General features: G+C 42.4%; 48 protein-coding genes, 2 tRNA genes and 2 pseudogenes (2 of these 52 only partly in view). 9 read left to right on the top strand and 43 right to left on the bottom strand.

What is annotated here, in order from left to right; genetic code table 11:
- The 21 genes and pseudogenes from AB5Z12_RS03985 to AB5Z12_RS03885 all read right to left on the bottom strand — a co-directional run.
- A protein-coding gene (locus AB5Z12_RS03985; RefSeq protein ID WP_347087134.1) for an oligosaccharide flippase family protein crosses the window boundary here: on the bottom strand, positions 1-367 show its beginning. Its footprint begins 1,193 nt before the window's first position; the window shows 367 of its 1,560 coding nt (coding positions 1-367); its start codon is at positions 365-367; its stop codon lies beyond the left edge, outside the window.
- An 18-nt stretch (positions 368-385) separates the two neighbouring features.
- Entirely contained in the window at positions 386-1,525 is a 1,140-nt protein-coding gene (locus tag AB5Z12_RS03980) for a polysaccharide pyruvyl transferase family protein (protein ID WP_347087136.1), read from the bottom strand.
- A 4-nt stretch (positions 1,526-1,529) separates the two neighbouring features.
- Positions 1,530-2,579, bottom strand: coding sequence for a glycosyltransferase family 2 protein (locus tag AB5Z12_RS03975; protein WP_347087138.1), 1,050 nt, complete (start codon positions 2,577-2,579; stop codon positions 1,530-1,532).
- Positions 2,580-2,588: 9 nt separating this feature from the next.
- A complete protein-coding gene (locus AB5Z12_RS03970; RefSeq protein ID WP_368368560.1) occupies positions 2,589-3,632 on the bottom strand; it encodes an EpsG family protein in 1,044 nt (347 codons plus the stop codon).
- A 117-nt stretch (positions 3,633-3,749) separates the two neighbouring features.
- Positions 3,750-5,660: an HAD-IA family hydrolase gene (locus AB5Z12_RS03965; protein WP_347087141.1), complete on the bottom strand. Its 1,911-nt coding sequence runs from the start codon at positions 5,658-5,660 to the stop codon at positions 3,750-3,752.
- Between the two features lie 26 nt (positions 5,661-5,686).
- A complete protein-coding gene (locus tag AB5Z12_RS03960) occupies positions 5,687-6,640 on the bottom strand; it encodes a glycosyltransferase (protein ID WP_347087143.1) in 954 nt (317 codons plus the stop codon).
- Between the two features lie 59 nt (positions 6,641-6,699).
- Complete coding sequence (locus AB5Z12_RS03955) at positions 6,700-7,770, bottom strand: acyltransferase (RefSeq protein ID WP_347087145.1); 1,071 nt, start codon at positions 7,768-7,770, stop codon at positions 6,700-6,702.
- 11 nt (positions 7,771-7,781) lie between these two features.
- Positions 7,782-8,759, bottom strand: coding sequence for a glycosyltransferase (locus tag AB5Z12_RS03950; protein ID WP_347087146.1), 978 nt, complete (start codon positions 8,757-8,759; stop codon positions 7,782-7,784).
- A 4-nt stretch (positions 8,760-8,763) separates the two neighbouring features.
- Positions 8,764-9,780, bottom strand: a complete 1,017-nt coding sequence (locus tag AB5Z12_RS03945) for a glycosyltransferase family 8 protein (RefSeq protein ID WP_347087148.1) — start codon at positions 9,778-9,780, stop codon at positions 8,764-8,766.
- A gap of 18 nt (positions 9,781-9,798) precedes the next feature.
- The gene (locus AB5Z12_RS03940; protein ID WP_347087149.1) at positions 9,799-10,734 is read right to left on the bottom strand and encodes an NAD(P)-dependent oxidoreductase; all 936 of its coding nucleotides are present in this window, start codon (positions 10,732-10,734) and stop codon (positions 9,799-9,801) included.
- A 15-nt stretch (positions 10,735-10,749) separates the two neighbouring features.
- A complete protein-coding gene (gene rfbC / locus AB5Z12_RS03935) occupies positions 10,750-11,313 on the bottom strand; it encodes a dTDP-4-dehydrorhamnose 3,5-epimerase (protein WP_347087151.1) in 564 nt (187 codons plus the stop codon).
- Positions 11,314-11,855: 542 nt separating this feature from the next.
- Positions 11,856-12,911 carry a CDP-glucose 4,6-dehydratase gene (rfbG, locus tag AB5Z12_RS03930; RefSeq protein ID WP_347087153.1) on the bottom strand — a complete coding sequence of 352 codons (1,056 nt, stop codon included), beginning with the start codon at positions 12,909-12,911 and terminating at the stop codon, positions 11,856-11,858.
- Between the two features lie 11 nt (positions 12,912-12,922).
- The gene (gene rfbF / locus AB5Z12_RS03925) at positions 12,923-13,702 is read right to left on the bottom strand and encodes a glucose-1-phosphate cytidylyltransferase (RefSeq protein ID WP_347087154.1); all 780 of its coding nucleotides are present in this window, start codon (positions 13,700-13,702) and stop codon (positions 12,923-12,925) included.
- A 13-nt stretch (positions 13,703-13,715) separates the two neighbouring features.
- Positions 13,716-14,642, bottom strand: a complete 927-nt coding sequence (locus tag AB5Z12_RS03920) for a beta-1,6-N-acetylglucosaminyltransferase (protein WP_368357439.1) — start codon at positions 14,640-14,642, stop codon at positions 13,716-13,718.
- Between the two features lie 1,065 nt (positions 14,643-15,707).
- A complete protein-coding gene (locus AB5Z12_RS03915) occupies positions 15,708-17,231 on the bottom strand; it encodes a sugar transferase (protein ID WP_368368559.1) in 1,524 nt (507 codons plus the stop codon).
- Positions 17,232-17,548: 317 nt separating this feature from the next.
- On the bottom strand, positions 17,549-19,249 hold the full coding sequence (locus tag AB5Z12_RS03910) for an ABC1 kinase family protein (RefSeq protein ID WP_368357441.1): 1,701 nt from the start codon (positions 19,247-19,249) through the stop codon (positions 17,549-17,551).
- 156 nt (positions 19,250-19,405) lie between these two features.
- Positions 19,406-19,795 (bottom strand): phasin family protein, encoded by a 390-nt coding sequence (locus AB5Z12_RS03905; RefSeq protein ID WP_148463236.1) that lies wholly within the window; start codon positions 19,793-19,795, stop codon positions 19,406-19,408.
- 77 nt (positions 19,796-19,872) lie between these two features.
- Positions 19,873-20,253 carry a diacylglycerol kinase family protein gene (locus AB5Z12_RS03900; RefSeq protein WP_148463237.1) on the bottom strand — a complete coding sequence of 127 codons (381 nt, stop codon included), beginning with the start codon at positions 20,251-20,253 and terminating at the stop codon, positions 19,873-19,875.
- A gap of 154 nt (positions 20,254-20,407) precedes the next feature.
- Positions 20,408-20,950, bottom strand: coding sequence for a Uma2 family endonuclease (locus tag AB5Z12_RS03895; RefSeq protein WP_368357442.1), 543 nt, complete (start codon positions 20,948-20,950; stop codon positions 20,408-20,410).
- Between the two features lie 108 nt (positions 20,951-21,058).
- Entirely contained in the window at positions 21,059-22,639 is a 1,581-nt protein-coding gene (locus AB5Z12_RS03890; protein WP_368357443.1) for an ASKHA domain-containing protein, read from the bottom strand.
- Between the two features lie 202 nt (positions 22,640-22,841).
- Positions 22,842-22,988 (bottom strand): annotated as a pseudogene (locus AB5Z12_RS03885) (DUF6783 domain-containing protein); the annotation flags it as partial.
- Here AB5Z12_RS03885 and AB5Z12_RS03880 point away from each other — a divergent pair.
- Together AB5Z12_RS03880 and AB5Z12_RS03875 are read left to right on the top strand one after the other, a co-directional pair.
- Entirely contained in the window at positions 22,926-23,075 is a 150-nt protein-coding gene (locus tag AB5Z12_RS03880) for a DUF6783 domain-containing protein (RefSeq protein WP_319017204.1), read from the top strand. The pseudogene AB5Z12_RS03885 and the gene AB5Z12_RS03880 overlap by 63 nt on opposite strands.
- A gap of 172 nt (positions 23,076-23,247) precedes the next feature.
- The gene (locus AB5Z12_RS03875; protein WP_227200293.1) at positions 23,248-23,649 is read left to right on the top strand and encodes a helix-turn-helix domain-containing protein; all 402 of its coding nucleotides are present in this window, start codon (positions 23,248-23,250) and stop codon (positions 23,647-23,649) included.
- Positions 23,650-23,751: 102 nt separating this feature from the next.
- Here AB5Z12_RS03875 and leuS read toward each other — a convergent pair whose 3' ends face one another.
- The 15 genes from leuS to trpD all read right to left on the bottom strand — a co-directional run bounded on the left by leuS (position 23,752) and on the right by trpD (position 43,428).
- On the bottom strand, positions 23,752-26,154 hold the full coding sequence (gene leuS, locus AB5Z12_RS03870) for a leucine--tRNA ligase (protein WP_368356912.1): 2,403 nt from the start codon (positions 26,152-26,154) through the stop codon (positions 23,752-23,754).
- 201 nt (positions 26,155-26,355) lie between these two features.
- Positions 26,356-27,540 (bottom strand): S41 family peptidase, encoded by a 1,185-nt coding sequence (locus tag AB5Z12_RS03865; RefSeq protein WP_227200292.1) that lies wholly within the window; start codon positions 27,538-27,540, stop codon positions 26,356-26,358.
- A gap of 351 nt (positions 27,541-27,891) precedes the next feature.
- On the bottom strand, positions 27,892-28,800 hold the full coding sequence (gene ftsX, locus AB5Z12_RS03860) for a permease-like cell division protein FtsX (RefSeq protein WP_148463242.1): 909 nt from the start codon (positions 28,798-28,800) through the stop codon (positions 27,892-27,894).
- Complete coding sequence (gene ftsE, locus AB5Z12_RS03855) at positions 28,790-29,473, bottom strand: cell division ATP-binding protein FtsE (RefSeq protein WP_118578359.1); 684 nt, start codon at positions 29,471-29,473, stop codon at positions 28,790-28,792. Before ftsE ends, ftsX begins: the two co-directional genes overlap by 11 nt.
- A 272-nt stretch (positions 29,474-29,745) precedes the next feature.
- Positions 29,746-30,834 (bottom strand): CdaR family transcriptional regulator, encoded by a 1,089-nt coding sequence (locus AB5Z12_RS03850; protein WP_173716296.1) that lies wholly within the window; start codon positions 30,832-30,834, stop codon positions 29,746-29,748.
- Positions 30,835-31,222: 388 nt separating this feature from the next.
- The gene (locus AB5Z12_RS03845) at positions 31,223-32,092 is read right to left on the bottom strand and encodes a YitT family protein (RefSeq protein ID WP_148463244.1); all 870 of its coding nucleotides are present in this window, start codon (positions 32,090-32,092) and stop codon (positions 31,223-31,225) included.
- 25 nt (positions 32,093-32,117) lie between these two features.
- Positions 32,118-34,289, bottom strand: coding sequence for a nitric oxide reductase activation protein (locus AB5Z12_RS03840; RefSeq protein WP_368356913.1), 2,172 nt, complete (start codon positions 34,287-34,289; stop codon positions 32,118-32,120).
- Complete coding sequence (locus AB5Z12_RS03835; protein ID WP_118578362.1) at positions 34,279-35,199, bottom strand: AAA family ATPase; 921 nt, start codon at positions 35,197-35,199, stop codon at positions 34,279-34,281. The genes AB5Z12_RS03840 and AB5Z12_RS03835 overlap by 11 nt, the downstream gene beginning before the upstream one ends.
- Before the next feature lie 96 nt (positions 35,200-35,295).
- Positions 35,296-37,410 carry a glutamine synthetase III gene (locus AB5Z12_RS03830; protein WP_148463246.1) on the bottom strand — a complete coding sequence of 705 codons (2,115 nt, stop codon included), beginning with the start codon at positions 37,408-37,410 and terminating at the stop codon, positions 35,296-35,298.
- Between the two features lie 199 nt (positions 37,411-37,609).
- Positions 37,610-38,503: a diacylglycerol kinase family protein gene (locus AB5Z12_RS03825; RefSeq protein WP_118578363.1), complete on the bottom strand. Its 894-nt coding sequence runs from the start codon at positions 38,501-38,503 to the stop codon at positions 37,610-37,612.
- A gap of 206 nt (positions 38,504-38,709) precedes the next feature.
- Positions 38,710-39,489: a tryptophan synthase subunit alpha gene (gene trpA / locus AB5Z12_RS03820; RefSeq protein WP_368356914.1), complete on the bottom strand. Its 780-nt coding sequence runs from the start codon at positions 39,487-39,489 to the stop codon at positions 38,710-38,712.
- Positions 39,482-40,666, bottom strand: a complete 1,185-nt coding sequence (gene trpB, locus AB5Z12_RS03815; protein WP_118578365.1) for a tryptophan synthase subunit beta — start codon at positions 40,664-40,666, stop codon at positions 39,482-39,484. The genes trpA and trpB overlap by 8 nt, the downstream gene beginning before the upstream one ends.
- A gap of 47 nt (positions 40,667-40,713) precedes the next feature.
- Positions 40,714-41,364, bottom strand: coding sequence for a phosphoribosylanthranilate isomerase (locus tag AB5Z12_RS03810; protein ID WP_148463248.1), 651 nt, complete (start codon positions 41,362-41,364; stop codon positions 40,714-40,716).
- Positions 41,365-41,476: 112 nt separating this feature from the next.
- Positions 41,477-42,274, bottom strand: a complete 798-nt coding sequence (gene trpC / locus AB5Z12_RS03805; RefSeq protein ID WP_148463249.1) for an indole-3-glycerol phosphate synthase TrpC — start codon at positions 42,272-42,274, stop codon at positions 41,477-41,479.
- 140 nt (positions 42,275-42,414) lie between these two features.
- Positions 42,415-43,428 (bottom strand): anthranilate phosphoribosyltransferase, encoded by a 1,014-nt coding sequence (trpD, locus tag AB5Z12_RS03800; RefSeq protein ID WP_148463250.1) that lies wholly within the window; start codon positions 43,426-43,428, stop codon positions 42,415-42,417.
- 64 nt (positions 43,429-43,492) lie between these two features.
- On the opposite strand from trpD, the pseudogene AB5Z12_RS03795 reads away from it, so the two are divergent.
- Positions 43,493-43,552, top strand: a pseudogene (locus tag AB5Z12_RS03795) (hypothetical protein); the annotation flags it as partial.
- Between the two features lie 5 nt (positions 43,553-43,557).
- On the opposite strand, the gene AB5Z12_RS03790 reads toward AB5Z12_RS03795, so the two are convergent.
- From AB5Z12_RS03790 to rhaD, 4 genes are all read right to left on the bottom strand, one after another.
- Complete coding sequence (locus AB5Z12_RS03790) at positions 43,558-44,127, bottom strand: aminodeoxychorismate/anthranilate synthase component II (protein WP_148461624.1); 570 nt, start codon at positions 44,125-44,127, stop codon at positions 43,558-43,560.
- Positions 44,124-45,650, bottom strand: a complete 1,527-nt coding sequence (gene trpE, locus AB5Z12_RS03785; protein WP_368356915.1) for an anthranilate synthase component I — start codon at positions 45,648-45,650, stop codon at positions 44,124-44,126. Before trpE ends, AB5Z12_RS03790 begins: the two co-directional genes overlap by 4 nt.
- A 275-nt stretch (positions 45,651-45,925) precedes the next feature.
- Positions 45,926-46,075 carry a hypothetical protein gene (locus AB5Z12_RS03780; RefSeq protein WP_368368558.1) on the bottom strand — a complete coding sequence of 50 codons (150 nt, stop codon included), beginning with the start codon at positions 46,073-46,075 and terminating at the stop codon, positions 45,926-45,928.
- A 197-nt stretch (positions 46,076-46,272) separates the two neighbouring features.
- Positions 46,273-47,106, bottom strand: a complete 834-nt coding sequence (rhaD, locus tag AB5Z12_RS03775) for a rhamnulose-1-phosphate aldolase (protein ID WP_118578371.1) — start codon at positions 47,104-47,106, stop codon at positions 46,273-46,275.
- A gap of 445 nt (positions 47,107-47,551) precedes the next feature.
- Between rhaD and AB5Z12_RS03770 the strand changes: the two genes are divergently transcribed.
- The 4 genes from AB5Z12_RS03770 (at position 47,552) to AB5Z12_RS03755 (ending at position 50,152) form a co-directional block, all read left to right on the top strand.
- Positions 47,552-47,624 (top strand) — tRNA-Val (locus AB5Z12_RS03770).
- 18 nt (positions 47,625-47,642) lie between these two features.
- Positions 47,643-47,716, top strand: a tRNA-Met gene (locus AB5Z12_RS03765).
- Positions 47,717-47,859: 143 nt separating this feature from the next.
- On the top strand, positions 47,860-48,552 hold the full coding sequence (locus tag AB5Z12_RS03760) for a hypothetical protein (protein ID WP_148461626.1): 693 nt from the start codon (positions 47,860-47,862) through the stop codon (positions 48,550-48,552).
- A 52-nt stretch (positions 48,553-48,604) separates the two neighbouring features.
- Positions 48,605-50,152, top strand: a complete 1,548-nt coding sequence (locus AB5Z12_RS03755) for a hypothetical protein (RefSeq protein ID WP_148461627.1) — start codon at positions 48,605-48,607, stop codon at positions 50,150-50,152.
- An 82-nt stretch (positions 50,153-50,234) separates the two neighbouring features.
- On the opposite strand, the gene AB5Z12_RS03750 is transcribed toward AB5Z12_RS03755, so the two are convergent.
- From AB5Z12_RS03750 to AB5Z12_RS03740, 3 genes are all read right to left on the bottom strand, one after another.
- The gene (locus tag AB5Z12_RS03750; RefSeq protein ID WP_148461628.1) at positions 50,235-51,383 is read right to left on the bottom strand and encodes a DUF4179 domain-containing protein; all 1,149 of its coding nucleotides are present in this window, start codon (positions 51,381-51,383) and stop codon (positions 50,235-50,237) included.
- Positions 51,376-51,885 (bottom strand): sigma-70 family RNA polymerase sigma factor, encoded by a 510-nt coding sequence (locus tag AB5Z12_RS03745; RefSeq protein WP_148461629.1) that lies wholly within the window; start codon positions 51,883-51,885, stop codon positions 51,376-51,378. The genes AB5Z12_RS03750 and AB5Z12_RS03745 overlap by 8 nt, the downstream gene beginning before the upstream one ends.
- A gap of 268 nt (positions 51,886-52,153) precedes the next feature.
- Entirely contained in the window at positions 52,154-55,951 is a 3,798-nt protein-coding gene (locus AB5Z12_RS03740) for a phosphoribosylformylglycinamidine synthase (protein ID WP_148461630.1), read from the bottom strand.
- Between the two features lie 412 nt (positions 55,952-56,363).
- Between AB5Z12_RS03740 and AB5Z12_RS03735 the strand changes: the two genes are divergently transcribed.
- On the top strand, positions 56,364-57,275 hold the full coding sequence (locus tag AB5Z12_RS03735) for a LysR family transcriptional regulator (RefSeq protein WP_148461631.1): 912 nt from the start codon (positions 56,364-56,366) through the stop codon (positions 57,273-57,275).
- Positions 57,276-57,353: 78 nt separating this feature from the next.
- Positions 57,354-57,671 carry the beginning of a class II aldolase/adducin family protein gene (locus AB5Z12_RS03730; protein ID WP_148461632.1) on the top strand. 771 nt of this gene lie beyond the right edge of the window, so only the first 318 of its 1,089 coding nucleotides appear in the window; its start codon is at positions 57,354-57,356; its stop codon lies beyond the right edge, outside the window.

Below are 57,671 nucleotides of genomic sequence, written 5' to 3'. Positions count from 1 at the left end.
CTTTAGGAATATCACCGGAAATCAACTTCGGAACAAATGGCGTTAAAATACATCCAATAATGGCAATGACCATGCCTATTACTCTATAATACAATCTATAAAGTTTCATTAAAGCACATATTGCAGTATCATCATCTTCTGCAATCGGCTTGTACATACTATATATCATAGCAGAGCCAACCCCCAGCTCTGCTAAATTTAGGACTTGAAGAATGGATGTAAAAAGTGAATTCAATCCAAGATACTGCACACCCATAAAATATATCATCGCCGTACGCATTAAGAATGGAATGACGATTTGATATATCTTCATAATTGTTCCAAATATTATGTTTCTTGTTGCATTTTTTGTTCTCTCTATTCTCACTATATCACCATTCCTCTTTTATTCTTCTAAAGCTGAAACTATATAGTTGATAGACTGTTCTTTCATTTTTTCTATAAGTATATTCACCTGATCATAATCAATTTGAATCAAATTCTTAAAATTGTACGATATGCAACATTCAAGATTCAAGCTTTTCAATAAGTTCACAATACGTAAATCTTTAGACTTTTCCACAGCAACCGATACAAATTGCTTATTATAAATAATTGAAAAAACTGTCCCGTGAAAAGAATCTGTAACTATATATTTTGAATGGTGGACATAGTATAAAAAATCTGCCGGAGCACAATCCGAAACCCAATCACTATTTTCACAAATAGAAATAGGCGAAATGTCAACAATCCGGGAATTCATTCTTGAAGCAATTTTATTTGCCAAATCGCAGCATTTTTCTTTTTCTTTTAATGAATAAACTAAAACAAAGTCTTCTTCATATTTAATTTCCGTACTTTCATAATTTATCCATTCGTCTTTTTTCAACAATAATGTTGGATCCAGAACAGTTTTACAAGGTATGAAATACCCTGTTGCTTCAATTCTATCTTGAACACTTTTTTCTCTAACTGAAATGGCATTTAGCCTGTTTGCATATAATGACAAGTTTTTCCAATCTTCTTTATTATCATACAAATGCATACTAACTCCGTATGCAATGCGCTTTGCGCTATTAGCTCCAAAATTCAAAAAATATACAGAATCAAATTTAAAATCAGTGTAATCAGAATTCCAAACCTGATCACTTCCAGTTATTAAAGCATCATAATCTGCGGTTCTGAGGTCTTCAATGCTAGAGTATTCTTTTGTTAAATTTAAATTTTCCCTTGTAAACTTTTTAAACTTTCTATATTTTTTTTTGTAATCCGCATTACTGCAATTAAATTGAACAACGTATTTTGTAGCTCTCAAGCATTCATATATAAAATTATTATTTATGCTATTCTTTTTTTGTAATACATCATGAATCGCATCACATATATGTTTTTGGGGTTCCCAATAATATTTAGCATATCTTGGATAATAGTTAATCACTTTAACGCGATACCCTAATTTTTCAAGAGTTTTTTCTAATGCCAAGCATTGCAATACCGCACCATAGTTAATCGAAAAATGGAGCGTAACAATACCAACTCTTTTCATTTGACTACCTCTTTTCTTTTAACTTTCTCATTCTTATTTGATAAAAGATATAAATGAGAAAAGGACTCTTCAGTTTTATTGCATTCCACGTCAATCTTTCGTAATTAGACATATAGTTATAGATTTTTGTATTCGTTGAAGGAAAGAAACCTTTTTTACAAACTTCCAAACACCGCTCCATTCTATGTCTAAAGCTGTCCTTAATAGCAGGATTGAAGCAATCCACCTGCAAGAATTGTGTATATAAACACAGACCTTTATACTGAAGGCCAGTCTTAATCTTATCCGTCATACAATCCGACAAGACTTCATTAAAAAGTTTAAATACACTCTCTGCTTGACTATCAAAATTTGTAGAACACTGGTTTGTAACTGATTCCATATTTATTGAATAAATATAAAACACACTATTACAAAAATAAATATTATCAGCCTTTTTAAATGCCTGCAAATTGAAAACAGTGTCTTCCATATGAGATATTCCTTCTGGGAAAGTAATATTTTGATTGGTAAGAAATTCTCTCCTATATACTTTTCCCCATGGGACACCAATATTAATAGGTGCCTTTGCATTCCCTGCTAATTTATTAGATAAACAAGAAATAATAATATCTTCTTTTTCTTTATTGCAAATTCGGCTATCTCCATTCAAGAAAGCGTATTCCTGTTGTGACATTTTCACAGAATTTACAATATAGTTAAATATAACTATATCAAATCCACTAACGTTGCTCTCTATTTTCCTAAATTTTTCAAATGCTCCTTTGCATAAGTAATCATCCGAATCTAAATAAACCACCCATTTGCCAGTAGCTTTTTTTATACCTTCATTCCTAGCCTTTGATACACCACCATTTTTCTTATCAACAAGAATTATTCTTTTATCATCATTCTCCAACTTCTTGCATAATGCCAGCGTATTATCCTTACTTCCATCATTAACAATAATAATTTCAAAATTATCATCATTTTGACTCAAAACACTTTTTACGCAATTATATATCCATTTCTCAGCATTATATGCCGGAATAATAACACTAATTTTATTTTTCATATTCTATTCCTATATTCCTAACATAGATGATGTATATGGGTAAACATGATTAAATAAAGCAATTACAAAGAAATAAATATAATATGTACCCAAGGAAAACAAAGTACACCATCTTTCTAGTATCACACGAGAAGTGCGATACTCCGTACACCCAATCTTAACCATTAAAAGAATTAAAAACTGCATGAAATATAAAGAAATTCTGTATGATTCAGAGTTAATACCAATCATCTGAAACAAGATTATACTTAAAGCAAACATTAAGTATAAAAAAGAATACTCTTCATCCATGCTACATCGAACATTATACTTCCTGAACAGTAAAAAAATTGGTAAAAACATAGTTAGCCAATATGGCCAATAAATACTTATACCACCTGACAAATATTTCAATTGTCCTTCGAACCTACCAGTCAAAGCAATAAAAGCAGGAAGGAGTGAACTATATAAAAATAACAATGCAACACATAACAAAATAATGAGTGCATACATCAATTTACGGTATGGTCCTATGATTTTACTAAAAAAATTCTTTGAATCTTTATCTGGAACATACGTCACCATTCGATGAATAGGATACAATAGCAACATTATTGCTGCAGTTAAATGAAATCCTACCGCTATAGCCGCTGAGATACAAAACTTGACTGGTTTTCGTTCAACAATATAATTATAGCTCCAAAAAATGATTGACATAGCAATACTTTGTCGCAACAAATTCAAAGAAAAGCTGTAGAAACATAAATAATAGATTAACATCCCAAGCCAAGAATATCTTTCCCACCCTCTGCGCACAAATGTTGCATAAATGGGCAGAACACAAGCAAATTCCAATGTAAAATAATATCCAAACTGTCCAAAGTAATGTGCTGAAACATAACTAAGTATCTTAAAAAGTGGTTCACCTCCAAGATAATCAAAATTCATAAAACTTGACAAGCTGTTATATCTCTGCGCATAATTCAAATATGCATCTCCATAAACCAGCACATCTGTCCCAATTGTATTATCTCTTGCTCCTGCTAAAACACATGGTAATAAAAGTCCAATCAAAACAAACATGATTTTAATTGTTTTGTATTTCCTCAACAAATAAGCCAGCCTAAAGTTCAAACAAGACAAGCCAAACATTAGTACATACGGCACCATTCTTTCCCCTCATCTCCTTTATTATATATGTTTTTGTAAGCTTACAATTTTATCATACGGCAAATTAACTTTAAAAACTTGCTTCAAGAAACCGATTCGCCATAAAGCCGCCTTATAATCTTTTAAAAACTGGTATGGATTCTTCAGATAGTATTTCAAATTGTGGGCATATGCTATAAAGCTAATTTCCCCATCTCTAAATTTAAAGCTTCCCCATTTTTTTGCATCCTGTAAACACGGCTTTAAAAACTGTTTAAATGCACAATTTGTGATAAACTCAATTGGAAAATCGTAAGGAATTCCATCCTTACAATAATCCTCAACAAAATCCAATGCGCCTTTTTGATATTCGCTCAGCCAATTAATACTTTCCACATCGTTTAAATCCGGTTCCAATAACTCAACTGAATATTCACCTTCCTGTTCAATATATCTCTTCACAGATCCATGGTCAGCCATAAAAATAGTTTCGAAGACCTGATTTATTAGTGTTTCATCCTTATGCGATTTTTGATTATGATGAATATCATATAGATACCCTTTCATATTTAAATGTTTTTGATGTTTTCCATCTGGTGCCAACGCCACATAATATCCGTATACATTTGCAGGTATTTGATCTTGCTTGCTAATAGATTCGATATTGCTTTGCATATTGCCAAACCACCCAATATCAACAATTGCAACTCTTCCACTAAACTGCTCTTGATTTAAATACCCGATGAACGATTTCCGTTCATCTTCTGCATTTTTCTTTATATAGTAAACCGCTTCATTCCATATTTCATTTCCTAAAATCCCATCTAAATCTTTTTTAGCTATAATCGTATCTTTTCTTTTTTCTATTTTTTTACATACACTATCGACAATATTATCATCGTCAATTCCCAGTTTGCGCAATAGACTTTCAATTGTTAATTCACTTGGAAAATAAATAAAGCCTAAAATATCTTTTATATTTTTTGCTTCCACCAATTTAGGGACTTGAAGTGCTCTCCGTGATGCAAAGAAATAATCGGTGTCCGTTTCATGGTCACCATCATATATGTCGAATGCATGTTTCATTATTTTTCCGTCTCTCGACAAGAAAAAGATTTTATCAATCTTCTCATTAACTACATTTTCTTTCAGCCATTTAGAAAAACCAAATAACAACGGCCCAAAACTCTCATATCCTAGCTTGTAAGGTCTACTCCACTCTTCTTTCATATGGTTATTTTGAAATGCAATAGTGTGATTACATAAAACAGACATTTCACTATCTGAATGTATATATGTATTATATATAAGCTGAAAACGATCTTTTTCTATGTGAATTGCCTTAATCCCTCTATCATGAGCCATGTCATAATCACTGTGCTTATTATCACCTATATGCAACATATCACATCCACTGATTTGCAACTCTTTTAATGCTAAATCATATAGGCTTCCATCATTTTTAGTTTTACCACTTGTGCTGGAAACAAATAAATATCTCCAGCTATCAATCCCAACCTTTTTTAAGACTCTTTTGATAAATTTTTCAGGCAAGTAGATGTCTGTAATAATTATGATTTGTTTACCGTTTTCACAGCAATATTTATAAATGCTTTCTATCCACGGATTCATAACCGTAAGATTATACTCATATTCGAGTTCCAAATGCATGAGTTCATCTGCTATGGATGGCGTATACAGTTTTGCAAGCTCATTGTATATCTCTGTCAACGTTACTTCGTTTTTTTTCGATTTTCTGATTTTTTCTTCTGTCTCGACCCTTAATTGACTATAGCCCTGCACTATGTTTTCATATTTTCCTAATGCTGCTTTTTCAATAAGTTTAAATATATCTTTTGGATCTTTTAAATCTCTTTTCACCAACGTATCATACATATCAAAAGAGATATACTGGTATTTTACCATTTCTTTATAAATTTCATCTTTAATCATCTTGTTTACTTCTCCTGAATTTCACCTTATGAAAGATGAAATTTTTTAAACAACATCCATGCAAAGTCTTTATTGAGACGGAAACAGCAATAAAATAGCATAGTCTTAAAGGGCATATGTCTTTTATCAATCTCCCGTATGTTAATGAGCACACTTTTCCTTTCATCCTCTATGTCTTCATTATTACTGAAATTCTTTATCAATTTCAGATATGTCTTCATAGATTGATTTAGAAATCTTGTATTATTTTGAACTAACAATGTGGGATAGTATTTATTTCCATATTTATAAGCTTCTACTTCACCTTGATATGCATCTAACAAAAGCTTTAAAGATTTCCCACCCATAATACTGTCACTTCTGATAAAATAATTATAAAGTACTCTATCAAGATATCCCACTTTATTTGCATTTCTAAAAGTTTTATATGTCGTTGCCATATCTTCTGCAAGTCTGTCAACTGGATACCTTACATCTTCAAAAACACATTTCCTGTATAATTTATCCCATGCCATATGTGTAAAAGGGGTTCTATTGATATACCGTTTAAATCCTTCTAAATTGGAAAATTTTTCAAACACACCACATTCTTTCTTATTTTCATCGTATGTATCATATACTCTTCTATAATTAAATGCGACAATATCAATATCCTCATCCATAACATTCATACAGCTTTCACACAAGTCTTTTTCAATATAATCATCCGAATCTACAAACAAAAGAAATTCTCCTTGTGCTATTACTATACCGGCATTTCTTGCATCTGATAGTCCGCCATTTTTCTTATGTATAACTTTTATTCTTTCATCTTTCTTAGCCCATTCATCACAAATCATTGGACATTTGTCAGGTGAGCCGTCATCCACAAGGATAATCTCGATATTCTCATAAGTCTGACAAACTATACTTTCAATACATCTAATCAAATAGTTCTCAACCTTATATATCGGTACAATAATACTTATCAATTTTCCCATTCAGTTCTCCTACAAAACTCTAGCTTTCACTAATTCATCCTATTATTTTGTAAAAAATCTCATAGTAACCTATTTATTCCTGGGACTTTTAGCATTATAAATGTCCCTCCCCAAGAGAGTATAAATACAAAAAGCCATAACAGCGGAATGGCAAAGCCAATTCCCAACAAAGGAAAATTTGTAGGTGTAATATTCATCATTTTATACAAAAGATTAATAAAAAATGGATGAATCAAATAAATTCCAAAACTACATCTACTGATTGATTTCGCTAATTTTCCTACATGAACAGCGTCCATGTATTTTTTGAATAAGCAGAACACTGACAGTGCTTGAATCATAGTAAATATCCTATCTCCCAGAATCAGCGCAGCACCTTCTCCGCATCTCACAACATTAGCATACTGTACTATAATTTTTATTATAGAGGCAAGCAGCCATAATCCGATCCATACCCCCCCCCGATTGGTCATGGTATCTATTACATTTTTCTCTCTGTCATTCTCTTCAACACGAAGTCCACCTATAGTATATCCAAGCAAAACATAAGTCACATACTGTGTAAACAGCATATAATTTTCTATCTTTGTACTAAAGGCAATATTAAAAGTTGGAATAATAAAGTTTCCTGCAAGCAGAATAGCTATGAATATGCAGATTTCCTTATTGCTGGAATTATCCACAAACTTTTTCAACGGAATGAGGACTAAATAGATGCCAATCAGAACATATAAATACCAGAGATGTGACCAACTTTTCTGTTGAAGCACCAGTAGTACCGAATTCGGTATCATTTCTATTTCTAATGTTTTTCTTTCAAATATCTGTTCTAAAAGAGCAAAAGCGCTACCAAATAAAATCAACACCGTCCCCATTCGAATGGTCATTCTTTTTACCTTTGCAAAGGTTATCTTATTTGAATGCAAAAGTAAATTTCCGCTGATCATTAAAAAGACTGGTACTGCCCACTGAATCAGAGTATACACACATGTAAGTATAATATAATTATCCTTTCCAATCTCCTGTACAGTATAATTATTGGGTTGCGTCATTGTTATATGAATTCCGATAACTGCAAGGGCGCATATTATTCGCAGCCAATCAATATAGTCAATTCTTTTTCTTTCCATGATACACATTCCTATTTTTTTATCTTAACAAAAAGGCATAATGCTTTTCTTGTTAACGAATATCCAATAAGCTTTTTTAACCTTTTAACTTTCTGGACCTTTCTGCTTATATCATAATCCAGCAGAGGTTGTAGATTCCTAACCCTGCCCAAAAGTTCCCTATTCTTTACTCCCGCTGAAACTCCCAGAAGGACAGAATACTCATACGCATAATAAGAAGCGAGCAACGCAGTCTTATCTCTGTCCTGTAACTTTAGTGCCTGCCTATATCCTTTCTCACACATATAAAGTTTATCTGATATTAATTTTTCAGCTTTTCCAGCAGTAATTGAGCCATTACGTTGTTGTCTATATGCATAGAACGGATTATCATAAAAATCGAACCGTTGCGCATAAAGAAGGAGATCTCCGCACCAATCCATGTCCTCACTAAGATACCCGTTTTTAAATCTCATTGAATAGCTGTCAATAATAGATTTTTTAACCACTTTATTCCATGCAGCTGCTCGATAAATATTATTCTTAATCATATAACGGATTGATGCATTAACATCTTTGTCTATAATCCTCGTTCTGTTTACGTCCGAGGTAATGATATAAGTATATTTATCTTCGCTCTCATAGTATCTCTTGGCGGGGAATACAAGTACGTCAGCATCCGTGTCTGTAAGGTTAATATGAATATGCTCAAGAGCATTAGCATTATCCCAGAAATCGTCACTATCAATAAAGATGACATACTTACCAGTGGCAATATCTAATCCTGCATTTCTTGCACTTGATAACCCACCATTTTCTTTATGAATCACTTTTACACGTGTATCTGATGAGCTATACTTATCACAGATTTCTCCACAGGTATCTGGGGAACCATCATCAACCAGTATTAATTCAAAATCACAAAAAGATTGTCCAATAATGCTGTCAACACATATCGCTAAATACTTTTCAACCTTATATATTGGGACAATAATACTAAACTCTGGCATCTTCTCACTCTTTTACTCTTTCTTGCATTCGTTTATAGTTCTTCTCAGGAATTACGACACCATGTAGCACAGATGCCACTTCGCAAAGTACAAATCGTGGTGCTTTACGAATCATAGTAGTTCTAAATTTAACCAAACTACTTCTCTTATCCTCCTGAAGTGGAACATCTCTCCACGGTGACATTTCTTTATACTTTAAGAAAGTTTTTAAATATGGATGTTGATTTCCTTTTATCCAAGGCCTTAGACCATCCAAAAAACATGTTGTAAAGTGAACTAAGCCGGGATTTGATATAGCTTCTGTAAATTCTTCTTCACTATAAAAATCTTGACTTTTAGACCTTCTGATCTTTAATACCTGCTCATATGTAGCATAAAAATAAATTGAAAGCGTGTTATAACGCATTGGAAGTTTTACTTTTTTCTCCTGCTCAACAACACCATTCAAAACATCCTGGTCTAAATATGCTAGACTGCTACCATATTTTGTAATATAATCTGTGAATTTTCTTTCGTAATCTCCCACACGTACTTCATCGAGATTCAAGAACACAATGCCACCATTCAAATAATAGTCGCCATCTTTTTTTCCCACATTGCGCCTATAACGGTCATTGATACATTCAAGCATTCCGCCAAATACTTTTCCCGTCATATCCGTATTCCACAATGGTTCAATAGAATCTACAATGATAGTATCGCAATCGATATTCAGAACCTTATGTACTGTTTCAGGCAATGCACTCGCCATATACAACCGGCCAAAAGTACTGATATTCCACCTTCTTGTGTCTATTTCTTGTCCAGTAAGTTCTTTCATGTCAGGCATCGGAACAAATGAGATGTCACGCCGATACTCCTTAACTACTTCAATCAATTTATTTTTATTTATATCTGAAATATGATTATCCATAATATAAATATGGATAGCATCACACTCTCTATTATTTTCTAACAATGACAGTATTGAAATACCTGTCAAAAAGGCATAGCTGTCACTACTTGAGTACAAAATATCCATCTTCCCACCGTATATCCTTTACATTCCTTCATCTGCTTTAATCCATCGAGCCGTTCGCTCAATCCCCTCCCTAAAAGGAATCAAGGGTTTAAATCCAGTATCTTTATAAAGTTTAGTAACATCAAATGTTGTTATCGGTAAAGAGATGACATTTGATGTTATTTTTCCAAAACCTAACTCAACTGGCTCACCACCGTGTAAATCATTAGCAACTTGTCCAACAATCTTTAAAAATTCCTTTAACGGTTTTGCATCACCGGAACCAATCGTATAATTAGTTCCATCCACGCCTTTTTCTGCAATTAGAATAAGAGCTCTGGCGACATCTGAAACATGAACAAAATCATAATACTGATTTCCTGCCGATAAATCAGGCGACTCTCCATTAAGGACTTTACGTATTATTGTATTAACAAGCCGAGCTGATTTTTCCTCTTCCCCATATGTATTAATCAGCGGCCAGAAAAAGCGAATTCCATAAGTTCCGCATTTTGCTTTTCCAATCCAGTGAGCCGCCGTTTTCGTTGCCTTATACATATATCCAAGATTCGAAATCACTTTATCTTCATTCATCTCAACCAACGACTCTGCTTCATGCATACTTCCGCAGCCAATAAAGCAACCGATTTTCATAATATGCATAGCATCAATCAAATCAAGTGTTGACTGTAAATTCTGCATCTGAATCGCTTCATTTCGAGCATCCAGATCAGATACTCCCTGCCAAGCAATATGAAAGACAACATCAATATCTCGATCAGCAATCATATCAGGCAGCATATGATAATCTGCAATGTTGCACTCTACTATCTTTACCGGCAAAACATTGATCGTATTAAGATTTTTTGTTCCCCGTCGCACAACTGCAATGACTTCCACATTCTGATTCACAAGTTCTCTTACAAGAAATTTTCCAATAAATCCTGTTGCTCCTGTTACAATTGCTTTTTTCATCACTCCGCTCCTCCGTTACTTTCTTAATGCAATATATTCAGCTAATGTTGGCCAATTTTTGTCTTTCTCGGTTGCAATAATGTGTTCTACTCCATATTCTTTAAGCGGCCATGGAATATTTAATTCCGGATCATTCCAGCGAATACCTCCACAAGCCGACGGAACATACTTTCCAGAACACTGATAAGAGAAAATCGTATCATCAGTCAGCGAAATAAATCCGTGAGCAAATCCCTCCGGGATATATGTCACAAATTGATCTTCAGCCTTTAAAAGCTCTGTATGGTACTGTCCAAATGTCGGAGAACTCTCTCTTAAATCAAGAGCTACATCAAATAAAACACCTGAAATAACATGTATGAGCTTCGCTTGCGAGTCCACTGTTTGATAATGAAGTCCTCTTAAAGCTCCCTTTTTAGAATATAAATCACTGCTTTCTGTAAATTCACACGTTATACCATTCTCTGCAAAAATATTTTTTTCATAATATTTTTTGTACAAACCGCGCTCGTCTGGATACATGTGCGGCTTTATGAGCATTAAGCCCTCAATTTCAGTTTTCTTAAATTCAAAAGGCATTACTAATCCCCCTGTTCTAAAATCTTAGTTATCGTTTCTCGATAAAAATCTTGAACCGGAAGGAAATGTTCCGGTATATGATTAAACCAACCAAGATGACCCTTTATTTCTTCGTTGTCAAGTAGTTGGAGCTGAAATTCATCTACAGGCACACACTGGTAAAGGAAAGAAATAAAATGGGTTCGTCCCCTATCTCTTTTGGCTCAATATTCTCCGTAATTAATACGGGTTTCATATCACAGAGAACATCCGTACCAAGTTCACTTTTAGCACAGACATGTAGTCTTTGTTCTAAGGTTTCTTTTAAGCGGACACATCCTCCTGGCTAATGCCATCCAGCTCCGCATTGTTCATCATCTCTCCATGAAAGCAAGATATTTCCCTCTTTAACAATCAGAATGTCAACATTTACAATAGGAGTCAGTGATGCCACAGCTAAAAACAATTCATCCCCCGGTCCTTCAGCGGGATCAATTTTTCTTTTTTCATTTCCAAAAGTAATTCATTTATAACCGCTGTAAGACTCATGCAGATTTTACCTTTTAACTTTCCATAAATGATTTAATTTCGTTATCCATGCAGGCACGAATATCTCTGCCTTCTACCCAACACTTACTCCATTCGACAACCATCTCAATGGCCGTATCAAGGTTCCAATGGGGTTTCCATCCAAAAGTAGTCTTTAACTTAGAGCAATCCAGTTTCAAGAAATTTGCTTCGTGGGGGCCACCGTCATACCGATTGACCCACTTCATACCATCGCCCCACTTGCTCACAAACAAGTCAACCAATGCCCCTGTCTGGAAACAATCAACATCGTCAGGCCCTACATTATAATAGCCAGCATATTTAATATCCTGATATTGCATTGCTGCAATCATCAGATATGCATACAACGGTTCCAATACATGCTGATACGGACGAGTCGAAAAAGGATTTCTCACCACAATATCCTCACGCTTAATTGCAGCGCGGATGCAATCTGGAATAATACGATCATTTGCAAAATCGCCACCGCCAATTACGTTACCAGCCCGTGCCGTAGAAATAGCGACTCGATCATCTCCAAAGAAACTATTTTTATAGGAATGTGTAACCAATTCAGAACAGGACTTCGAGTTCGAATACGGATCATAGCCATCCAGTTCTTCATTCTCGCGATAGCCCCATGCCCACTCTTTATTCAGATAAACTTTATCAGTAGTTACATTCAAAAAAGACTTAACGCAGTTGCTAGTTCGGACACATTCCAAAATGTTCACCGTACCCATCACATTCGTTTCGTATGTATAAGCAGGATCCTTATAGCTGTCACGAACAATGGGCTGTGCTGCCAGATGCAGTACGATTTCCGGCTGCGCTTCATCAAAAGCAGCCTTCAATGTATTAAAATCACGAATATCTCCTATTACAGAATGTACATCCTGCTCAATTCTGGCAATCTCAAACAAAGAAGGACTAGTCGGCGGATTGAGGGAATAGCCAGTAACAATAGCTCCAGCATTAGCCAGCATCTTACACAACCAAGATCCCTTAAAACCAGTATGTCCTGTTACAAATACTTTCTTTCCTTTATAAAAACTCAAATCAAAGTTCATGATTATTTTCCTCAATCTTTCCAAAGCTTCCACGGGGCATTTCCATCTTCCCACAGCTTTTCAAGCTTTTGTTTTTCTCTTAATGTATCCATACACTGCCAAAAGCCCTTGTGAACATATCCTGCGAGCTGCCCATCTTCAACCAACTTCGTAAGCGGTTCTTTCTCAAAGATAGTGCTGTCACCTTCAATATAATCAAACAGTGCCGGTTCAAAAACCATATATCCGATATTAATCAAATCGCCGTCAAAATCAGATTTTTCTCTAAATGCATTAATAATTCCATTGTTTCCGACATCAACGATACCTTTTGTCTGTCCAAAGTTATACATTGCCATTGTTCCAATTTTTCCATGTACTCTGTGGAATGTAAGTAATTCATCAATATTAATGTCACCAACTGCATCACCATAGGTAACCATGAATGTATCATCACCAACAAAATCTTTAACACGTTTGATACGTCCACCAGTTTGTGTATTTAACCCTGTATCAACAACTGTAACCTTCCATGGCTCAGCATGCTTATTGTGAATAATCATTTCGTTACCTTTTGTGAAGTCAAAAGTAATATCAGATGTATGGATAAAGTAATCTGCAAACCACTCTTTAATTATATGCTGTTTGTATCCGGCACAGATAATAAATTCATTAATACCGTAAGCTGAATATTCTTTCATAATATGCCACAGTATCGGCTTCTCACCAATTTCAATCATCGGCTTTGGCTTTAAATGAGACTCCTCAGATATTCTTGTTCCAAAGCCGCCTGCTAAAATAACAACTTTCATTTTTATAACTCCTTTATCCATGTATTTTATTTAAAATCTCTTCCACTATTTCGGCATCAATTTCTGAATCAAATTTTCGCCCAAATAGATTATTTGTATTCAAAATTTCGTTTATATCGTTTATTGTCCATACATGTGGAGAGCCATAACCGTTTCCTCTCTGAAAATCAATCAATCTCAAATTCTGCTCTATTCCACTTGGTTTTATATACATGCTATCTTTATAATGAGAGTTTTCAATTATTGTCTGCGGACAAATCTCATCTATTGCAAAAGTTTTATCCGAAAAAATATCAATAAATTTCTTTGCCTCTTCTAAATAATACTTTGCAAATTCATCTGATATACTCCACCATGAAGATCCATAGTATAGACGAAATCCTAGATTTTTAACTCTATTTATTCCAATCACTGCTTGAAGTAAACATAAGGCACTGTTCGTCATAGTTGCCATCTTTCTAATTACTTTATTAGGATTTCGCCACTGTGCTATAAAAAAGTTATAATAGGATAGTCTTGACAAAACTTTCCTATTAGGCAATCCGCTTGAAATATAATTTGTTTTATAAGCTCCGCAACTATTATTTTTATATAGGTTTCGCTCAAAAAACGAATCAAACTCATCAAAAGGCTTAAGCAACAGATCCGTGCCTGTCATCAAATGATAATAATCGTAGTTATTTTCCTTATATGCCTGCTCTAGAAGAATAATTGAAGCCTTGCAGATTCCTGCCCCCCCCCAAACAATTGGAATGCGTTCAGTAAAAAAAACCTTAGATTTTTGTACGCTCTGTTTTACAGTCTCAACCGTGTCCTTTTCTAAAACTGCTTTCTTATTTACATGAATAAAAAAATCACAATTCAAATTATCAACTGCTGAAATAAACTGCCCTATTTGCTTCCAATTATTATGTGAAATAATTAAGAATGCATGTCTCATTTATACCCTCCTCATATTTACTAAGTTTTTTTCAACCAATATTGTCCCCTCTGTTCCTTTTCTCTATCTACACATCCTGTGTTTCAGGATGGTATTTCATTTTCATAAAGCCCCTGTGTGATAACCACAGTCGGCTAAGTGTTTTCTTATGCTGTCGCACCCTCTTGGCGCAACAATCATATTTCCGTTGTTTTCTACTTCGCAAAGCATCTGTTGTATACACTACCTATTAACCAGCAATAATCGAAGTGTTGCTTTATACAGTCGAACCTCGTATACCCTGCTATGACATTTTTTCTAAGTGTTGTATTGTCATATCGAACCCTGTTGGTGCATGAGTTTTGTTAAAACTGTACATATCATCCAATCTTTTCTGCACTCTTCATTGTTAAAGACGAACAGTTCATACTGCTTTTTCACTCACTATATGTACTCATCATCTTTACCCATGCTCTACTCAACAGAAGTTTTGCGAAATAGAAATCATCTGTTTTTCCGTAATTTTCATGACTCTACAAACCGTTGCGAAGTAGGGGGCACTAATTGTTGCGATAGTGTACTCAACAACAGTTTTACTAAGTAGGTGATAAGCTCATGGATTTTTGATGTAATTATCATCAAAAAGGCCATTTCAGCGGTTTCTATCACCATTTCCCGCCGATGTGTTCAACATCCGGCTTTTTCTTCAGCTCTTTTCGTCAATATATATAGTCAATCCCGATTTTCGCTTCATATATCAGTGCATTATGCAACAAAGCTGCACTGCACTGTGTTGAGTGAACAAAACAGGCCACTTTTAACGATGTTACGTTGCTATGGTTTGTTGAGTAGACATTTATTGGTGTTGCAATACTACAATTGGTTATTAAGAAGTTTTGTGCCTATTATTACTGCAGTGCCAACCAGATACACATTCTGTACTTCTTTTTTGAATCCATTACTCTATTCCATCCTCATTTTTTGCGTTTTTATCGCAACAATTTTTTCACAAATACTTTTTCTGTTACCTTTTTCTTTTATCGTTGCTTTATAATATAACTTATCTATTTGTGGTCAAAAAAACAATCACATCGATCCATCTTTCTTCGCAACCACCATCACGGTCTTCAAAAGAATCTTAATATCCAACCCAATATCCCAATTCTCAATATATTCCTTATCCAACCTCACAACTTCCTCAAAATCCGTAATATCGCTCCTACCACTAACCTGCCACATCCCCGTTATCCCAGGTTTAATTGCAAGCCTTACCTTGTGATGCGGTTCATACAAATTCGTCTCCGAAATCAGCGGCGGTCTCGTCCCCACAATGGACATATCCCCTTTCAGCACATTAAAGAACTGCGGGAACTCATCCAGACTCGTCCGTCTGATAAAGTCGCCCACTCCGGTCTTATGTGACCCATCCGGCAGCACCTTATTTCCAATTACTCTGGGGTCGAAGTCCATCTTGAACATTTTGCCATCGCCCAGTTTGTTCTCTTTCATAAGCTCGGCTTTCCGCGCTTCCGCATCCATGTACATGCTGCGGAATTTGTACATTTTGAATTTCTTTCCGTTCTTTCCCACACGTTCCTGGGAGAAGAAAATCGGACCTGGGGATGCCAGATAGATGGCGGGGCCAACGAAAATAGTAATGATTCCTGTGAAAATACAGCCAACCAGTCCGCCGCAGATGTCCATCAGGCGCTTCAGGAAAAGCTGTCCGAAGGATGCATAGTTCAGACTGGTGGTCAGAACTGTGTAGCTTCCAACCTTTTCCACAAACTGTCTTTTGCCAGTCTGGTTGGTGATTTTTGCAAGGTTCAGATGAACGGTTACACCGGTTTCGGTGAGCTTGTCGATAAGCCCGTCCGGATATGGCAGATTTTCGGAGATGACGATCAGCACCTCGTCAATCCACTCCTGACAGACATACATAGGCACGTCACTTTCGCCTGCCACAACAGGGACACCACAGATTTTCTCACCGGTACAGTCCTCATCGATCACAACCACTCCGGCAAGGGAATATCTGGCATAATTATTTTCCTGCATGCTGTGCACTACGTTCTCTGCTACCGCTTTGGAAGTGATGATTAGCAGCTTCTCGTCGCCGCCGTTTTCCATTTTTTTATGTAAGGAATTTTTCCAGATTTCTCTTATGGCATAGGTGAGGACCAGGTAGATCACAATTGTGGTGATCAGGATCATTCTGGAAAAGCTCTGGCCTTCCTGGATTATGAACAGGTAAGCGATTGCAAGAGCACCTACTGCCACAGCATTTTTCAAGGTGGAGACAAATTCCCTATAGTGACCTCTTTTCAGAACGCTTTTCATGGTGCCGGAGGTGAAGATCACCACCAGGTCTGCAAATCCAAGGAATATTGCCATATTTCGATACAAAATATCTCCATACACATTGAATCCGTACCCACGGAATGCATATGTCAAAATAAATGCCAGCTGCAGACAGACCATATCCAGAACAATAAAATCTGCATGTTTTAACCAGCCCTCTGAGTCCTTCCGATACATATTTTCCTTTTCCCTCCCAATTACTTTTCTTCCGTTCAGCTTAGGTAAATACAGCTGACAGAATCCTTCCATTCTCTAAAATGCAATGGCAAAATCTATTTTTCGTTTTATATTTATAACTTATCTAAATTTATATTTTCCCGCCAACGCTTCCCGGTTATGCTTTTTCTCAGGCATATTTAGGTCACATCACTCCTGATCTGTAACCACCGTTTATGCGTCAGCGGTATTATTTATTTCCAATTTCGACAAATTTCACCATTCCAGTCTTCTTAATAAAATACCACCCTGCCCTATTAGTGTCAACCCCCCCAGGTTTCTTTCTGGCCTTTCCGGCAAAGTTTGGTAATTTTATCCACTTAACCCGATTTTCCCACTGGTTTTTTCCACTACTTTTTCATAAAGTGTTTGATAAACAGGTACATGAGAATCACCATTGCCCCAAAGTACCCCAGCACTCCAAAAGCCGGAATTCCCATTATCTTCGGTGTCATGTCTGTGGTGCAGATAATACTGGAGCTGATCAGAAGTGCCATGACCCAAAGACCAAGCACAATATTCCGGATTAGGCGGCGCATCAGCCACGCCAGGTCATCGGAGGCGTGAAGGTCCAGATTGATCTTGGTCTGGCCTTTCATACAGCCCTGCAGGAAATCTGCTGCCAGCGCAGGGATATCCACGGCGCGGAGCATGGAGCGGTACAGCTTTTTCCCGGTGCCCTTCATCTGTTTTTTCCAGTTTCCTTCCTCCAGAAGGTTCCCTTTCAGACGGGCAGCTGCAATCTGTACCATATTGATCTCCGGACTGATATCTGCCAGTACCCCTTCCATATGCGTCAGTCCTCTTGCAAGCATGGTAAGGCCATGGGGCATGACGATCTTGTTCTCCTTCATTACGTCCATCAGATCTGTAAGGATTTCTACGATATCGATTTCGCCAAAATCTGCGGTGCCGTATTTCGCCATAAGGTCTCGGATGTCTGTGTAAAGGCGGCTCTGATTGGGTTTCCCCTTGAATTCTCCAAGAGCCAGCACTGCATCCTGGATTTTTCCAATGTCATTCAGTGCCACTCCTTCGATAGCCTGACCGATCAGCTCGCGGTCACGTTCATTCAGCCGTCCCATCATTCCCATGTCGATCCACACGATCTTACCGCCCTGGATCATCACATTTCCAGGATGGGGATCTGCGTGGAAAAAGCCGTCGTCCATAACCTGCTTGATAAAATTATCTACAAATTTGCTGCCGATCTCATCAAGGTCGTAGCCGCCTGCAAGAAGCTCTTCCTTATGGTCGATTGGAATACCATCAATGTATTCCATAACAAGGACGCTGGCCGTGGTATATTCCCTGTAAAGAATGGGCGTTTTCACAAATGCCACCTTTTTATTTTTCCTGGAAAATTCTTCCATGTTTGCCGCTTCCGTCAGGAAATTCATCTCTTCCTGGGTGACACGCCACAGCTCTTCCAGCACAAGATTCAGATCTACCGCTTCCTTGATGCTTACAGGGGGAAGGAGCTTCACCGCCTTTTTCATCAGTCCGATATCGCGGGCCATGATCTCGTAGATGCCCTTTCGCTGAACCTTTATCACAACTTCTTCGCCGGTTTTCAGGACGGCGCGGTGTACCTGGGCGATAGAGGCTGAGCCAAGGGGCTTCTCCTGGATTTCCTGAAATTCTTCCTGCCAGGGACAGCCAAATGCTTCCCGGAGGACTTCTTCAACTTCTGCAAATGGCATGGGGTCTACATCAGAGCAAAGCTTCATCAGCTCATCACAATAGCGCTTGGGCAAAATGTCTGAGCGCATGGACATGATCTGTCCCAGCTTGATGAAGGTGGGGCCGAGATCTGTGAGAATGAGGCGGAGCTTCTCCGGGGAGACGCCTCGGGTGATGGCATGCTTGTGGAGAACGGCTGTAATTTCTTTTAGCCTTTCTTTATACGTGCCGGTGTCTTTACCATTTGACTTCCTACCAGCTGTGCTGTTTTTCTCATTTTTATCCTGTTGGTTTTCCACTTCCAGATTCTTTCTTTGTGCCTGGTCTGCTTCTGCCTTCATCGTACTGTCATTCTTTGTCACGCCCATGTCGGTTCCCCTTACTGAAAAGGCAGGATTCGGGTACTCTTTCTCCTCATCCTGCCTTCATAAATTTCTTTATTTTGTTCCGCAATGCCGTTCAGGATTTCCTGCTGCACTTCTTAAACAAGGCAATACTATTTCTTTTTCGGAAAATGTTATTGCTTATTCCTGAGGGTCGTCCTCGTATTCTTCTTTGGCTTCCTCCACTTCTTCTGCCTCTTCCTCTTCTTCGGCAGTCTCCTCTGCGTCTACGTCTTTCGCCTGCATCTTGCTGATCTGCTCTTTCAGGGCGGCCAGCTGATCCGGGGTCATTTTGCCAAGGACTTCCTTCAGCTCATCCGGATTGGACGGCTTCAGGGTTACGTTTACGTTCTTCTTCACGCTCTCTTTGATATTGTGCTTCAGTTCCTGATTGAGAACCTTGCCCTGTTCTACAGTGAGCTCACCTTTCTTTACCAGTTCATCCAGAACTTCTTTGGATTTCTCTGCGGTCACTGCTGCAGTGCCGATTCCTGCAAGTAATATTTTTTTGATGCCTTCTCCAAGTTCCATAGTGTGTGCTCCTTTCTTATTTACAGCTGTATCTGCCAACTCCCTGTGGGATTTTCGTTTTCAGCAGATCGGACTTCTCATAAAAGTCCAAGAAATACCAGCCCTTTAGGTACGAAAATGATCAGTCCGGCGATGGCGGCCATGATGGCGGCGATCAGGACGGCGCCTGCTGCGGTGTCCTTGGCTATCTTCGCCAGGGGCTTGTACTCGCTGGTCACCAGATCCACCACGGATTCTACGGCGGTGTTCACAAGCTCCAGTGCCATCACCAGTCCGAAAAGGCCAAGACAGATGCACCATTCCACTGGGGAAAGCTTCAGGATGATGCCTGCGATCACTACCAGGACCGCCATGATACAGTGAATCTTCATGTTCCGTTCCTTGCGGATACAGGTGAAAATTCCTTCAAATGCGTATCCGAAACTTTTCGTAATTGGTGGTTTCTTTGGTGCTGTCATTTCGTACCCTTCCTGTCTGTTGGTTTGGGAGTAGTATAGCATATTTTGTGAGAAATTACTATAAATTTAGATAATTTTTACAATTTTCTCATTATTGCTGTACGAATTGCAAAAAGGGCAAGCTGCAAAACAGGCCTACCCTTACATACATTTTCTAAATATCCAGTTTACTAAAATCAATCACCAGGTTCTCATAGATTCCTGCTTTTACTGAATCCTGCAGTGTATATTGTTCCGTATCTCCTTTTTCAAAATTATATACAAATATCTGATTCTTAGCCGCATCTATGATCCAGTATTCTCTTACACCTGCTGTTCTGTATTTAAAAAGCTTCGTATAATAGTCCATTCGTTTACTTGCAGGAGAAACAATCTCAATAATCCAGTCTGGTGCACCATTGCAGCCTTGATCATCCAGTTTATCCGGGTCGCAAATCACTGAAATGTCTGGCTCTACATAAGTACTAGTCGTGTCATCCAGATATACTGCAAATGGAGCAGCATAGACTTCGCATTTCCCCTTATGGGAACGGATGTACTCAAGAATTCTGGCTGACAGTTCCATGGATATTTTCTGGTGTGTTCTGTTAGGTGGTGCCATATAGTATATATGTCCATCAATAAGCTCCGCTCTCTCCCCTTCTGGAAGAGCATATATATCATCTATTGTATAAACTTTTTCTTCGAGTAATGGCATTTAATCACTCCTTTTCGATGATTTCTATTACTTCTAAGTATATCGAAAGAACTCCTTCAAATCAACCATTTGAAAATGAATTTCCATTGAAATAAATCAAAAAGCAGTTTATAACTTTATATCTTTCTGCCGTTCTTTTAGTTTCTCCATAACCGTAGGATACCGCTTATAATCTGTATGTGGCAATGCCTGTGCCGCTACCATTAATTCCAGGAAATCCTCCACTTCGGCGAACTGAATATAAACCATTTCTTCCAGGATCTGGTCGATGTCAGTGAGAAGGCTCCGGTTCAGAAGTAGCTTCTGGGCTCCTTCCAGTGAGGAGTTTCCAGCGTTGATAATGTGGTCGCGATCCATATCGGGATACATGCCGATGGTGATGGCGGATTCTTTGGATACGTGTTTGCCAAATGCTCCTGCCACGTAGAAGCGGTCTGCCTGTTTTAAGTCAAGACCGGATTCACGGAGCATGATTTCGACCATGGTGTGAGCGGCGGATTTGGTGCGGATAAATTCGTCGATGTCCTTCTGGTAGAAGTACAGACCTGGGGCATATTTCACACAGAGCTGATTGTCTCTCTCCTGGATAAGAGGGCTTTTCTCCAGAGAAAGCTTGCCGCGAATGTCGATCCAGCCTTCCAGGAAAAGCTCTGCGATCAGGTCTATGATGCCGGAACCGCAGATTCCCTGAGGTTCTTCACTTGATGAATTATCCTCATGATTACCTGAATTTTTCTCATGGCTTCCTGAATCTTCCTCATGCCTTCCAATCACATGCACATAAATATTTCCATCTCTTATCTTCACTTCATCCACAGCGCCAACGTCTGCCCGCATTCCGGTGCGCACCACACCTCCCTCCAGTGCCGGGCCTGCTGCTCCTGCACCGCAGAGAAGGAATTCTTTATTTCCGATCACCAGCTCGCCGTTGGTTCCGATGTCGAAGAAAACACTAATCTCGTTTTTCTTGTATAATTCGGTATCGATCATGCCGCTGATAATATCACCACCAAGGTAGTTTGACTTGGCAGGGTAACAATAAACGTAGCCTTTCAGCGGAATGTCCAGATCGCGCGCCAATTGAAAGCCGGGGCAGTCGGCATGAACTGCGTGTGGGGTGTAGAAGACGCAGAAGGCATCCATTCCAAGAAGGAAGTGAATCATGGTGGTGTTGCCCGCGATTACCATGGAGAGCGCGGAGTGGCTTGCATCCAACTTATCCATGCATTCACAAATGGATTCCACTGTAGCCCGCCGCACTTCTTCCAGCTTTTCCCTATTATCTTTACAGTAAAAAATCCTGGACAGAATATCTGTCCCCCACTGGATCTGCTTATTGAAGCAGCTGACCTCTTTCAAAATCTCTCCACTGTTGCAGTCCAGAAGTCTCGCGACCACAGTGGTACTTCCCAGATCCACCGCCAGCCCATAATGCTGCGCGGTGGTATCTCCTTCCTCAATCTCCACCATTTCCCAGTTTTCCCCATTCCAAGCAAGGGAAACCGTTATTTTCCACTTTGCGTTGTCCAGCAAGGGGTATAACTTCCGCAAAATATGGACAGGTATATGAACTCGCTCTTCCACACCTGCTGCCGCCAGGCTATCCAGGATCCGCTGCTGATCTGAGCGGGGATCGTCTTCGGTTGGGAGAGGGAGTTCGAGATATCGTTTTTGGCTGAGTCCGTTCATCGTTTTTCAGCTCCTTATTCTTTACTCATTTTGAGTGTATTTATATATTCTATTCCTTCTTTGGATATTTTTTATTGACGTAATTCGAATTATTCTATATAATAAATATATGTATTTCAAATTTAATATATTTTCCCGAGCAGTTGGGGGACGTGCTCTCACCCATCCGAGTTTTTATGGAGGAGGTGATACTTATGTCAACCTATGAAGAATTTATGGTTATTTTAACCGCAGGTATTTTACTTGTTTCTATTCCAGAGCATGTTTGAAAAAGGCTTTCTGCAAGATGTGCGTCACAATTTGTGGGAGATTTTGCCCGGATGAGGGCGCCGTAGCGGGCTACGGCAACCGAATTCGGACAAAATATACCGCAAAGTGGGGCGTGCAGATTGCAGGAATGCTTTTTCAAACAGGCTCTGGAATTCGCCATACATAAGAAATAGCCGTCCTAACCCTGGAAAAGTTGCGGAACGGCTATCTCAATAGTCAACACCCAATATAACAGGATCAGGTAGAGAGCATCTACCTTCCAACTGTTCTGGTGAGTATATTATATCTATTCTATATGATTTTGTCAATCAATAATAGAAAATGGAGGGATTTTTATCATGACTTTTGGAAAAAGACTTATGCAGCTGCGTAAAGAACATGGTTATCGCAATCGCGACACTTTCGCGGCTGAGCTTGGCATTCCCGCCAACACTTTGCGCAATTACGAAATGGACATTCGGGAACCTGGCTTTCCATTTCTTATAAAGATATCGCAGTTTTTTCACGTCTCTACCGATTACCTGTTAGGATTAACGGAAGAAAGAGCGACTACAGCTGTCGATGTTCAATCCCTCTCCGAACAGCAGCTTATCGAGAAATATCGTCTTCTTGACTGCACTGGAAAAGAACTTGTAGATTACACAATTGCCATTGAATTAAAGCGAACCACCTTATTGGAAAATCAAAAAAACCGCATTCTCCATTATGAGCAAGCGTTTAATTTCTTAAAACAGTCATAATCGTTTTATGCATTTTCTATATACTTCTATAGCCAGCAGTGGACTATCTCAAAAAACTCCCCACCAATCATCCAGTGGGGAGTTTCTCTATTCCAGTAATCTTTATTTCGCAACAAAGTTTACGATCTTATTCGGTACATAAATCTCTTTTACAAGAGTCTTGCCTTCCAGGAAGGAAGCTACTCTCTCGTCCTTCTTCGCCAGCTCAAGAGCTTCCTCTTTCGCACAGCCGTTCGGGATTACGATGGTTCCACGAACCTTACCATTGACCTGGACACCGATTTCTATGGAGTCCTCTACAGTCTTGCTCTCTTCATATTCCGGCCACTGGGAAAGGGAAAGTAAGCCTTCTCCGCCGATGGTCTCCCAGATTTCCTCGCAAAGATGAGGTGCAAACGGGCAAAGGAGCTTGATGAAGATCACAAGGTCATCCTTGCTGATCTTGCCAACTGCATAAATCTCGTTGATAAGAGTCATCAGGCAGGCAATTGCAGTGTTGAACTTCATAGCCTCGATATCGGAGGATACCTTCTTGATTGCCTTATGGATCTTAACCTCCATATCCTTGGCTGCCGGCTCCTCTGTCATGATATCGGTCAGTCCTGCAACTCTCTCAAGGAAACGCTTGCAGCCTCTTACGGAGCTGTCGTTCCACGGAGCAGCTGCGCCGTAGTCACCCATGAAGAGAACGTAGGTACGAAGTGCATCTGCACCATACTCATTTACAATATCAAGCGGATCAACAACGTTGCCCTTGGATTTACTCATCTTGTCGCCGTCTGAGCCAAGGATCATACCCTGTGCAGAACGTTTCGCATATGGCTCCGGAGTATTGACAATTCCCATGTCATACAGGAAATGATGCCAGAATCTGGAGTAAATCATATGTCTGGTTACATGCTCCATACCGCCATTGTACCAGTCAACCGGCATCCAGTATTCCATCTTCTTGCGGTCTGCAAGAGCTTCTGTATTGTGTGGATCCACATAACGAAGGAAATACCAGGAAGATCCAGCCCACTGTGGCATGGTATCCGTCTCTCTCTTGGCATCGCCGCCGCATTTCGGGCATTTGCAGTTTACGAAGGAATCAATCTTTGCAAGTGGAGACTGTCCGTCCTCACCTGGCTGGAAATCCTTGATCTTCGGCAGACGAAGCGGAAGCTCCTCATATGGAACTGCTACATCACCGCACTGCGGACAATGAACGATCGGGATTGGCTCGCCCCAGTATCTCTGACGGTTAAATGCCCAGTCTTTCATCTTGTACTGAACGCCAGCTTTACCAATGCCCTTCTTCTCAAGCTCTTCCAGCATGCGCTTGATGGAATCCTTCTTATTTGTATAGCCATTCAGGAAATCGGAGTTAATCATCTCGCCATCACCTGTGTAGGCTTCTTTCTCAATATCGCCGCCCTTGATAACCTGGATAATGTCAATACCAAATTTCTTGGCGAAATCATAGTCTCTCTGGTCATGTGCTGGTACCGCCATGATCGCGCCGGTACCATATCCCATCATTACATAGTCTGCAATGTAGATTGGGATCTTCTTGCCATTTACAGGATTTACGCCCTCAAGTCCCTGGATGCATACACCTGTTTTCTCTTTTACAAGCTGGGTTCTCTCGAACTCAGTCTTCTTCGCACACTCTTCACGGTAAGCCTTGATCTCATCCATGTTGGTAATGCGGTCAGCATATTTGTCGATCAGCGGATGCTCCGGTGCGATAACCATGAAGGTTACACCAAACAGGGTATCTGGTCTGGTGGTGTAAATCTGCAGTGTCTCATCAATTCCGTCAACTGCAAAGTTTACGAAAGCACCTGTGGATTTACCGATCCAGTTTACCTGCTGCTGCTTGATGTTCGCCGGATAATCCACATCCTCCAGTCCCTCAAGAAGCTTGTCTGCATACTGGGTGATTCTTAAATACCAGACATCCTTGGACTTCTGGATAACGTCGCTGTGGCAGATATCGCATTTGCCGCCCTGACTGTCCTCATTGGAAAGAACAACCTTACAGGATGGGCAATAGTTAACTAATGTCTTATCACGGAAAACAAGTCCGTTCTCAAACATTTTCAGGAAAATCCACTGGGTCCATTTATAGAAATCTTCCTGTGTGGTATCGATCACACGGCTCCAGTCAAAGGAGAATCCAACACTCTTCAGCTGATTAGTGAATTTCGCAATGTTCTGGTCTGTGATCTCACGAGGATGTGTATTCGTCTTAATCGCATAATTCTCAGTAGGAAGTCCGAATGCATCGAATCCGATGGGGAACAGTACATTGTATCCCTGCATTCTTCTCTTTCTGGAAAGTACCTCGATACTGGAATATGCCTTAATATGTCCAACGTGCATTCCCGCACCACTTGGGTATGGGAACTCTACAAGGCCGTAGAATTTCGGTTTATCACTTCCGTCAACAGCTTTAAATGCCTGCTGCTCTTCCCACTTTTTCTGCCATTTCGGCTCAATTTTCTTAAAATTGTGTTTCATTGATGGTTCCTCCACATTTATTGTGCCTGTCATAACTGTTCAATGCCTTCACAGTTATTGCCTATCATAACTGTTTAATACCTTCACAGCTATTGCCTGTCAACAAAATAACCGTCGGCTGATCTGCCTGTTTATCGCGCAGATCAGGCACGTTATTTTGCAAAAATCCTTTTACCATTCTAATCCAACATAGTGGTTTTGTCAACGAGAAACCGCCTCTATTGCGGCCTGAAGCTGATTATCCTCGTCATGGGTATAATCCGTCCGGTTTAAAAGGCTGGCATCCAGTTTTACCTCCACATCCGGTGTGATTCCCACCTTGTGGATATCATTGCCCTTGGGGGTAAAATATTTCGCTGTAGTCAGCTTCACCGCACTTCCATCAGAGAGCTGGCGGATGCTCTGAACGATTCCCTTTCCATAAGTGGTGGTTCCCACAATCGTTCCAATCTCATAATCCTTCACAGCTCCGGCAAAAATCTCCGATGCACTGGCGCTGTTCTCATTTACCAGCACTGCCAGAGGAATGTCGATCGGGGTGTCTCCGTCACACTTCATCTCCTGTTTTTCCCCATATTTGTCCTCTGTATACACGATCAGTCCTTCGGGCAGAATCTGGCGCAACACATCGCACACAGAAGAAAGCACCCCACCTGGATTGTCACGAAGATCCACGATCAGCTTCTCCATGCCTTTTGCCTGAAGATCTTTGTAAGCATCCTCAAACTGCTGGGGTGTCACCATGGTAAACTCTGTAATTCGCAAATACCCTATAGAATCCTCCAGCATTTCATAAGAAACAGTGGGCAGCTCCACATCGCTCAAAGTCACTGTAATTTCTTCCGGTTCATCTGCCTCCTGATGATAAACGGTCAGAATAGAAGTACCGTCCTCCTTTTCCCGTATCATCTTTGAGACCTCAGCAGGCGTCATTTCCGTTACATCCGTTCCGTTCACAGCCGTGATCACATCATTCGCCTTCAGCCCGGCCTCATCTGCCGGACTGCCCTCATAACAATCCACCACCAGAATACCACCCTCCGTATTTTGGGTAATGCTCACGCCGATTCCAGAGTAAGAGCCCTCGGTGTCTCTCATCTCCTCCTCGTATTCTTCCTCCGTATAATATCTGGAATACGGATCCCCCAGCCCATAAAGAAGCCCGGTATAAATCCCCTCCTTCAGCGAATCCTCATCCACATCTTCCAGATAATTCTGATCTATAATATCTTCCAGATACTTAATCTTCTGGGTAACTGCCACATCCGACAGTACATTACTTCCCGCACGTCCCGCTTTCTGAAGCCCCACATATCCCCCGCCCAGCACCAGGGATGCGCAAAGTACACCAGTTATGGCTCCCTTTAAAAATTGTTTATCTGCCATCTATATTTCTCCTTATTTTCGCTATACAAGTTCTATCCAACCAGCAGCATTTGGGCAACTGATATTCCTAAGCAAGTCATTTCAGGTGCGCCCTTAGCGCAGGTGAGATCCGATGGTTACGAAGACTTAGACGCGAGGGCTCTCCCGAGCGTCTTAGTCGCAGTTACCAGCTAGCTCGCCGGAGCGTTGCACCGACTTGCGTGGAATATCATTTGCCCAAATGCGTCCGCCCTGAATACCCTCTCTATCTCTTTATACAAAAGGACTGCCAGATCTCTCCAGCAGCCCCCATATCCTCTTCTCATATTCTGGCGGAATGCGAATAACCGCCCTTATTGTAAAACAGAACTCTCACACCTTCAAGTGTTTTCTTGTAGTAATAAAGCTTCCCACAAGACCAATTCCAATTCCCAGTGCCAGCGCCACCGGAACCAGTGTCTGGTAGATCTGTCCAACCGGAATGAAATCTACAACACCCAGAAGTACGCTGAACTTGGTATATACATAGGTTACCACATTATTGTAACAGAAATACAAAATGATCAGTGGAATTCCCGCACCGATCAGTCCCAGGATCATACCCTCCAGAAGGAACGGAGCACGTACAAAACTATCGGTAGCACCAATATATTTCATAATTCCGATCTCATCCTTACGAACTGTAATACCAACGGAAATGGTATTACTGATCAGGAAAATGGCAATCAACAGCAGGATCACGATCACTGCCACAGATACATAGGAAACAATACGGTTAATGGAACCAAGAGTCTTGGCAGCCTGCTCAGACTGATTAACCTCTCGTACATTATCCAGTGTCTTGATATAGGCAACCAATTCAGACTGTTTCTCAATGTTGTTCATATACACACGGTAGTTGGATGAATTTGCCAGCGGGTTATCATCCTTGAAACCGTCTGCTGCCTCAGAGTCATCACCGAAGTATTCCTGCTTCATCTTCTCCCAGGCTTCATCACCGGACTCAAACTCAATCTTGGAAACCTCCGGGCGCTGCCTGATCAGTTCTCCAACTGCATCCATCTGCTCCTGTGTGGTTCCTTCATTAAAAAGCACTGTGATCGGCACATCTTCCTCAACCTTATGCGCCAGCGTATTCACATTATTTACAATGGAAAAGAAAATTCCGAAAAGAAAAATACATGCTGCCATCGTAATAATAGAAGCAATGGAAAACATGAAATTTCTCTTGATGTTCTTGATACCCTGCTTCAGAGTATACCAGATGGTACTAGGCCTCATAATATTCTCCCTCTTTCTCGTCGCTGATGATCACTCCATTATGCATGGTCAGTACACGCTTCTTCATGGAATTGACAATCTCTTTATTGTGGGTTACTACCAGAACGGTGGTTCCACGCTGGTTGATCTCCTCAAGGAGCTTCATGATCTCCTCGGATGTCTTCGGATCAAGATTACCAGTAGGCTCGTCTGCAAGAAGGATGTCCGGGCGGTTTACAATCGCCCTGGCAAGGGCAACTCTCTGCTGCTCTCCACCTGACAGCTCGTCCGGGTACGCCTTGTATTTCCCTGCAAGTCCAACCTCCTGAAGTACCTCCGGAACTCTCTTGCGGATAACTCTGGTGGGACGGTTCACAACACGCTGTGCAAAAGCTACATTCTCATACACATCCCTGTCCTTCAGAAGACGGAAGTCCTGGAATACGACGCCAAGCTTACGGCGGTATTTGGCCACACGGCGGTGCTTCATTCCCTCAAGCTTCTCTCCGCTTACGATAATCGTACCGGATGTGGAATCCAGTTCCTTCAAAAGCAGTTTGATCAGCGTGGATTTACCGGAACCGCTATTTCCTACTATAAATACGAATTCACCTTTATCTACATGGAGATTGGCGTGATTCACTGCCGGCAGTCCCGGTCCATAGGACTTGCTCACATCTATCAGATCAATCATGATATCCTCCTAAATTTTTCATGTAAAAATTCAATTCAGCAGTTTGCTTAATTTTTATGTAACATTATTGTAATATATGTCTGGTAAAAATGCAACCTTATTTTTTGCAGTACCTTATTATACCAGAGAAAACCAAGAACGCAATAGATTTCACAAAGGAAACACAAAGCAGGTCCAGGAATGATTTTTCAAACAGGCTCTAGTCCAGCACAAAGATGAAAAATGCCTGCCACAAACAAATGCAGCAGGCACAGAAATTACAAATATGAAACTTAATACTCCAGAGTCTCCATATACTTCATGTATCTTACAACCATCAGCGCGATCTTGAATGTGATCGCATCCTCGAATACACGAAGGTCAAGTCCGGTGCTCTTCTGGAGCTTGTCCAGACGATAAACCAGAGTATTACGGTGAATGTAAAGCTGTCTGGAGGTCTCGGATACATTCAGGCTGTTCTCAAAGAACTTGTCGATGGTAACCAGAGTCTCCTCGTCGAAATCATCCGGGGACTTGCCGCCGAAGATCTCCTTAATGAACATCTTGCACAGCGGGATCGGAAGCTGATAGATCAGACGGCCTATTCCAAGAGAGCTGTAAGCAATAACGTCCTTCTCAGGTGAGAAAATCTTGCCTACATCAAGAGCCATTCTGGCTTCCTTGTAGGAACGGGAAACTTCCTTCAGCTCGCTTACGATAGTTCCGTATGCAATATGTGTAGTATTCTCTTTCTCAAGTCCTAAGGTATCAAGGATGGTCTGGGCAAGCTTGTCCATCTCCTCGTATCCTTCGTTCTCCTCAAGTTCCTTGACAATGATAATGCTCTTCTCATCAACAGCTGTGATAAAGTCCTTGCTCTTGCCGCCGAACAGACTCTTCACGCTCTCCATGGAGCTGTGCTCTCTCTCCTGCTCAAGCTCCAGGATCATAACCACCCGTCGAACATCAGCATCAATATGAAGCTTCTTCGCACGATTATAAATATCTACCAGAAGCAGGTTATCAAGAAGCAGGTTCTTAATGAAGCTGTCCTTGTCAAAACGCTCCTTATATGCAACGATCAGGCTCTGGATCTGGAAAGCGGCAAGCTTTCCTACCATATAAGTATCTTCATCTTCTCCGTGGGCGACCAGAATGTATTCCAGCTGGTAATCATCACAGACCTTGAAATACTGATAACCTTTCACAAGCTGGCTGGCAGCCTGGGATTCCACAAATGCCTGAATATCCTGTGGCTGAATCTCAAATTCACTGTAGGTGGACGCCAGTGTCTTGCCATCTGTGTCAATAATGCAAAACTCCGTCCTGGATATCTCCCTGAGCCCCTCAAGTGTATTCTGCAGTACCTGATTTGATATCATTACCCTTCCGTCCCTTCTTGTAAATTATAGGGCTACTGGTCTCACAGCTGTCAATGTATTCCAGGATAGTGAAAACATTGTCAAAGAGAGCAGTAACATTATATGTTCGCCGGTATACCCGGCATGAATCGCTGTCCATTAGTGCCAAAATTCGCGGTCTCAAATCTGTAATATTGCACAAAACCTCAGACAGTCTTAGGAAAATCTACTGATTCCAAAAATTCATGAACCTATTTTAATACAAAATCACCAAAAAAGGAAGAGGAAAGTAGAAAAAATTTACAAATTTCCAGCATATTTTTTTAACTTTTTCTATATCACTCCAATTTCAAGCCCTATTTTCCCCTTTTTTTGCGGTGCGCAAAAGGCTTTGGTAAAGTTTTCCTTTTTACTTACGTTCAATAAATCCCTCACCATGGACTTCACGCACGTCAGACACGATCACAAAAGCATCTGGGTCAATATGGTCCACCAGCTCTTTCAATGCCACGATCTCCTTGCGTCCCACAACGCAGTAAAGAAGCAGCTTGTCCTGGCCGGAGTACATTCCCTTTCCGTGGATTCCGGTCACGCCGCGATCCAGTTTGTCCATAATTTCTCTGGAAATCTCGTCAGGCTTGCTGGTAATGATATACGCCTGTTTGGAAAATTTCAAACCTTCGATCATGCTGTCAGATACCTTTGTCACAAGGTAAACGGCGATGATGGCATAAAGTGCTTTCTGCACACCGAACACATACATACCTACAAGTACAATGGCTCCGTCAATAAACTGCATAATCTGGGCAATGGAGTAATGGCGGAGCTTCCGCTGAAGCAGTGCCGCCATCATGTCTGTGCCCCCGGTAGTTCCTCTTCCAAGAAACACAAGTCCGATTCCAATTCCCTGGATCACACCACCATAAACGGCTGCCAGCAAAAGATCATTTCCTGCAATGTCAAATGCCGGAAGAACCGCCAGCCAGAATGACAGGCAGATTTCTCCCACCAGTGCCCTTTTCACAAACTGGAATCCACTAAGCTTCATTCCAATCAGAAACAGCGGGATATTCAGACTTAAGTTCGTGATCCACAGTGGGATGCCTCCCGGCACGACTCCCTCTGTCCACTCTTTTACCAGGATCGCAATACCGGAAAAGCCTCCGGTTACCATACCGGACATATCGAAAACACTGTTTATGGCAGTTGCCATAAGGGCTGTACCAACAATGATCATCAGATAATCCAGGAAGGCAGCTTTTTTGTTATTTTGAAACATGGCGTTACCTCCGTATTCTGCTTTCTTATTCATCATCCTCCAATTGCTTTGTAAGATATCTTCCAACGATTTTGGAAAATCCGGTAATATTCCGGATATATGCAAAATCCTTTCCAAAAATCTTCTTCTCCGTCGCCAGATCTTTCTCTTCCCCGGCGAAAACACCCAGCACGCTCACTCCCTGGCTGCGCAGCTTACGGATCTGGGCTGCAGTGTCGGTAATTGCATACTTCCCATGATACGGTGCCGGATTCTTCGCATTGGGACGATTGACAATAACATCGTAAGGACGTCCATCACTGAGAATGATCAGAATCTTTTTCTCTTCCTCCCGGTTCAGAAGGCCGTATCCTGCTGCCCGGATGGCAAGTCCGTCACGGTTGTTGGATGATGTTACATAGTTAAATATATTTTCATTTGCACTTCTTTGGTCGTCATATTCTCTGAAGCGGTGGAGAATGGTATAGTCCCAGAAGGTGCAGTAGCTCATCACTCTGTGGGGCAGCTCTGCATTGCTAAGTGCCTCGCTGATAATGTAGGCCTGCAGCGCTACCTCGCCCTGGCGGCTCATCTGGGAACCACTGGCATCGATCAGCACATCCACCACAAAATCAGAAGAATCCCCCTTCAATTCCCGCCTAAAAACCTGTGCATCACTGCTTCTTCCAAGCCGCCACAGCCTTGATGGAACAATCATTCCTCTGTCTGAAAGAATCTCCTGATTTTCACTTTTGATGACCAGTGACTTTTTCAGCATTTCTGTGAGAAGGGCGATATTCCGCTTCACAATGCGGTGTTTGTCATGATAAAGCCAGATATTCTTATTTTTCAACCTTTTTGCATATTCATACTGGTAATTTCGTTTTACCGGACTTTTCAGAATTCCCTCAGTAAAATACAGGCTGCAGTCGCTGTGAATGTCACGGCACATCAGCTGGTTCATCCGCTTCTCTTCCAGCTCGCTCAGATAAGTTTTTCCAAAATTCAGTTCCACATAGGTGTGGGCTTTTTCCAAAGCCTCCGGAGGCAGAACTGTAATTTTCTGTTTCGATTGCCGTTCCTCTTCCATCTCCCGGGTGACATCCGCATTCTCCATACCCGCCACATTGGAGGTAAGCTGCTCCATATAGCTTTCCAATGCATCCTCATACATTTCTTCGGAAAGATAGTCGTGCCAGTCAAACTCCGTCAGATCTTCCATAGTGACAGCAAGCACCTGCTCAAGGGTTGCCTTTTGGGAAAAGTCGGGGTCAGCGACTTCATTGTATACTGTGTCTATGATGCGGATTAAAGACATTGTATCCGTAGTCTCTGCTGCGCCAGAAATTAAGTCAATATAGTGATAGATTCCTTTGTGTTTTCTATCTTTTTGTTTGTTTTCTGTTATATTTGTTATAGTTTTATTTGATACATACGCATTTCCTGCTATTCTTCCATTCGATGCATCCGCATTTCCTGTTATTATTCCATTTAATATGCCCGCATTTTCCACACTATCCGCCGATTTTTCCTCATTTCCGGAATCATCCGGCGGATTCTTCTTTTTCAAAGAAGTATTTTCACCTCTGTCAATCCGCCTTCTCAGCAGATTCACTCTCAGATAGCCCAGCTTATCTGCTGCCGACGGCATAGTCTCATATTCCTGATCCAGTATGTCCTCGCAGGCTTTCCTCTGCATCTCCCAGATCCCAGGGCGCTGTTCACAGATCCGTTCTCCGATGGCTTCTTCAATACAGAGCTGCGAAACAAAGGTAAGCGCAGCTTCATCCGCGCCCATGAAGATTTTTTTCACCAGATACATTCCCAGAAAATCTTTATCGAAGAATTTCGCCAATGCGCCCTGCTTAATTCCATCATACAATGCAATATCCTTTGACCTGAGGAACAGGGAAACATCCGGCTTCATCTGCTGGGTGTAGTCCCCACTGATGGTCCAGAGCAGATTTCGGATACGGTTTTCCTGCTCTAATTGATAATCCTGGAGATTCAGTTCTTCACAGTTATCCTCTCTTGCCTGAAAATTTTCGCTTTTCTCCGCTACAGGTACTTCCATTGAAACTTTTTCTGATTTCTTATCCCCAGCTGCAATTTTAATTTTTTCTTTCCCAATAGCTGATTTCTTCAAAAATTCCTCTGCATCTTCAAGATCAACCAATTTGGCAGAAATTTTTAAAGATTCGTTTTCTTTATTCTCCATAAACATCTTCCCGGGTCCAGCCCTGTGGAATTCTGGTTCGCACCACATCCTCCACGATTTCCTTCTCAAACACATCAAATGTTTTATTCACAATGCCCATGCGTACCGCCTGCCATGGGGAAAGCCCAGTACGCACGATCTTCATGGCAGCAAGCAGGCCGCGAAGATCCAGTGGCTTTGTGGAAATCTCACTGTTCATGGATTTCTGCTGCAGATCCAGAAATACTCCCATAAACTGCTCCACAGCCTCTTTCTTTGCATCCGGGAACATCCTGTTGAAAATAAAACCAAGCGTTTCCTCATTCTGCGCCGGCATGTCGATCACCAGGAAACGGGAAACCAGAGCCTCATTCAGCTCCTTTGTTCCGGCATACCCGTAATTCATGGTTCCAATAAATCTTGCCGCCGGGTGAAGGTCTATTTTGTCATATCCTGGCACATCAATGGACCGGCGGTAATCCAATGTGGCGTGAAGTACAGAAACCGCATCATTCTTCGCCATATTGATCTCATCCAGAATACCGAATCCGCCTTCCTCTGCGCACTGGTAAATACTTCCCTTACGCAGCTTCACCTGATTATCCACGAAAGTATCTGTTCCAATCAGGTCACCGCTGTTTGTATTCACATGGAAGGACACGTTATACACCGGTCTCCCGAAAATATATGCCAGATTCTCTGCCAGCACATTCTTTCCCGTAGCCTTCGGTCCTGCCAGAAGCAGATTCTCCTGCTCCAGCACCGCTGCCATGGCCATCTCCAATGTTTCCTTCCCATAAAATGGCAGCGCCGGCTTTATCCGTCTATGCTTCGCTTCCTCTGAAACGCCATATTCCTGTCGAAACTCTTCCGCCGCCTTAATAAGCGCCGCACTGACACCCTGTTCCTCTAAAAAATCAAATTCACTCATCTTATTCCTGCTTTCACTTTACCTCTTTATTTTTCCTGCTTTCACTTTACCTCTTTAATAGAAAAGAGGACTGCGGCTGCAGTCCTCCTGATCACTTTACGGCTCAAACACCAGATCTCCATAAGATGGCATCGGCCACATATCTTTATCCACTAACATTTCCAGTTCGTCAACCGGCTCTCTTAATTTCTCCATTGCCGGAACCAGTTTCTCTCTGCAGAACACTGCTCTGTCACGTCCTTCCGGATGCGTCTCGATCTGATCTATCAGCTTGCTCAGCTTATTCATGGTACTGTTCACTTCTTTCAGAAGCTTGCTTGCTTTCTTCAGAAGATCCATCTGAACACTCACGTCAATTGGTCCAACTGCCTTCACTTGATTGATGGACTCTGCCAGTACAGTTGTATACTTGATGACTGCCGGAATGATCTGCTTGGTTGCCATGTCCACCATGGTTTTCGCTTCGATGTTAATTGCTTTCGCATAAATCTCATACTGGATCTCCGCTCTGGACTCCAGTTCAGTCTTTGTAAATACTCCAAATTCTCCAAACAGTTCTACAGCCTTATCTGTAGTAAGTGCCGGAATGGCATCTACCATAGATGTCAGAACAGGAAGTCCACGGCGGCGTGCCTCTTTTTCCCATTCAGGAGCGTAGCCATTGCCGTTAAATACGATTCTCTGATGCTGGGTAGCATATTCCTTGATCAGATCATGGACTGCCAGATCAAAGTCTTCTGCGCTCTCCAGAACATTGCAGGCTTCCTTAAACGCCTCAGCAGTAATGGTATTCAGCACCACATTGCATGCGGAAATGGAATCCTTGGAACCAACCATACGGAACTCGAATTTATTGCCGGTAAAGGCAAAGGGTGAAGTACGGTTACGGTCTGTCGCATCCTTCATGAAATCCGGAAGCGTCTTAACGCCTGTATCCATTTTCTCCCCGGTCTTACTTCTTGTAGCAGTACCAGTGCTGATCAGCTGCTCCAGCACATCCTCAAGCTGCTCTCCAAGGAAAACCGAAATAACAGCTGGCGGAGCCTCATGACCGCCAAGGCGCTGGTCATTTCCAACATCTGCTGCGGACTCACGAAGAAGATCTGCATGCTTGTCAACTGCTTTCAGGATACAGGTCAGAACCAGAAGGAACTGAATGTTCTCATGTGGTGTCTTCCCCGGCTCCAGAAGATTAATTCCGTCATCAGTAGTCAGGGACCAGTTATTGTGCTTACCGGAACCATTCAAGCCTGCAAAAGGTTTCTCGTGAAGCAGACAGCGCATGCCGTGACGGCTTGCCACCTTTTTCAGGATACGCATCATGATCTGGTTGTGATCTGCTGCAATATTAACAGGTGCATAGATCGGCGCAAGCTCATGCTGTGCCGGTGCAACCTCATTATGCTGGGTCTTGGCTGTAACTCCCAGCTTCCAGCACTCTTCATTTACTTCTTTCATATATGCGGAAACTCTCTGACGGATGGTTCCGAAATAATGGTCATCCATCTCCTGTCCTTTCGGAGGCATGGCTCCGAAAAGAGTGCGTCCGGTGTAAACCAGATCCTTTCTCTGCATATATTTCTCTTTATCAACAAGGAAATACTCCTGCTCTGCACCAACAGATGGTGTCACCCGTTTGGAGGTCGTATTTCCGAAAAGTCTGAGAAGTCTTAATGCCTGTGTATTGATGGCTTCCATAGAACGAAGAAGCGGTGTCTTCTGATCCAGCGCTTCTCCTGTATAGGAACAGAAAGCGGTAGGAATGCATAAGGTTCCACCTGCTGCATCATGTCTTACAAAAGCCGGTGAGGTACAATCCCATGTTGTATAGCCTCTTGCCTCAAAGGTGGCACGAAGTCCGCCAGATGGAAAAGAAGATGCATCCGGCTCTCCCTTGATCAGCTCTTTACCGGAAAAGCTCTGAAGGACTTTTCCATTCTCCATAGGTGCGGTGATAAATGCATCGTGCTTCTCTGCAGTTACGCCTGTAAGGGGCTGAAACCAGTGACTATAATGAGTGGCACCCTTCTCGATGGCCCATTCCTTCATCTCGTGGGCAACCACATCTGCAACCTCCATGGAAAGCTCCTTGCCCTCTTCAATGGTTTTCTTCAGCTCTTTGTAAACCTTCTTCGGCAGACGGTCCTGCATGACGGAATCATTGAATACATCACATCCGAATAATTCCTTCACATTAACATAATCTCCCATTGTTCCTCTCCTCTCGTTCATCTCGCTGCTTATTTCCCCAGGCTGCCATTTATCTGCGGTACCTTCTCTCCATAAACAACGATTCATCACACATTACTGGTTCTTATTTTTTCACATGTAAGCACTCAATGCTTTCACAGGTGCAAGGCAAAAAACGCGCAAAAATTCTCTCTGGTGATACCAGCCGGTCTCACCCTGTTTACTTGTCGCTCTTCAGGCAAAGGTTCAGCGCCTGCTGCAGGTTCTCAATCTCTACCAGCCTTGGACTTCCGCCGTACTCACCATCCAGTGTCCATGCTACTTCTTCCTCTGCTTCAACTGTAAGCTTCCGTGCCTTGAAAGAATAGATCAGGTCAGAATTGTCCTCCATGTTGAGAAGATTCCGGACAATCTCCTGCATTTCCAGCGGGTTCTTAGGCTGTACGATCAAAGTGACCTCAAAAAGGCCATCATTCATATCCACATCCTTGGTCAGGTTCTTAAATCCGCCCACAGATCTGGAATTGGTGACCATGCCGTAGATAAAATTATCTTCGATCACACCATTCTCTGTTGTCACTTTCATATGGTAAGCCTTGATATCCAGAAGTCTCTTGGCACCTTCCAGGACATAAGCAAGATGGCCCAGAATGTTCTTCAGATCCTGGCTTGTCTCATAAGACACATCTGTAAAAAGACCAAAAGCAGCTACATAGGCAAAAGTCTGGCTGTTAAATCTGCCTACATCGCATCTGTAAATCTCTTCCTTCATGATCATAGATGCCGCATCCAGCATATTTTTCGGCATAAAAAGGCTGTTGGCAAAGTCATTGGTGCTTCCTGCCGGTATGTATCCGACCGGAACCTTGCTTCCCACCTCGGTAATTCCTGTAACCACTTCATCCAGCGTGCCGTCACCGCCGCTGCAGACGATCAGATCCACCTTGTCTGCATATTTCTTCACCTGTTCATAGGCATCCTTCGGGGCCTGAGTTGCGCGGATGATCACCTCATAACCGCCTTTATTAAAGATATCTACTATATCCATCAGAGATGTCTTGATCTTGCCCTTCCCTGCTTTGGGATTAAAAATAAATACCAGTTTTTTCTCCAACTTCATTCCTCTTTTTCATTACCATTTATTTTACACATAAAATCAATTCACATATGATACTATAAAAAAAAGAGGGCAAAATGTCAACGCTTTTGCCCTCTTTTATAGTCTTTTTAGAATTAAAACAAGCTAAATTTTTTTGGTCTGTTCTGCTTATTTTTGGAAAAACTGAAGCATTTCTTTTCCATTTTTTATATTCTTCCTGCTTAAGCCTCACGCACAGCGTCTTTCATAGACTTTACATAATCCTTTACATATGGGACGCAGTTTTCTCCATGTGCGGCACAAATTTTCACAATGGCGGAGCCTACAATCGCACCGTCGGATTGGGCAGCCATTTTCTTTGCCTGCTCCGGGGTGGAGATGCCGAAGCCCACTGCACATGGAATGTCCTTTGCAGCTTTTACCAGCTTCACCATCGCTCCTATATCGGTGGTGATCTGGGTTCTGGTTCCGGTTACGCCAAGGGAGGAAACGCAGTATACGAAGCCATTTGCCTCTTTTGCAATCCGGGTGATCCGGTCGTGTGATGTGGGTGCGATCAGGGAAATCAGCTCCAGACCATACTGTTTGCAGACCACGTCGAACTCCTCTTTTTCCTCAAAAGGTACATCAGGAAGAATCAGTCCGTCCATTCCAATTTCCGCAGCTTTCTTGATGAAACGCTCTGTTCCATAGGAAAAAACAACGTTTGCGTAGGTCATAAATACCATTGGGATACTGGTTTTTTTACGGATTTTTACCACCATGTCAAAGATCTTGTCTGTGGTTACTCCGCCGCTCAGTGCACGCACATTGGCTTCCTGGATCACAGGACCTTCTGCTGTCGGGTCAGAAAACGGGATTCCAAGCTCGATAAGGTCTGCGCCTGCTTCCTCCATTGCATAGACAAGCTGCTCAGTGATCTCCAGAGATGGATCTCCGCAGGTGATAAATGGGATAAATGCTTTTCCCTTTGCAAATGCTTCTGAAATTCGGTTACTCATGGATATCCTCCCCTCTGTATCTTGCGATTGCTGCACAGTCTTTGTCACCCCTGCCGGAAATGGTAATGACTACGCACTGATCCTTGCCCATCTGCGGCACGATTTTTCTTGCATAGGCAACAGCGTGGGCGCTTTCAATGGCAGGAATGATTCCTTCTGTTTTGGAAAGATATTCAAAGGCTTCTACTGCTTCTTCATCTGTTACAGGTACATACTGGGCACGGCCAGTGTCGTAAAGGTGGGCATGCTCCGGTCCGATTCCCGGATAATCCAGTCCTGCGGAAATAGAGTAAACCGGCGCGATCTGTCCGTACTCGTCCTGGCAGAAATAGGATTTCATTCCATGGAAGATTCCAAGTCTGCCAGTGGCAATGGTGGCTGCGGTCTCTGCAGTGTTTACGCCGCGGCCTGCTGCCTCGCAGCCGATCAGCTGTACATCTTTGTCTTCAATAAAGTGGTAAAAGGTTCCGATGGCATTGGAGCCGCCGCCTACACAGGCAAGGACTGCATCTGGAAGCCTGCCTTCTTTTTCCAGCATCTGTTCTTTGATTTCTTTGGAGATAACTGCCTGGAAATCGCGGACAATGGTTGGGAAAGGGTGAGGACCCATAACGGAGCCCAGTACATAATGGGTATCTGCTATACGGTTGGTCCATTCACGCATGGTCTCGGATACGGCATCTTTCAGGGTGGCAGTTCCGGAGGTTACAGGATGAACTTTTGCTCCAAGGAGACGCATCTTATATACATTTAATGCCTGGCGCTCGGTATCTTCTTTTCCCATGAATACCTCGCATTCCATTCCCATAAGGGCTGCTGCTGTGGCTGTGGCTACACCGTGCTGTCCGGCTCCGGTTTCCGCGATAACACGGGTTTTGCCCATTTTTTTTGCAAGAAGCACCTGACCTAAGACGTTGTTGATCTTGTGGGCGCCGGTGTGGTTTAAGTCTTCTCTTTTTAAATAAACCTTTGCGCCGCCAAGGTCTTCGGTCATGTGAGCTGCGTAGTAGAGACGGGATGGTCTTCCTGCGTATTCATTTAAAAGTTCTGTAAGCTCCCGGTTGAATTCCGGATCGTCTTTATAGTGGTTGTAGGCTTCTTCCAGTTCGATCACCGCGTTCATCAGGGTTTCGGGAATATACTGGCCGCCGTGGATTCCAAATCTTCCGTTTGACATAGTGTTGGTTCCTTTCGTTTCGCTGTTTTGTATATGAATTACTTTTTTCACTCTAAATCTGCTTCTCGCTCTTTTCTATATGCTTCCAGTGTATTAATCTGCTTCAGCATACGGGCAATCTGCTGTATTTTCGCCCGGTCTTTTCTTCCATCGGTTTCCAGGCTGCTGCTCAGGTCTACAGCCCATGGGTGTAAGGTTCCGATGGCGCTGCGGAGGTTTTCGGGACCGATTCCTCCGGCAAGGAAGAATGGGCGGCGGACTGGGGGAACCAGGGTCCAGTCGAAAGGTTCGCCGGTTCCTCCTGCGCCATGGTCTAAGAGGATGTAGTCGGCAGGGCTTCGAAGGGCCCGCTGTACATCTTCGGGTGTTTTTATGGAAAAGGCCTTGATTACAGGCTTTCCGGTCATATTCTGGATTTTTTCGATATAGTCTTCGTCTTCATCCCCGTGAAGCTGGGCTGCCCATAGGGTGCCATCTCTTAATAAGGAAATGGGGAGTTCCGGGGCAGCGTTTACGAATACACCTACGGGAAGGATTTCCTTGTCCAGTCCCTTAACCAGGACTTTGACCCGTTCTGCCGTAAGGCTTCGTCTTCTTCCTGGAACTTCAATTATGAATCCCGCAAAATCCGGTTTTGCTCCATTTACGGCTTCAATATCCTCTTTGCAGGTCAGACCGCAAATTTTTAATTTTGCCATACTGTTTCATTCCTTTTCTTTAATTTTTTATTTTCCAACTATTTTATCAGCACATTGTACATCTTAGATTGCCAGAGCGTGCCTGGAATATCACTTATCACCATGGATCAGCTCAGACAATCCCTGCATTTAATGCCCCAAGTGCCGCTTTTTTGTCAGGGCTGCGCATTAAGGTCTCCCCGATCAGGACTGCATCTACTTGGTTTTCATATAATATACGGATATCCTCCGCTGTCTTAATACCACTTTCGGAAACAAACACCGTATCAGCCGGTGCCATGTTCCGCAGTCTGATACTGTTTCCCATATCAACGGTAAAATCATGGAGATTCCGGTTGTTCACTCCCACGATTTTTGCTCCAAGATTCAAAGCACGGTCCACTTCCCACTGATCATGAGCTTCTACCAGAGCATCCAGTCCCAGCTCCTGTGCCAGTTCCCCAAAGGCTTTTAACTGGCTGTTATCAAGAATCGCACAAATCAGAAGTACAGCGGAAGCCCCAAATGCTTTTGCCTGGTAGAGCATGTACTCATCTACTGTAAAATCCTTTCGAAGCACCGGAATATTCACTGCCTGGGAAATTTCCTGCAAATACCTGTCTGCGCCCTGGAAATAAAAGGGCTCTGTGAGGCAGGAGATTGCAGAAGCACCGGCCTGCTCATATTCCTTTGCAATGTCCAGATAAGGAAAATCTGGTGCGATCAATCCTTTTGAAGGAGATGCTTTTTTTACTTCACAGATGTAAGACATTCCCGGCTTTTTTAATGCCTCCAGAAAAGAGATTTTTTCCTCGGCATGTTTCGCCAGATCGGAATTCTGCTGTGAGATAAGTTCCCTTAATGGGAATTTAAATTTTTCCTCCGCAATACGCTCTTTTGTGCGCGCTGCTATCTCGTTTAAAATACTCATTCTATCTCCTGTAAAACTCTCTGTGATGTCATTCTCTCTTGTCGTCATCTTTATCCAAATGAGTTATATTGTTATTTTTCAGTGCTATTTTGTTTTGTGATGTGATTATTGTTATTTTTGTTATTATTTGTGTTTATTTTTCACTCCTGATTACTCTTTTGTATAAATTCTTCCAGTTTCTTCAGTGCAGCCCCGCTGTCGATCAGCTGCTCTGCCATCTTCACACCTGCTTCAATGGAAGCTGCTTTGCCTGCAATATAAAGTGCGGCACCAGCATTCAGGCAAACTGCATGACGTTTCGCACCTGTCTCTTTGCCTTCCAGAATTGCTTTTGTGATTTCGGCGTTCTCCTGCGGGGTTCCTCCCTGAAGCTCCTCTTTTGTGCAGCGCTCATAACCAAACTGCTCCGGAGTGAGTACATAGGATGTAAATTTGCCATCTTTGATCTCGCATACAGAAGTCGGTGCACTCATGGAAATTTCATCCAGACTGTCCTGTCCGAAGACAACCATTCCTCTTGTTACTCCAAGATTTGCCATGACCTGCGCAAGAGGCTCAACAAGGGCTTCATCATAAACACCCATCAGCTCCATATTGGCGCCAGCCGGGTTGCTTAACGGTCCAAGAATATTAAATACAGTACGGATTCCCAGCTCTTTACGGATTGGAGCCACATACTTCATTGCAATGTGATAGTTCTGTGCAAACAGGAAGCAGATTCCGATTTTTTCCAGAAGTTCCTGGCTTTTTTCCGGTGGAATTGTGATCTTAACGCCCAGAGCTTCCAGCACATCTGCAGCTCCGGATTTTGAAGACGCAGCGCGGTTTCCATGCTTTGCTACCGGTACGCCTCCTGCTGCGATCACAAGGGAGGCAGTGGTGGAAATGTTAAAGGAATTGGAGCCGTCTCCACCAGTCCCTACGATTTCCAGTACATCCATGTCATGAAGCAGCTTGATGCAGTGTGCTCTCATGCCTGCCGCGGAAGCGGTAATCTCATCAATAGTTTCCCCTTTCAACGCCAGAGCAGTCAAATAGGCTGACATTTGTACCGGAGTAGCTTTTCCGCTCATAATCTCGTCCATTACCTCTTCTGCTTCCAGATAGGTTAAGTTCTGTTTCTTCGATAATTTGATAATACTTTCTCTGATCATTTTTTCTGCTCCTCTCTGATGTTGTCCTTTATAAATTGTCAAATCTGACTTGCGCTTCTAGAGCGTGTTTGAAAAATCATTCCCGCAATCTCCCACAAATTGTGACGCACATCTTGCAGAAAGCCTTTTTCAAACACGCTCTAGAAAATTCTCAATCATCTTCCTTCCATCGGGAGTCATAACAGACTCCGGATGAAACTGCACACCGTAAACCGGATATTCCTTATGCTCCACTGCCATGATTTCTCCATCTTCTGCTCTGGCTGTCACAACCAGCTCTTCGGGAAGAGTCTCTTCTATTGCTGCCAGGGAATGATATCTTGCTGCCGGGAACTTTTTCGGGAGTCCTTTAAACAGGACATTGGGACCGCACTGGATCATCTCATCTCTTTTCCCATGCTTCAGTTCTTTTGCATAGGAAACCACTCCGCCAAAGGCTTCGCAGATGCTCTGATGTCCCAGACACACACCCAGAATTGGGATTTTTCCAGCGAACTCTTTGATCACCGGAATACAGATGCCTGCCTCCTCCGGTCTTCCAGGGCCCGGGGAAAGAACAATTGCTTCCGGTACCAACTTCTCTATTTCTCCCAGGGAAATTTCGTCATTTCGAACCACCTGAATATCCGGATTAACGGACCCGATCAGCTGATACAGGTTATAGGAAAAGCTGTCGTAATTATCAATCAGTAAAATCATTCTAATCCCTCCTCTGCCTGGCTGATGGCCCTTACCACCGCTCTTGCCTTATTCTGGCACTCTTCAAATTCTTTTTCCGGTACGCTGTCTGCCACGATTCCGGCTCCCGACCGGATACAGATTTCATCTTTTTTCTTATATACCAGACGGATTGCAATGCACACATCCAGATTTCCTGTGAAATCCACATATCCGATTGCACCGCCGTAAATGCCTCTCTTGCTTTGTTCCAGTTCCTGAATGATCTGGCAGGCACGGAATTTCGGTGCCCCAGAAAGGGTTCCTGCAGGTAAGATGGCATCCACTGCGTCTATGGCATCTTTGCCCTTTTTGATAGTTCCTGTTACTGTGGAACCCAGGTGCATGACACAGGAATAACGTTCCACAGTCAGGTATTTTTCCACTTTTACGCTGCCAAGCTCACTGATTTTTCCAATATCGTTTCTTCCCAGATCTACAAGCATGTTGTGCTCGGCAAGCTCTTTTTCATCCTGAAGAAGATCAGCTTCCAGTGCTTTGTCCTCTTCCGGTGTTTTTCCTCGCGGCCTTGTTCCTGCCAGTGGGAAAGTGCTTAACTTGCCGTGATCTAATTTCACCAGTGTCTCCGGGGATGCACCTGCGATTTCAATGTCATCACTGGAAAAATAGAACATGTAGGGGGATGGGTTGGTGGCTCTCAGAACACGGTAAGTATCAAACAGGCTGCCCTCTGCTTTTGCCCTCATGGGGTTTGACAAAACCACCTGGAAAATATCGCCCTCGTGGATATAATGCTTCGCTGTTTCCACCATCTGGCAATATTTTTCTTTAGGGAACTGAGGTTTGATTTCAGATTTAAGCCTGATCGGAGGGAAGATTTTTTTCTCCCCTTTTTTGATCAGCGCTGTCATTTCTTCCAGTTTTTTACAGGCCTGTTTATAGGACTTTTCCAGATCCTCTGTCATCACACCTGTGATGAGAAGAACCTTCTGGCGGTAGTGATCGAATGCGATCACATCATTAAACAGCATCAGATCCAGATCCCGGAAATCCTGCTGTTCCTTATCTTTTAGCTCCAGCTTCGGCTCACTGTATTTGATGTAGTCGTAGGAGAAGTAACCTACCAGACCGCCGGTAAATGTGGGCATATCGTCCATAACCGGACTTTTGTACTGACTGATGATTTCACGGATAGCATCGCCTGGATGGGCAACCTGTCGAACCTCTTCTGTACTGCTTTCTGTACTGCTTTCTGCAGCATTGCCGCTTCTACCAAAAGTTTCCGTCTTACTGGTTTTTCGAATCCGCAGGATTCCGTCTGTACAGGTGATTTCCATGGAAGGGTCATATCCCAGAAAAGAATACCTGCCCCACGCTTCGCTCTGGCTGGCACTTTCCAGCAGATAGCAGTGATGACTTGCCTTTTGCAGAATCCGCATCATCTCTACTGGTGTGTAGCTGTCTGCGTATAACTCTTTGCAGATTGGAATTCTTTTGTAATCTCCTGCTGCCATTTCCCTGATTTTTTCAAACGTTGGATACATAGAACACCTCCCGATTTATTACCTGAACAGTGCACGCGCCGCATCCTCGCAGAGCGTTTTTAGGTGTAACAGGAACATCACGGAGTAATTTTCTAGTACACAAAAAACCCGTCCAGGACAGAATTTCCATATCTGTCAAGGACGGGTCTGAATATTCACCCGCGGTGCCACCTTGCTTCACGATAAAATCGTGCTCTTAACGGAATACCATCATATTCCTGACAACTGACGTATGTCCTACGTCGCATAATACTTGGCTTCTGCAGAATCTACTTTCATGCTTCAATCAGATATGTTTGCATTTCTTCTGCAATTCTCTGCATTTGTTCTGCACACATTCTGCCTTTCCATGCGCCCTCAGCGGCCCATTTAACAAACTGCCTTACCGCCCGGCTCTCAGCCTCCCGGACTCTCTGTGGGTGCACGATTGTTTTTATTCCCGCTTCATCGGTTTAGTTCGTTGAATTGAATTTTTATTTAAAATAGCATACAGGCAATGAATTGTCAAGCAATTTTTCCACATTTTATAAACAGTTATTAAAATTGATTTCCTCTAACGTAAAAAATCTGCCTGTGAATTTTCTCATCACAGACAGATCTCACATTCATTATATTAATTTACTTATTGCTCTTTTTCATAAAGAAATTCTTCCGGTAAAGTAACATGAAAGTCTTTGGCTACTGCGCGGAAATCATCAGGAGTAATGGTCTGAAGCTTACGCGGTGCCATGGACATTACCTTCACCAGAATTTCCGCGGACTTCTCTACTGTATGGAGAAGGCCAAAGGTCAAGTCAAAGTCCTCACCGGAGCAGAACATTCCGTGATGTGCCCAGATGACAACGTCATATTTCTTCATCAACTCCGCTGTTTTTACTGCAATTTCTCTTCCGCCTGGTACCATCCAGCCTACAACGCCTACGCCATCCGGGAAAACAACCGGGCATTCTGTTGCAGACTCCCACAGCTCTCTTGTAAATACCTTGTCGTCCAGTGGAAGGACAAAGGTTAATGCGATGGTGTTGGTTGTATGTGCGTGATAAATAACACGATGTCTGCCGTTTGTAAGCTTCTTTTTTACCTCATGATTCATAAGGTGGGTTGGAAGCTCGCTGGTTGGGCGGCCGCCTTCTACCAGTCCCCAGCGGATCCTGTAATTAACACCCTTGTCATCCAGTTCAATGATTGCAAGACAGGCTTCCGGGTCAACTGCTATGTTTCTGAAATATTTGCCACTTCCGGTTACCAGGAAAAACTCTCCTGCAAGTCCCGGCACCTCTGTGCCGATAGGCTGCCACTCGCCTGGTGCATTCAGACGGGGACGGATCATTTCTACTTCTTCTGCTTTCAGACGATAGCTTAAGTTTCCACCGTTTCTCTCATGCCAGCCCTGCTGGAAACCATCGTCCGCCATTTTGATAAAGCCCTTCATAAATTTGGAATCTAAAATCTTCATACCATCTTCTCCTCTTTTATTTTTCGTATCGCCAACTGACGTTTCCTAATAGGAAAAACAATTGTCAGCTGATCGCAATTATGGTCTCAGGGCGTGTTTGTGAGCCCTTTCTTATGAGACCATACGAATACGCTGCGTCCGTTCTTTTTCTTCTTACAGGTATCCGGTATGCTTTTGTTTGCTCTTCTTGTTTACAGACTCAGTATAACACCAATTCTCATTTTGGAAAGAACCTTACTTGCCAAATTGTTTTCCGCTTTTTGCAAATAAGGACCCAAAATAAAAATTTCTGTTTCTAGAGCCTTTTTTTCCAATAAAATAGTAAAAAAATATAATTCTAAATTTTTTGAAAAAAAGTAAAAAAAGTTGTTGACAATTTGCGACAGTTGATAGTATAATAGCAAAGCGAGCTGCGGGAGAGAAATAAATTTCACAGTTTGTATATGGGGTCTTAGCTCAGCTGGGAGAGCATCTGCCTTACAAGCAGAGGGTCACAGGTTCGAGCCCTGTAGGCCCCATACTTATGAAATGAATATGGCGAGATAGCTCAGTTGGCTAGAGCACGCGGTTCATACCCGCGGTGTCGAGGGTTCGAATCCCCCTCTCGCTATTATAGATGTTGCAGATTGCAGCATCTATTTTTTTGTCCATCAGTAAATCGGACATTCCAGGTCTGCTTCGCTACTTGCTCATGAACGCCATAAAACCTGGCACGCAATTTTTCCAGTTAATAATTTTTAAAGGAGTAACTGCATGAATATTGCCCCATCTATCCGTAAACTTCTTGATAATGAAACTACCATCCACGAAGCTCAGATTCGCGCTTTGTTCCAGACTCTTGACCGCAAATTTGGTCTTCGGGGGGCTTCTGTACCTATCCGCTTTGGTTACGATGAAGCTGTACTTGGCTCTTATACCCCGGCTTCTGCCCACGAAAAAGAAAGCTTCTATTTTTCCCTTCTGTTTATTGGTTATGCCGTAAAGAAGCCTCTTTCCAAAGAGGATCGCCTGGATCTTTATAAGCACGAATACGCCCATTATATGCAATACAATATGAAAATCCCGGCGCAGTATAACTGGCAGGCAGGAAAGCATGGGAGCGCCTGGAAATACTGCTGTTCTCTTGTGGGCGCCGCGCCTACTCCTTATTACAGAATCGGAGAAAGCCTTCTGAAGCACAATTATGACAAAGCTCTGAAAAACCCTATCCATGACAAGACAGTTCCCATCCGGGACACCTACCGCCGTGAACAGGCCTACAAAAGCGCCAAACATAGCGAAATAAAATTCCAGGTAAACGATGTGGTAACTTATCCCAAATTTGGGGAAGGTACTGTAGAGGAAATCGTACAGCTGTCCAATTCCGTCAGACTGCATATCCGGTTTGCAGATGATGAGGTAAAAAAGATTGACCAGAAATGGCTGCTGCGGTCTGGTCATAAATAGTTATATTTTTACAAAACTCAATAAACTTATCATATAAAAGGAGTAAAAAGCCATGAAAAAAAATCATCATCTACACCGGCAGATTCACCTCTGCCTCATCATTTTACTGCTTCTGTTTTGCAGTTCAAGCCAGGTATTTGCCGCAGCAAGGGTAAATGTGAAAAATACCAGGATTAAATTATCAGCCACAAAGCTTACTTATAATAAAAAGGTACAGCGTCCAAAAGTAAGAGTAACTTATAAAGGAAAAGTCTTGAAGGAAAAGAAAAACTATATTGTAAAGTACTCTAAAGGCTGCAAAAAAGTAGGAACTTACACGGTTCAGATTATTGGAAAAGGCACTTATACCGGCACTGCTAAAAAACAGTTTGTTATTTTACCGCCGAAAGCCCAGATAATGAATATCTATGCAAAAACAGCAACTGCAACTGTAGTAGTAAAAAGACAAACCTCCCAGACCAGTGGTTACCAGCTGCGCTATGCCACTAATTCAAAACTAAAAAATGCAAAAACTATAACAGTCAAAGGTAACAAAAACAACACAATTTGTCTCAATGGCCTCCGTGCCGGGACTACATATTATATGCAAACCCGCACTTACATGACTGTTAAAGGAAAAAAATACTATTCCAAATGGTCTTCTACAGGCCATTGCACAACAAACAGAGAGACAAACAGTACCCACCAAAGTGCAACCCCTACACCTACACCAACGCCTACATCCACACCGGTTCCTACACCCACACCGATTCCCAAAGCTGATCTGCCTGCACACGATAAAGAAGGAACTGCACCAGCTAAATATACATATGAAATTTATGGTCTGGACAAACAGAAGGCAGATATTTACACCGATTGTCCCAAACCTTTTTTTATAAAGACAGACAATCCGGATCCGAACTCTTTTTCCTGTATTTTTAATGGAAATGACTCTCGGACCAGCGCATACAGAAGTGGTTCATCTCGTTTCTTTGATGATATTCCTTTAGAAAACAATGACTCAGAAACTACTTCATTAGAGAAAGTAAAAGGCGGTTATATCAAATACGTGCATTTTTCCGAAGCAGGAACCTACACTGTAGAATTCAGGGAATATTCATTATCAGGTTATACGGTTGCAAATACAGTGACATTAAATGTTCTGGATTATGAACAGGCAAAAAACGCATGGATGATTGACATTATTAACAAAACTACAACTACCGATATGACTCCTTTTGAAAAGATGGACGCTATAAGTGCCTACCTCAGAGAACCAGGCCGCTTTAAATATTTAACCAGATATAACGATCATACAGTCTCTCTGGCAGCAGATCCCAATGCTCCATTTTTTGTAACTTACCGTTGGGACTCTAGCACATCACCGGCAATTCTCGGTGAGTTCGCTGAATTAGTCGGTGGATTTGATGATATTCATTATTGCTTTGGTGATTATCCGGTTGGCTCTCCATCATGGTCCATATGGCATTATGTGGTAAAGCTTACTATAGGAAATGAGACGCGAAACTACGCCGTTTGCCCAATGGCTTCAACCGGCAACGTTGAAGAAATCAAAATGATTGATTTTTCCGATCTGAGTAATATGCGAAAGTTCGGATAATCTTAATTTAACAAATCAAAAAAGTCCCCATCCCACTGTTTTAATTGCAAAAAACAGTGAATGGGGACTTTTTTCGATTATTCTATTTTTTAAGCTTCATTTTTACCGGCTCATACGTGGTATTCGTTTCATAGTCATATCCCCGTATTCCGATTTCGTCGGCAAGGTCCGTTTTCTGATAGCTTCTCTGGAAGGTGGCTTCTTTTCCAGACTCTGCCACCTCTGAACCACCGCCAAGGTCGGAAAGCTGCCACAGATTTCCATTCAGATCCATTACATCAAGGGAAATACTGTCGCACTCTTCTAAGAAGATGCAATGGATTGTGACGTAATCGCCCACTTCTGTTTCTTCTATATCTGCGGACAGGATCTTTACTTTTCCATCTGCAGTTATCCCTTCACCATCCACAGGCACATAGGTCATACTTTTCCCCTGGCTCTTATCTTCCAGCTGAAAAGTAATGTTTGTACGCATCACATCATCAACGCACTTAGCATCAGGAAGCGTGGCAGTTCCGATGCAGGAAACGGTAAGATTCTTACTCTCATTTGTCTTTACCGCGGAAGAATAGAAATCTACTACATCATCTTCCAGATTTCGATAATTTCCCACTGCTGTTTCAATGCCCAGATCTGAATCAAAATCAAAGCTGGCTCCGACCTTTACGATGGTCAGTCCTTTTTCTGCGGCATATTCTTCTATTGTCTTATCACTTTCAATTCCAAGATTTCTTACAGGATCCTCATTCAAGGCATCTTGTCCTGCCAGAAGATACTTGCCTCTTTCTTTCGCTGTAACTTCCACCACCACCTGGACACTGTTTTTATCACAAAGGGCTTCCTTCACGGTGTAAGTAAGAATGGAATCTCCATCTTCCTGCTGCACCGGATCTTTTTCAATCAGCTCCTTGGCTTCTTCCGGCATCTTATTTCCAACTTCCTGAAAAAAACTGGAAATGCCTATATACTTCTCTGCAGCAAAAACAGTGGCACCAAATACCATCACTGCCGCAAATGTCAAGATCAAACTGCGCTTCCAGTTTTTCCGTGTACCAATTTTTCCCATTCTGTCAGTGCCATTTATTACTTTTCCCGTTTTTTCTTCTTTCTGATACCCTCTATCGGACTCTGCCGAATTCTCTATCATTTCCAATGTCTCATCTACACGCCTGAGCACACATTCCGGCACTTCTGTTTCTTCTGAAAAAACATCAAACAATTTATCATCCATGAATATATCCTCCTTCATACTCTGCACGAAGCTGTTTTCTGGCTCTGGAGAGCCTTGTAAGCACTGTATTCTGGCTGATTTCCAGAAGAGCGGCAATTTCCTTTACACTAAGGGATTTGCTGTAATACAAAAGCATCACCACCTGGTACTTCTCTTCCAGGGATGCCAGGATTTCCTTCCACTCACAGTCTACATAGCCAGGTTCCTCGAAGATTCCCTCTTCCATTTCCATCGTAGGAAAAACGCGGCCTTTGTGCCGAAGCATTTCATTGCAGTTATTGATCAGGATCCGAATCATCCAGGTTTTGAAGTAAGAATCCTTTTTTAAAGTGGAAAGCTTCTCATAACACTTTAAAATCGTTTCCTGTATGGCATCTGCCACATCTTCGTCATTCTTCAGATAGGCCCAGGCTACTTTGTACATGCTCTGGGTATTCATCCGGATGAGCTGTGCAAATGCACCGGAATCTCCGGCTTTTGCCTTTTTCACCAAATTTTCCATAAGGGTTTTCGCTCCTTTTTTTGTGTTCTGCAGTACACGAAATATATTGCTGTATTTCCTTTTACATACATTAGATGGAAAAGGCAGGGAGAATATTTCATCGAATATAATTTTTCGCCCATGATGAGTGAATACTAAGCATAAAAACAAGAATATTAGATATGTGTAATATTTTACACGGTCGGAGATTTTTAATAAATATAGAAAAAGCTGGCATTTGCAATTTATTCACTCACAAATGCCAGCTCACATACTCTTATTTACTTATTTATTTGAAGTACTCAACACCGGACTCAAAGATCTGAATATCCTGCTGTCCATAGATGTTGATTGCAACGCCATTGTCGCGGCGCTCGCTGTGTGCCATCTTACCAAGGACACGTCCATCCGGGCTTGTGATACCCTCAATGTTATAGGTAGATCCGTTGATATTGGATTCTTCGGACTGATCCAGCTCTCCGTTTGGATTTACATACTGGGTAGCTACCTGACCGTTTGCAAGGAGCTTAGCAAGCCATTCATCGTTTGCTACGAAGCGTCCCTCACCGTGGGAAGCCGGATTGCAGTATACACCGCCAAGTGTGGCTTTCTGCAGCCATGGAGACTTGTTGCTTACAACCTTTGTGTAAACCATCTTGGAAATATGACGTCCGATGGTGTTATAGGTCAGTGTAGGAGAATCCTCTTTCTGTCCGCAGATCTCACCGTATGGAACAAGTCCCAGCTTGATCAGCGCCTGGAATCCGTTACAGATACCAAGTGCAAGACCATCTCTCTCATTTAACAGCTTCATAACTGCCTCTTTGATCTTTGCATTCTGGAAGGCAGTTGCAAAGAATTTCGCAGAACCGTCTGGCTCATCACCAGCGGAGAAACCGCCTGGGAACATGATCATCTGTGCCTGGTCAATGGATTTCTCAAAGATTTCCACAGAATCACGGATATCCTCTGCACTTAAGTTCTTAAATACTTTAACATCAACCTCAGCCCCAGCTCTCTCAAAAGCACGGGTGCTGTCGTATTCGCAGTTGGTTCCCGGGAATACAGGAATGAATACACGTGGTTTTGCTACTTTATGCTTGCAAACATAAATGTTCTTAGTATTGTAAACACCATTCTCATAGGTTGCTTCTGGATCTGCTGTCTTTACAGCCATGGCAACTGGTCCGTCGTTTTCTTCGCCGGAGGTTGTCTTGAATACTTTCTCCAGAGTGCCTGTCCATGCCTTGTAAGCCTCATCCAGAGTGATCTCAGCGTTTCCGTAGGAGAATTTACCATCAGCTGTTACTTCACCGATTACGGTGTATGTAATAGAAAGCTGACCAACCTTTTCAGCCGGAACTTCCAGAACCAGATCGCCGAAGCCTGGTGCAAAGAAGTCTCTTGGATCCAGATTATGCTCGATCTTCACGCCCATTGCATTTCCAAATGCCATCTTGCTGACTGCTGCCGCAATACCGTGACGGTCAAGTGCATATGCAGAAACTACTTTTCCAGCCTGCATGTCATTGTGTAATTTCTCGTACTGATCCATAATTGCTGCATAGTCCGGTAAATCGTACTGATCTTTCGGAGCGCGAAGCCATACCAGCTTGTTTCCAGCCTTTTTCAGCTCTGGTGTGATCACATCCTGAAGCTTGGCAACATCCACAGCGAAGGATACCAGTGTTGGCGGAACATCAATGTCATTAAAGGTTCCGGACATACTGTCCTTACCACCGATAGACGGAAGACCGAATCCCATCTGTGCTGCATAAGCACCAAGAAGTGCTGCAAATGGCTGGCTCCATCTCTTTGGATCCTCTGTCATACGACGGAAGTATTCCTGGAAGGTGAAACGGATCTTCTTATAATCACCACCTGCTGCCACGATTCTTGCAACAGATTCTGTCACTGCATAAGCAGCTCCGTGATATGGGCTCCAGGAGGATAAGTATGGATCAAAGCCATAGCTCATCATGGTTACCGTATTGGTGGTTCCATTCTGTACCGGTACCTTGGCAACCATTGCCTGAGTCTCTGTAAGCTGGTTTTTACCGCCATAAGGCATGAGAACGCTTCCTGCACCAATGGAGCTGTCAAACATCTCTACAAGGCCCTTCTGGGAGCATACATTTAAGTCTGCCAGTGTGGAAAGCCATTTTTCTCTTACATCCGCTACGTCCGGACGCTCTTCAAAAAGGTTGCCCTCTTTATTCGGGATTTCAACTTCTACGGTTGTCTCCTGATGTGCACCGTTGGTATCAAGGAATGCACGGGAAATATTTACAACCTCTTTTCCTCTCCAGGAAAGCACCAGTCTTGGCTCTTTTGTTACAACTGCAACCGGAACTGCCTCCAGGTTCTCTTCGTTTGCAAAACCAAGGAATTTCTCTACGTCTTCCGGAGCAACAACAACTGCCATACGCTCCTGGGACTCGGAAATTGCAATCTCAGTACCGTCAAGACCTGCATATTTCTTCGGAACTTTGTCAAGGTCGATCTGAAGACCAGGTGCCAGCTCTCCGATTGCTACGGATACACCGCCTGCACCGAAGTCGTTACATTTCTTAATGATATAGCTGACTTCCTCACGACGGAACATACGCTGGATCTTACGCTCTGTAGGTGCATTTCCTTTCTGTACCTCAGCGCCGCAGACCTCGATAGAAGCCTCTGTATGTACTTTGGAGGAACCGGTAGCACCACCGATACCGTCACGTCCGGTACGTCCGCCAAGAAGGATGATGATATCTCCCGGATCAGAGTTCTCACGGATAACTGCACGTCTTGGAGCAGCACCCATAACTGCACCGATTTCCATACGTTTTGCAACGTAATTCGGATGATAGATTTCTTTTACATAGCCGGTAGCAAGACCGATCTGGTTACCGTAGGAGCTGTAGCCGTGAGCTGCACCACGAACCAGTTTCTTCTGCGGAAGCTTGCCTTTCAGAGTCTCTTTTACGGAAACAGTAGGATCTGCTGCTCCTGTTACACGCATTGCCTGATATACATAAGTACGTCCGGAAAGCGGGTCACGGATTGCACCGCCAAGGCAGGTAGCTGCGCCACCAAATGGCTCAATCTCAGTAGGATGGTTGTGTGTCTCATTCTTGAAGTTGATCAGCCATTCCTCTTCTTTTCCATTTACATCAACCGGCACTACAATACTGCAGGCATTGATCTCGTCGGACTCCTCCTGATCCTGAAGCTTGCCTTCGGATTTCAGTTTCTTCATAGCCATAAGAGCAAGATCCATCAGGCAGACGAATTTGTCGTCTCGTCCCTTATAAAGGACTTCTCTGTCGGAAAGATATCTGTTATAGGTATCAACGATAGGAGTTTTATAATCACCCTCATCAAATTTCACCTGTGTAAGCTCAGTGGAGAATGTGGTATGACGGCAATGGTCAGACCAGTAAGTATCCAGAACACGGATCTCGGTCATGGACGGATCACGTTTCTCCTCGTTCTTGAAATAGTTCTGGATATGAAGGAAATCCTTGAATGTCATAGCAAGGTTCAGGGAGCTGTAAAGCTCCCTCAATGGTGCTTCATCCATATCGCGGAAGCCATCGAAAATCTTAACATCTTCCGGGTCCTTGAACTCTGTAACCAGTGTCTCCGGCTTCTGAAGGCCTGTCTCACGGGAATCTACAGGGTTAATGCAGTGATTCTTGATTGCCTCGAATTCTTCCTCTGTAATGTCACCTTCGATCACATAGGTAGTGGCAGAGCGGATGATCGGCTGTGCATTTTCATCCAGGAACTGCACGCACTGAACAGCGGAATCTGCTCTCTGGTCAAACTGACCAGGAAGGAATTCTACGGAAAAAACATGTGCGCCATCTGCTGCCTCGAATTTCTCCAGATAAAGATCATCTACCGGCGGCTCGGCAAATACGGTATGGCATGCTTTCTCAAATACATCATCGGAAATATTCTCTACGTCATAGCGGATCAGTTCCCGCACGTTTGTTACAGTCTGAATGCCCAGATAAGAGCTGATCTCATGCTTCAGTTCTTTGGCTTTTACGGCAAAGGATGGTTTCTTTTCTACGTATACTCGTCTTACGTTACTCATTGGAAAACTCCTTTCGTGAATGTGAAATCATAGTGTGGTGTGCTTTTTCATTTTGAAAAAATATGGATGACTGCGCAAAACTGCAGCCATTCTTGCACATTTTCGTTTATTATAGTATCATAGGTTTTGTCATAAGTAAAATTAATATATCTTATATTTTTTATTACTATTACTTCTATATGTAAATAAACATGGCTCATCAGTCATGGCAGAGTTTGAGTTACTGTTCACTGACAATATTCCGCGAGGTTTTTTTTGTGAACAAAGTTCACAGAAAACCCGAGAATTAAGTTTGCGCAGCAAACGCTACTTCTTGTGCTTGTCACAAGAAGGTTCGTCTTTCTGTGCATCGCGAAGCGTGTTACTGGTCACGGAGTGGACAGTAACGAGTTTGATTTTGGAGGATTTATATATGGATATCAATCTTGAATTATACAAATGCTTTTACTACGTTGCCACCACCTTAAGCTTCTCTGAAGCCTCCCGCCAGCTGTTCATTTCCCAGTCTGCAGTAAGCCAGGGAATCAAGACTCTGGAAAAAAAGCTGGGACGGGAACTGTTTTTCCGAAGCACCAAGAAGGTTTCCCTTACCCCAGAGGGAGAAATACTTTTCCAACATGTTAAACCAGCCCTGGAAATGCTTTCCCAGGGAGAGGCACAGCTTCTTGAGGAAGACAGACTTCAGGGGCAGCTTCGGATAGGGGCAAGCGATACCATCTGCCGGTACTTTCTGATTGACTACCTGAAGCGCTTTCATCAGGATTATCCTGGAGTGCGGATCAAGGTCACAAACAGCACCTCCATGGGCTGCGTGGAGCTTCTGGAAAACCGTCAGGTGGATCTGATCGTAAGCAATCTTCCCAATTCCCGGCTTACCGCACACACAAAAGTACAGGTGGTAAAAGAATTTCGGGATATTTTTGTTGCCAATCCGGACTTCTTTCCACTTGAAGGAAAAGCCCTGGAAATAAAGAAGCTGATGGAATATCCTCTTCTCACCCTTTCGTCCAAAAGCACAACAAGTGAATATCTTCATCAGTTTTTTGCATCCCACAGACAGAATCTGATTCCGGAGGTTGAGCTTAACAGCAATGATCTGCTTATTGATCTGGCACGCATTGGTCTTGGAATTGCCTGTGTTCCGGATTACATGCTGGCTTCTTTACGGGGACAGGAAACCTCTCTGATAGAGGTCAGCCTGAAGCAGCAGCTTCCGCCCAGACAATTGGCCCTTGTATATCACGAAAGCCTTCCCTTATCCCAGGCTGCCCAGAAGTTTTTTGACTATTTTTCATCAAAAAGCACAAAAACTACTTCTTTTTAGCATATTTTGATAGCTAAATATTACCATATCATGTACAATGTAGATGTATGAAAAAAACAATGGGAGGTATTAAATTTTATGGATCTTTCAACTTTGGTAAAAATGTCAAACACTTACGGAAGCAATCCTGCTTACGTTCTTGCAGGCGGTGGAAATACTTCTGTCAAAGATGAAACCACACTGTATGTAAAGGGTTCCGGTACACAGCTTGCCACCATTAAGGCAGAGGAATTCGTTGAGATGAGCCGCGCCCGTCTCAATGAGATCATGAAAACAGAGTATCCGGGAAATGACACAGAGCGTGAAGCTGCCTATCTTGCAGATGTAATGGCGGCAGTAACAGATGCAGATAAGACCAAGCGTCCAAGCGTGGAAGCATTACTCCACAATTTATTT

This window comes from Ruminococcus sp. RTP21358st1_G6_RTP21358_211008, assembly GCF_040908885.1.
In the GTDB taxonomy this organism is placed as follows: Bacteria; Bacillota; Clostridia; order Lachnospirales; family Lachnospiraceae; genus Blautia_A; species Blautia_A faecis.
Note: the sequence above shows the minus strand (reverse complement) of the source record. Positions and strands in the feature narration are given on the sequence as shown.

Bases quoted from the DNA above. Each gene is read 5' to 3' on its own strand.
- AB5Z12_RS03980 (WP_347087136.1), bottom strand. From the start codon at position 1,525: ATGAAAAGAGTTGGTATTGTTACGCTCCATTTTTCGATTAACTATGGT.
- AB5Z12_RS03975 (WP_347087138.1), bottom strand. From the start codon at position 2,579: ATGAAAAATAAAATTAGTGTTATTATTCCGGCATATAATGCTGAGAAA.
- AB5Z12_RS03965 (WP_347087141.1), bottom strand. From the start codon at position 5,660: ATGATTAAAGATGAAATTTATAAAGAAATGGTAAAATACCAGTATATC.
- AB5Z12_RS03960 (WP_347087143.1), bottom strand. From the start codon at position 6,640: ATGGGAAAATTGATAAGTATTATTGTACCGATATATAAGGTTGAGAAC.
- AB5Z12_RS03955 (WP_347087145.1), bottom strand. From the start codon at position 7,770: ATGGAAAGAAAAAGAATTGACTATATTGATTGGCTGCGAATAATATGC.
- AB5Z12_RS03950 (WP_347087146.1), bottom strand. From the start codon at position 8,759: ATGCCAGAGTTTAGTATTATTGTCCCAATATATAAGGTTGAAAAGTAT.
- AB5Z12_RS03945 (WP_347087148.1), bottom strand. From the start codon at position 9,780: ATGGATATTTTGTACTCAAGTAGTGACAGCTATGCCTTTTTGACAGGT.
- AB5Z12_RS03940 (WP_347087149.1), bottom strand. From the start codon at position 10,734: ATGAAAAAAGCAATTGTAACAGGAGCAACAGGATTTATTGGAAAATTT.
- rfbC (WP_347087151.1), bottom strand. From the start codon at position 11,313: ATGCCTTTTGAATTTAAGAAAACTGAAATTGAGGGCTTAATGCTCATA.
- rfbG (WP_347087153.1), bottom strand. From the start codon at position 12,911: ATGAACTTTGATTTGAGTTTTTATAAAGGAAAGAAAGTATTTGTAACA.
- rfbF (WP_347087154.1), bottom strand. From the start codon at position 13,702: ATGAAAGTTGTTATTTTAGCAGGCGGCTTTGGAACAAGAATATCTGAG.
- AB5Z12_RS03920 (WP_368357439.1), bottom strand. From the start codon at position 14,642: ATGAGACATGCATTCTTAATTATTTCACATAATAATTGGAAGCAAATA.
- AB5Z12_RS03915 (WP_368368559.1), bottom strand. From the start codon at position 17,231: ATGGAAGGATTCTGTCAGCTGTATTTACCTAAGCTGAACGGAAGAAAA.
- AB5Z12_RS03910 (WP_368357441.1), bottom strand. From the start codon at position 19,249: ATGGGCGTGACAAAGAATGACAGTACGATGAAGGCAGAAGCAGACCAG.
- AB5Z12_RS03905 (WP_148463236.1), bottom strand. From the start codon at position 19,795: ATGGAACTTGGAGAAGGCATCAAAAAAATATTACTTGCAGGAATCGGC.
- AB5Z12_RS03900 (WP_148463237.1), bottom strand. From the start codon at position 20,253: ATGACAGCACCAAAGAAACCACCAATTACGAAAAGTTTCGGATACGCA.
- AB5Z12_RS03895 (WP_368357442.1), bottom strand. From the start codon at position 20,950: ATGCCATTACTCGAAGAAAAAGTTTATACAATAGATGATATATATGCT.
- AB5Z12_RS03890 (WP_368357443.1), bottom strand. From the start codon at position 22,639: ATGAACGGACTCAGCCAAAAACGATATCTCGAACTCCCTCTCCCAACC.
- AB5Z12_RS03880 (WP_319017204.1), top strand. From the start codon at position 22,926: ATGTGCGTCACAATTTGTGGGAGATTTTGCCCGGATGAGGGCGCCGTA.
- AB5Z12_RS03875 (WP_227200293.1), top strand. From the start codon at position 23,248: ATGACTTTTGGAAAAAGACTTATGCAGCTGCGTAAAGAACATGGTTAT.
- leuS (WP_368356912.1), bottom strand. From the start codon at position 26,154: ATGAAACACAATTTTAAGAAAATTGAGCCGAAATGGCAGAAAAAGTGG.
- AB5Z12_RS03865 (WP_227200292.1), bottom strand. From the start codon at position 27,540: ATGGCAGATAAACAATTTTTAAAGGGAGCCATAACTGGTGTACTTTGC.
- ftsX (WP_148463242.1), bottom strand. From the start codon at position 28,800: ATGAGGCCTAGTACCATCTGGTATACTCTGAAGCAGGGTATCAAGAAC.
- ftsE (WP_118578359.1), bottom strand. From the start codon at position 29,473: ATGATTGATCTGATAGATGTGAGCAAGTCCTATGGACCGGGACTGCCG.
- AB5Z12_RS03850 (WP_173716296.1), bottom strand. From the start codon at position 30,834: ATGATATCAAATCAGGTACTGCAGAATACACTTGAGGGGCTCAGGGAG.
- AB5Z12_RS03845 (WP_148463244.1), bottom strand. From the start codon at position 32,092: ATGTTTCAAAATAACAAAAAAGCTGCCTTCCTGGATTATCTGATGATC.
- AB5Z12_RS03840 (WP_368356913.1), bottom strand. From the start codon at position 34,289: ATGGAGAATAAAGAAAACGAATCTTTAAAAATTTCTGCCAAATTGGTT.
- AB5Z12_RS03835 (WP_118578362.1), bottom strand. From the start codon at position 35,199: ATGAGTGAATTTGATTTTTTAGAGGAACAGGGTGTCAGTGCGGCGCTT.
- AB5Z12_RS03830 (WP_148463246.1), bottom strand. From the start codon at position 37,410: ATGGGAGATTATGTTAATGTGAAGGAATTATTCGGATGTGATGTATTC.
- trpA (WP_368356914.1), bottom strand. From the start codon at position 39,489: ATGAGTAACCGAATTTCAGAAGCATTTGCAAAGGGAAAAGCATTTATC.
- trpB (WP_118578365.1), bottom strand. From the start codon at position 40,666: ATGTCAAACGGAAGATTTGGAATCCACGGCGGCCAGTATATTCCCGAA.
- AB5Z12_RS03810 (WP_148463248.1), bottom strand. From the start codon at position 41,364: ATGGCAAAATTAAAAATTTGCGGTCTGACCTGCAAAGAGGATATTGAA.
- trpC (WP_148463249.1), bottom strand. From the start codon at position 42,274: ATGAGTATTTTAAACGAGATAGCAGCGCGCACAAAAGAGCGTATTGCG.
- trpD (WP_148463250.1), bottom strand. From the start codon at position 43,428: ATGATCAGAGAAAGTATTATCAAATTATCGAAGAAACAGAACTTAACC.
- AB5Z12_RS03790 (WP_148461624.1), bottom strand. From the start codon at position 44,127: ATGATTTTACTGATTGATAATTACGACAGCTTTTCCTATAACCTGTAT.
- trpE (WP_368356915.1), bottom strand. From the start codon at position 45,650: ATGTATCCAACGTTTGAAAAAATCAGGGAAATGGCAGCAGGAGATTAC.
- rhaD (WP_118578371.1), bottom strand. From the start codon at position 47,106: ATGAAGATTTTAGATTCCAAATTTATGAAGGGCTTTATCAAAATGGCG.
- AB5Z12_RS03760 (WP_148461626.1), top strand. From the start codon at position 47,860: ATGAATATTGCCCCATCTATCCGTAAACTTCTTGATAATGAAACTACC.
- AB5Z12_RS03755 (WP_148461627.1), top strand. From the start codon at position 48,605: ATGAAAAAAAATCATCATCTACACCGGCAGATTCACCTCTGCCTCATC.
- AB5Z12_RS03750 (WP_148461628.1), bottom strand. From the start codon at position 51,383: ATGGATGATAAATTGTTTGATGTTTTTTCAGAAGAAACAGAAGTGCCG.
- AB5Z12_RS03745 (WP_148461629.1), bottom strand. From the start codon at position 51,885: ATGGAAAATTTGGTGAAAAAGGCAAAAGCCGGAGATTCCGGTGCATTT.
- AB5Z12_RS03740 (WP_148461630.1), bottom strand. From the start codon at position 55,951: ATGAGTAACGTAAGACGAGTATACGTAGAAAAGAAACCATCCTTTGCC.
- AB5Z12_RS03735 (WP_148461631.1), top strand. From the start codon at position 56,364: ATGGATATCAATCTTGAATTATACAAATGCTTTTACTACGTTGCCACC.